The organism is Mycobacterium sp. 050134, assembly GCF_036409085.1.
GTDB lineage: Bacteria > Actinomycetota > Actinomycetes > Mycobacteriales > Mycobacteriaceae > Mycobacterium.
Window position 1 is genome coordinate 1 of the sequence record NZ_JAZGLV010000029.1, and the last position, 57,671, is coordinate 57,671.

Annotated in this window: 40 protein-coding genes and 2 pseudogenes; 11 read left to right on the forward strand and 31 right to left on the reverse strand. The window is 69.9% G+C overall.

Annotated elements, in window-relative coordinates; genetic code table 11:
- Nucleotides 1-235: 235 nt before the first annotated feature.
- From SKC42_RS24775 to SKC42_RS24805, 7 genes are all read right to left on the reverse strand, one after another.
- On the reverse strand, nt 236-1,150 hold the full coding sequence (locus tag SKC42_RS24775) for a formate/nitrite transporter family protein (protein WP_330966886.1): 915 nt from the start codon (nt 1,148-1,150) through the stop codon (nt 236-238).
- On the reverse strand, nt 1,147-1,416 hold the full coding sequence (locus SKC42_RS24780; RefSeq protein ID WP_330966887.1) for a hypothetical protein: 270 nt from the start codon (nt 1,414-1,416) through the stop codon (nt 1,147-1,149). Before SKC42_RS24780 ends, SKC42_RS24775 begins: the two co-directional genes overlap by 4 nt.
- Nucleotides 1,413-2,042: an RNA polymerase sigma factor gene (locus SKC42_RS24785; RefSeq protein WP_330966888.1), complete on the reverse strand. Its 630-nt coding sequence runs from the start codon at nt 2,040-2,042 to the stop codon at nt 1,413-1,415. Before SKC42_RS24785 ends, SKC42_RS24780 begins: the two co-directional genes overlap by 4 nt.
- 10 nt (nt 2,043-2,052) lie before the next feature.
- Entirely contained in the window at nt 2,053-3,120 is a 1,068-nt protein-coding gene (locus SKC42_RS24790; protein WP_330966889.1) for an acyl-CoA dehydrogenase family protein, read from the reverse strand.
- Nucleotides 3,117-3,602 (reverse strand): cyanase, encoded by a 486-nt coding sequence (gene cynS / locus SKC42_RS24795; RefSeq protein WP_330966934.1) that lies wholly within the window; start codon nt 3,600-3,602, stop codon nt 3,117-3,119. The genes SKC42_RS24790 and cynS overlap by 4 nt, the downstream gene beginning before the upstream one ends.
- A 9-nt stretch (nt 3,603-3,611) precedes the next feature.
- Nucleotides 3,612-4,136, reverse strand: a complete 525-nt coding sequence (locus SKC42_RS24800; protein ID WP_330966890.1) for an OsmC family protein — start codon at nt 4,134-4,136, stop codon at nt 3,612-3,614.
- Nucleotides 4,137-4,510: 374 nt separating this feature from the next.
- Nucleotides 4,511-5,347 (reverse strand): DUF3097 domain-containing protein, encoded by an 837-nt coding sequence (locus tag SKC42_RS24805; RefSeq protein WP_330966891.1) that lies wholly within the window; start codon nt 5,345-5,347, stop codon nt 4,511-4,513.
- 217 nt (nt 5,348-5,564) lie between these two features.
- Between SKC42_RS24805 and SKC42_RS24810 the strand changes: the two genes are divergently transcribed.
- Nucleotides 5,565-5,852: a DUF3349 domain-containing protein gene (locus tag SKC42_RS24810; RefSeq protein WP_330966892.1), complete on the forward strand. Its 288-nt coding sequence runs from the start codon at nt 5,565-5,567 to the stop codon at nt 5,850-5,852.
- On the opposite strand, the gene SKC42_RS24815 is transcribed toward SKC42_RS24810, so the two are convergent.
- The 5 genes from SKC42_RS24815 to SKC42_RS24835 are packed head-to-tail and all read right to left on the reverse strand — an operon-like array spanning nt 5,849 to nt 11,039.
- The gene (locus tag SKC42_RS24815; RefSeq protein ID WP_330966893.1) at nt 5,849-6,862 is read right to left on the reverse strand and encodes a patatin-like phospholipase family protein; all 1,014 of its coding nucleotides are present in this window, start codon (nt 6,860-6,862) and stop codon (nt 5,849-5,851) included. The genes SKC42_RS24810 and SKC42_RS24815 overlap by 4 nt on opposite strands.
- Complete coding sequence (locus SKC42_RS24820) at nt 6,859-7,929, reverse strand: ABC transporter ATP-binding protein (RefSeq protein ID WP_330966894.1); 1,071 nt, start codon at nt 7,927-7,929, stop codon at nt 6,859-6,861. The genes SKC42_RS24815 and SKC42_RS24820 overlap by 4 nt, the downstream gene beginning before the upstream one ends.
- A 5-nt stretch (nt 7,930-7,934) precedes the next feature.
- Nucleotides 7,935-8,774: a carbohydrate ABC transporter permease gene (locus SKC42_RS24825; RefSeq protein WP_330966895.1), complete on the reverse strand. Its 840-nt coding sequence runs from the start codon at nt 8,772-8,774 to the stop codon at nt 7,935-7,937.
- Nucleotides 8,761-9,720, reverse strand: coding sequence for a carbohydrate ABC transporter permease (locus SKC42_RS24830; protein WP_330966896.1), 960 nt, complete (start codon nt 9,718-9,720; stop codon nt 8,761-8,763). The genes SKC42_RS24825 and SKC42_RS24830 overlap by 14 nt, the downstream gene beginning before the upstream one ends.
- Nucleotides 9,717-11,039 carry an ABC transporter substrate-binding protein gene (locus SKC42_RS24835; protein ID WP_330966897.1) on the reverse strand — a complete coding sequence of 441 codons (1,323 nt, stop codon included), beginning with the start codon at nt 11,037-11,039 and terminating at the stop codon, nt 9,717-9,719. The genes SKC42_RS24830 and SKC42_RS24835 overlap by 4 nt, the downstream gene beginning before the upstream one ends.
- Nucleotides 11,040-11,328: 289 nt before the next feature.
- Between SKC42_RS24835 and SKC42_RS24840 the strand changes: the two genes are divergently transcribed.
- Nucleotides 11,329-11,679, forward strand: a complete 351-nt coding sequence (locus tag SKC42_RS24840; protein ID WP_330966898.1) for a DoxX family protein — start codon at nt 11,329-11,331, stop codon at nt 11,677-11,679.
- Nucleotides 11,680-11,700: 21 nt separating this feature from the next.
- On the opposite strand, the gene SKC42_RS24845 is transcribed toward SKC42_RS24840, so the two are convergent.
- Together SKC42_RS24845 and pncA are read right to left on the reverse strand one after the other, a co-directional pair.
- Entirely contained in the window at nt 11,701-12,534 is an 834-nt protein-coding gene (locus SKC42_RS24845) for a nuclear transport factor 2 family protein (RefSeq protein ID WP_330966899.1), read from the reverse strand.
- A complete protein-coding gene (gene pncA / locus SKC42_RS24850; RefSeq protein WP_330966900.1) occupies nt 12,531-13,094 on the reverse strand; it encodes a pyrazinamidase PncA in 564 nt (187 codons plus the stop codon). The genes SKC42_RS24845 and pncA overlap by 4 nt, the downstream gene beginning before the upstream one ends.
- 99 nt (nt 13,095-13,193) lie before the next feature.
- Here pncA and SKC42_RS24855 point away from each other — a divergent pair, with 99 nt between their 5' ends.
- On the forward strand, nt 13,194-14,195 hold the full coding sequence (locus SKC42_RS24855) for a DoxX family protein (RefSeq protein WP_330966901.1): 1,002 nt from the start codon (nt 13,194-13,196) through the stop codon (nt 14,193-14,195).
- Here SKC42_RS24855 and SKC42_RS24860 read toward each other — a convergent pair.
- The 3 genes from SKC42_RS24860 to SKC42_RS24870 are packed head-to-tail and all read right to left on the reverse strand — an operon-like array spanning nt 14,192 to nt 18,227.
- Nucleotides 14,192-14,677, reverse strand: a complete 486-nt coding sequence (locus SKC42_RS24860) for a gluconokinase (protein WP_442932257.1) — start codon at nt 14,675-14,677, stop codon at nt 14,192-14,194. The genes SKC42_RS24855 and SKC42_RS24860 overlap by 4 nt on opposite strands.
- A 23-nt stretch (nt 14,678-14,700) precedes the next feature.
- Nucleotides 14,701-16,704 (reverse strand): DUF7064 domain-containing protein, encoded by a 2,004-nt coding sequence (locus tag SKC42_RS24865; protein ID WP_330966903.1) that lies wholly within the window; start codon nt 16,702-16,704, stop codon nt 14,701-14,703.
- A gap of 17 nt (nt 16,705-16,721) precedes the next feature.
- Nucleotides 16,722-18,227, reverse strand: a complete 1,506-nt coding sequence (locus SKC42_RS24870) for a carboxylesterase/lipase family protein (protein ID WP_330966904.1) — start codon at nt 18,225-18,227, stop codon at nt 16,722-16,724.
- Between the two features lie 98 nt (nt 18,228-18,325).
- Between SKC42_RS24870 and SKC42_RS24875 the strand changes: the two genes are divergently transcribed.
- From SKC42_RS24875 to SKC42_RS24885, 3 genes are all read left to right on the forward strand, one after another.
- On the forward strand, nt 18,326-19,003 hold the full coding sequence (locus SKC42_RS24875) for a hypothetical protein (RefSeq protein WP_330966905.1): 678 nt from the start codon (nt 18,326-18,328) through the stop codon (nt 19,001-19,003).
- Between the two features lie 50 nt (nt 19,004-19,053).
- A complete protein-coding gene (locus tag SKC42_RS24880; protein ID WP_330966906.1) occupies nt 19,054-19,536 on the forward strand; it encodes a hypothetical protein in 483 nt (160 codons plus the stop codon).
- A 238-nt stretch (nt 19,537-19,774) separates the two neighbouring features.
- A complete protein-coding gene (locus tag SKC42_RS24885; RefSeq protein WP_442932253.1) occupies nt 19,775-19,978 on the forward strand; it encodes a hypothetical protein in 204 nt (67 codons plus the stop codon).
- Nucleotides 19,979-20,012: 34 nt separating this feature from the next.
- Here SKC42_RS24885 and SKC42_RS24890 read toward each other — a convergent pair whose 3' ends face one another.
- From SKC42_RS24890 to SKC42_RS24900, 3 genes are all read right to left on the reverse strand, one after another.
- Nucleotides 20,013-22,634 carry a sugar epimerase family protein gene (locus tag SKC42_RS24890; RefSeq protein ID WP_330966907.1) on the reverse strand — a complete coding sequence of 874 codons (2,622 nt, stop codon included), beginning with the start codon at nt 22,632-22,634 and terminating at the stop codon, nt 20,013-20,015.
- Between the two features lie 21 nt (nt 22,635-22,655).
- Nucleotides 22,656-35,186: a type I polyketide synthase gene (locus SKC42_RS24895; RefSeq protein WP_330966908.1), complete on the reverse strand. Its 12,531-nt coding sequence runs from the start codon at nt 35,184-35,186 to the stop codon at nt 22,656-22,658.
- A 338-nt stretch (nt 35,187-35,524) separates the two neighbouring features.
- Nucleotides 35,525-35,875, reverse strand: coding sequence for a hypothetical protein (locus SKC42_RS24900; protein WP_442932255.1), 351 nt, complete (start codon nt 35,873-35,875; stop codon nt 35,525-35,527).
- Between the two features lie 164 nt (nt 35,876-36,039).
- Between SKC42_RS24900 and rbpA the strand changes: the two genes are divergently transcribed.
- Nucleotides 36,040-36,375 (forward strand): RNA polymerase-binding protein RbpA, encoded by a 336-nt coding sequence (rbpA, locus tag SKC42_RS24905; RefSeq protein WP_330966910.1) that lies wholly within the window; start codon nt 36,040-36,042, stop codon nt 36,373-36,375.
- A gap of 6 nt (nt 36,376-36,381) precedes the next feature.
- Here the strand turns inward: rbpA and lnt are convergent.
- The 3 genes and pseudogenes from lnt to SKC42_RS24920 form a co-directional block, all read right to left on the reverse strand.
- Nucleotides 36,382-39,293, reverse strand: a pseudogene (gene lnt, locus SKC42_RS24910) (apolipoprotein N-acyltransferase).
- Complete coding sequence (locus tag SKC42_RS24915) at nt 39,286-40,818, reverse strand: amidohydrolase (protein ID WP_330966935.1); 1,533 nt, start codon at nt 40,816-40,818, stop codon at nt 39,286-39,288. Before SKC42_RS24915 ends, lnt begins: the two are co-directional and overlap by 8 nt.
- A 109-nt stretch (nt 40,819-40,927) precedes the next feature.
- A complete protein-coding gene (locus SKC42_RS24920; protein WP_330966911.1) occupies nt 40,928-41,440 on the reverse strand; it encodes an FxsA family protein in 513 nt (170 codons plus the stop codon).
- A 73-nt stretch (nt 41,441-41,513) separates the two neighbouring features.
- Between SKC42_RS24920 and SKC42_RS24925 the strand changes: the two genes are divergently transcribed.
- Nucleotides 41,514-42,215 carry a dienelactone hydrolase family protein gene (locus SKC42_RS24925; RefSeq protein WP_330966912.1) on the forward strand — a complete coding sequence of 234 codons (702 nt, stop codon included), beginning with the start codon at nt 41,514-41,516 and terminating at the stop codon, nt 42,213-42,215.
- 1 nt (nt 42,216) lies between these two features.
- Here SKC42_RS24925 and SKC42_RS24930 read toward each other — a convergent pair whose 3' ends face one another.
- The 4 genes and pseudogenes from SKC42_RS24930 to SKC42_RS24945 form a co-directional block, all read right to left on the reverse strand.
- Nucleotides 42,217-42,612 (reverse strand): PPOX class F420-dependent oxidoreductase, encoded by a 396-nt coding sequence (locus tag SKC42_RS24930; protein WP_330966913.1) that lies wholly within the window; start codon nt 42,610-42,612, stop codon nt 42,217-42,219.
- A 33-nt stretch (nt 42,613-42,645) separates the two neighbouring features.
- Nucleotides 42,646-46,221: a cobaltochelatase subunit CobN gene (gene cobN, locus SKC42_RS24935; protein ID WP_330966914.1), complete on the reverse strand. Its 3,576-nt coding sequence runs from the start codon at nt 46,219-46,221 to the stop codon at nt 42,646-42,648.
- A gap of 73 nt (nt 46,222-46,294) precedes the next feature.
- Nucleotides 46,295-46,417 (reverse strand): annotated as a pseudogene (locus SKC42_RS24940) (esterase); the annotation flags it as partial.
- Between the two features lie 129 nt (nt 46,418-46,546).
- A complete protein-coding gene (locus SKC42_RS24945) occupies nt 46,547-48,004 on the reverse strand; it encodes a flavin-containing monooxygenase (RefSeq protein WP_330966915.1) in 1,458 nt (485 codons plus the stop codon).
- Between the two features lie 98 nt (nt 48,005-48,102).
- Between SKC42_RS24945 and cobG the strand changes: the two genes are divergently transcribed.
- The 3 genes from cobG to SKC42_RS24960 are packed head-to-tail and all read left to right on the forward strand — an operon-like array spanning nt 48,103 to nt 51,330.
- Nucleotides 48,103-49,224 carry a precorrin-3B synthase gene (gene cobG / locus SKC42_RS24950; RefSeq protein WP_330966916.1) on the forward strand — a complete coding sequence of 374 codons (1,122 nt, stop codon included), beginning with the start codon at nt 48,103-48,105 and terminating at the stop codon, nt 49,222-49,224.
- A gap of 4 nt (nt 49,225-49,228) precedes the next feature.
- Complete coding sequence (locus SKC42_RS24955) at nt 49,229-49,855, forward strand: precorrin-8X methylmutase (protein ID WP_330966917.1); 627 nt, start codon at nt 49,229-49,231, stop codon at nt 49,853-49,855.
- Complete coding sequence (locus SKC42_RS24960) at nt 49,852-51,330, forward strand: precorrin-2 C(20)-methyltransferase (RefSeq protein WP_330966918.1); 1,479 nt, start codon at nt 49,852-49,854, stop codon at nt 51,328-51,330. The genes SKC42_RS24955 and SKC42_RS24960 overlap by 4 nt, the downstream gene beginning before the upstream one ends.
- On the opposite strand, the gene SKC42_RS24965 is transcribed toward SKC42_RS24960, so the two are convergent.
- The 4 genes from SKC42_RS24965 to SKC42_RS24980 form a co-directional block, all read right to left on the reverse strand.
- Nucleotides 51,318-54,278, reverse strand: coding sequence for an MMPL/RND family transporter (locus SKC42_RS24965; protein ID WP_330966919.1), 2,961 nt, complete (start codon nt 54,276-54,278; stop codon nt 51,318-51,320). The genes SKC42_RS24960 and SKC42_RS24965 overlap by 13 nt on opposite strands.
- A complete protein-coding gene (locus SKC42_RS24970) occupies nt 54,275-54,706 on the reverse strand; it encodes an MmpS family transport accessory protein (RefSeq protein WP_330966920.1) in 432 nt (143 codons plus the stop codon). The genes SKC42_RS24965 and SKC42_RS24970 overlap by 4 nt, the downstream gene beginning before the upstream one ends.
- Before the next feature lie 393 nt (nt 54,707-55,099).
- Nucleotides 55,100-55,555 carry a pyridoxamine 5'-phosphate oxidase family protein gene (locus SKC42_RS24975; protein ID WP_330966921.1) on the reverse strand — a complete coding sequence of 152 codons (456 nt, stop codon included), beginning with the start codon at nt 55,553-55,555 and terminating at the stop codon, nt 55,100-55,102.
- Nucleotides 55,556-55,716: 161 nt separating this feature from the next.
- Nucleotides 55,717-56,940 carry a class I SAM-dependent methyltransferase gene (locus SKC42_RS24980; RefSeq protein ID WP_330966922.1) on the reverse strand — a complete coding sequence of 408 codons (1,224 nt, stop codon included), beginning with the start codon at nt 56,938-56,940 and terminating at the stop codon, nt 55,717-55,719.
- Nucleotides 56,941-57,671 lie beyond the last annotated feature (731 nt).

Consider the following 57,671-nt stretch of genomic DNA (forward strand, 5'->3'; position numbering starts at 1 on the left):
CCCAAGCCTACGAGCCAACACGTCGCTTGACATCCGTTAGGAACTCAAAACCGGCCGCATTGTGACCACAGAAACCAAAGTGACACAAGAGAATACGAAGACCCCGCGCTCGCAGCGCCGCCGTCACCGCATCCGAGAAGCCAACCAATCCCTGGCGCCAGGCAGCGCTATACGTCCTTCGTGCCAGCTGATTTCGCGCCGAGAGTGCCGCGGTGGTCGACGATCCGCGAAAGAGCTAGATCCGCCGTTGTTGCAGTCGCGCGATCACCCAGAACGGTAGCGCGACGAAGAGGGTGCCGCCGATCAGGTTACCGACGGTGGTGATCGCGATATTGGTCAGCAGGCCGTGCGCACCCAAACCCCAGGTGATCGGCCCGCGCGGTGCGGCATGATGAAAGAGGTTGAGCAACAATGGAAGGCCGAGGAATCCGACATTGGCGATGACGTGCTGGGTACCGCCGATCACGAAGGCGAACGGGCCGTAGAAGGCGAACGCCATTCGCGCCACGTCGCTACGGGCCTTAAAGAACATGCACATCGCCGTCTGGAGGAACCAGGTGCAGATCACCGCCAGCAGCAGGGCCGTCAGGAACGGCTGGCCGGCCTTCTGGGAGCCGACCGCCGCCGCCCGTTCCGCGAACGCACCGAGATAGGGCCCCCCGGCGGCGCCGCAGACTGCGATGAAGACAAGCGCCCCAACGACATTGCCGACGAGGCCGACGCCGACCAGGAACGCGTAGACCCGCACCGTCATGGTGCGCTTGAGGACGGCGAGGAACCCGGCCGCCATGTCGGCGGTGATCAGCGACATGCCCGATACCAGGATCAGCACGAAGGACATGCCGAACGCCAGGCCCATCAGCAGGCTGGCCACGCCCGGCGTCTTGACACCGGTACTCACCATCAGCGCCAGCAGCGCGCCGAACGCCACCATGGCGCCACCGACCAGGGATCGCATGAGGAATGCCCACGGATGCGAAGCCTTTTCCACCGCCATGGCCGCCACGCGGTCCACCATGGCCCCCACGCTCAGCGGCTCGAACGGGTCCTCGACCCCGCGGTCGGCGGGGCGGGCGGACGGGAACGGGGTGACGGTGTCCGGCAGGGAAACATCGCTTTCCAATTGCGGCGCTTGCGCGTCGATCGTCATGCGTGATCGCCTCTCTTAAACGTGTCGATGGCGCCAAGGACGCCGGCAATATGCTCGTCGCTGAGCTTCTCCCCCTCGAAGACGTGATTGAGCAGGATCTTGAGGTCGAGCATCTGTTGCAGATAGACCAGGCAGGGCGGGCATTCGTCGAGGTGCTTGGCCACCACCGCACCCCAATGGCGCGGGTCGGAATCGACAAGGTCGTCGACGAGCCGAACGAAGTCGACGCAGTCAATGGCGGGGACTGTGTTGTCGTAGACGGTCATCGTCGATACCGCTTTTCCAATTCGTTGCGAAGGTTTCCCCGGGCGCGATATAGCAGGGCGCGCTGCCCCTCGGCGGAGAGCCCGAGGATCCCCGCCGCCTCGTCGGCCGAGGTGCCGACGACGTCGCGGAGGATGACCAGCTGCCGTTGCCGATCCGGCAGCCCGTCGAGTGCGGCACGGACGTGCCCGACGAGCTCGCTTTCCACGGTTCGGTCCTCGGGCAGGAAGCGTTGCGACGGCGGGACGCTCCAGTGACCGGCGTCGGGGTGGCCGGCGGGGTGCATGCGGCCCGAAAGCGGGTCACCCGCTTCCGAATCCGCATCGGCCAACAGTTCGTGGTCGCGGATCCGGGACTCGCGGCGCCGGTGACGCGAGGCCGTGTTCTTGACGATGCCGAACAACCAGGTGCTGACCGACGAGCGTCCCTCGAACGAATCCGCGGACTGCAAGACCTGTACCCAGGCCTCTTGGACGGCCTCTTCGGCGACGGCGGGCGAACTCACCATAGTGCGGGCGAAATTCACCATCGGGCGGTGGAAGTCGCGCACCAGGCTGGCCAGCGGTACCCCGCCGACCAGGCGCTCGGATTCGGTGCCCTCCGGTGGCACCGCCACCGGAGTCACCATCGGCCCGAACTCAGGCGCATCCGGCCAGTTCCCAGCGCAATTGGCCCTCGGACGGCGACTGCACGGGAATGAACGCCGCCTCCCGATAGCGGCGGCTCGCCGCCGTCCTGCTCGCGTACCCCTTGCCGCCGGCGGTCCGCATCTCGAGATCCGCGCCCGCGCTGGAAAGCTCAGCGGCGGCCAGGCGCAGCGACAACAGGTCTCTCTTCGCCGGTGCCTGCGCCCCGCCCACGGCCGCCGCCAGGCCGGCCAACGTTGCCTCGGCGCGGGTGAGCCGCTCGGCCACGCGCTCGACATCGGCCGCGAACACCGAGTTGACCCCGTCGAGTCCGCGGCGGGCCTGCTCCACCGCGGTGCGGGTCAGCCCCAGGCACATGGCCGACTGCAACACGAGGAAGGTCGGCCGGACCGACCGCAGGAACCCGTCGAAGTCACGGGTCAACAGCTGATCCGCCGGGACGAACGCGCCCTTGAGATTCAGGTAGGACGACGCGGTGCTGCCCATCGCCAGCAGATCGAAGTGGTCGCCCACGACCACGCCAGGCGTGTCCAACGGCAGGGCCACGATGAGCCTTTCACCGTCATCGGCGCGCACCGCGGTCACCATGATGGAGTCGGGGTAGAGGTTGCTGGCCCACCGGATCGGGCCGGACACCTCGTACCCCCCGGCAACGCGGGTGGCCGTCAGCTCCAGGCTGCCGCAGCCCGCCGCCTCCTTGAAAGCCGAGGCCATGCCGGTGACCCCGAGGCTGGTACCCGCCAGTAGCGGCTCAACCACGGCCAGCGCGAAAGGCGTTGCCGCCGTGAGCAAGTACTCCACGGCCATGCGGTTAGCCCATAGCGAGAACCCGGTGCTCATGCACTCCCCGGAGATGGCCCGGATCACATCGGCCATCTCGGGAAGCCTGCCGTCGGCGTTGCCCGGCGCCCCGATGCCGAGCAGCCCGGCCGCGCCCAGCGCCGGGAAGCTGCGCCGCGAGTGCTCTTCACCGCGGTCCAGTTCCGCGGCGTGGGCGCGGACGTCCTCCAAGAGTGCGTCCGCCAAATGGCGGGCCGCGGGATCGATGGTGGCGGTCATTCGAGCACGTCCGGGGCATGCGGCGAGGAATGCTTCCACGCGTATTCGAGGAACTTGCCGTCGAACGTGACGACCACGCGATCGCCCTCGGGGTGCGGGCGCCGCTCGACACTCATCTGGAAGTTGATCGCGCTCATGATGCCGTCCCCGAATTCTTCGTGGATCAGCTCTTTGAGCGCCGGGCCGTACACCGACAGGGCCTCGTGGAACCGGTAAATGGTCGGGTCGTTGACCACCGAAGCCTCGGAGCCCCGGTACGGCATCAGTTGCAGGACCTCCACCGCCTCATCGTCGAGGTCGAGCAGCGACGCGACGGTCTTCGCGTCCTTGGCCGACAGGGGGTGCTGCCCCAGCAGCGCCGAGACCGTCCACACCGGGTCCTTGCCGATGGATTCGGCGATCTTGGCCCACGTCACGCCGTGCTTGGCGCGCGCACGGCGGATGATTTCCCCGAGTTCGATCTTCGTCAGCGTTGTCATAATGAATTTCCTTTAATCGGTGATAAGGGTCGAATCGACACTCACCGGGTTGCCGAACGTGTTGACCACGGGCGACCAGGCAATTGCATTGTCGTGTATTTCCTTCAGCGTCGCCTCATCGGCGTCCGCCGCGAGCGTCACCCGGCACCGCACGGCGCTGAAGCCGAGTCTTTTGCCCTCTGGTGTGTCACCGACCCCCCACACCGCGGAAATGTCTATGTCGCCTTCCATTTCGACCTCGATCTTGCTCAGCGTCACGCCGCGGTGCGTGGCGTTGGCCAGCAGCCCCACCGAGACGCATGAGCCCAGCGCCGCCAGCGCGGTCTCCGATGGGTTGGGGGCCGAGTCGTCACCCAAAAGCGCGGGCGGCTCCCCCACCAACATCGGCGCCAGGTCGCGCACGTAGGTCATGTTGCGGAATCCCGCCTCACACACCGTGGTCGCCTTCAGCGTCTTTCGTCCGGTGGCCGGATTCTCCTTGGCGTTGCACGACAGCCGGTCGAGCCCCTGTGCGTCGATGACGAGCGCGTCGGTCATGAACTTCCTCCGTATCTCGCTGGAATGTTTCTCGCTGGAATGGGTCGTCACGGAGTTAGTGCTCGGCGGCGCTCGCCGCGTGACGGGAGCCCGACGGGATTTACCGGCACGACACGAAACCTGACGCGCCCGAAACATTGCGGCTCCCCGCGCCGGGGCGGGCGAACGCTGACGGGCCAGGCGTTGCTGGCGTCCGCCGACTGTGGTCGATGTCGTGGCCTTTCAGCGGCCGCGCCGGTTAACCGGCAACGGCGGACGCCGGCCGCCGGGCGCGCCGCTGCGGCAGGTCAAGGGCGCCCGCCCCGCGGGGCCGGGCAATAAAATCCCGCCGATTCTCTTCGGGCCGGAGCCGGGCGCCGCGCCGCCCGTCGGTGCTACGGGCCAGTCGGCTCCGTCACGAAGTCAATGAGCTCCTCGACGCGGCTGATGAGCGCAGGCTCCAGGTCGTTCCAGTCGCGCACGCGGGAGCGGATGTGGCGCCAGGCCCTGGCGATGTCCGCCTGGCTGCCGTGCGGCAAGCCGAGCGCCCGGCAGGCACCGTGTTTCCACTCGATGTGCCTCGGCACGTCCGGCCACGCGGTCAGGCCGACTCGCTGCGCCTTGACGGCCTGCCAGATGTCGACGTACGGGTGACCCACGACCAGCGTGTGCGGGCCGCCCGGGCCGCGCCGCACCGCATCGGCGATCCTCGCCTCCTTGGAGCCCGCGACCAGGTGATCGACCAGCACGCCGAGCCGGCGTCCCGGGCCGGGCGCGAATTCCTCCACGATCCCGACCAGGTCATCGACGCCACCGAGGTGCTCGACGACGACGCCTTCGATGCGCAGATCCTCACCCCACACCTGGGCGATCAGTTCGGCATCGTGGCGCCCCTCGACGTAGATGCGGCTGGCGCGCGCGACCCGGGCCCGCGTACCGGGCACAGCGACCGACCCGGACGCCGTCCGGCCGGCGGCGGTCGGCGCCGCGCGCCGCGGCGCGGTGAGGATGACAGGACGGCCGTCGAGTAGGTAACCCGGGCCTAGAGGGAAGCCGCGGGTCCGGCCGTGCCGGTCTTCGAGATCGATGCGGCCGTATTCGACGCGGACCACCGCGCCGACGTAGCCCGTCTCGGCGTCCTCGACGACCATTCCCAATTCCACCGGGTGCTCGGTAGAGCGGGGCTTGCGCCGCCCCGCGGCGAGGACATCGGTTCCATAGCGATCGGCCACCCGGCAATAGTAGGAACCCTTGCGGCCAAACACGGTTTACGGCGCGCCACGGATGCGCCAACCGTGACCCGGACCCGTCCCGGTTTGCGCCAAACCGGTTGTAAGAATTCGCCAGCAACCGCGTGGCGTTAACCGGTTGGTGGCCTTAGCGCTGCTACCTTGTTATCTGCGGCGTCAACGCCGCCGATCCGCAGTGTGGCGGTTAGCGAGGTGGAAGATGGATCTGACCCAATGGGTTTCCAGCATCGTCGCCTTTGTGCGCGCCGGCTACCCGAGCGGCATGCCGACCCACGGTTACGTCCCGGCGGCGGCCCCGGCTTGTCGGCGGGTGTCCACCGACGAGATCACTTCCCTGACAGACGAACTCGCCGAGCACCGGCCCTGGCCCGTCAGCGCCACCGACGTCGGTGTGGCGATCACCCGCATCACGAACACGATGCCCTCGCCCGAGGACATCGCAAAGGTCCAGCGCCGGCTTGACTGCCGCAAGACCCCCACCGCCTAGGGCGCAGACCTTTTCTCGGTTTTCCCCTGCGGCGTTCCGGCAGGCTTGACCGGCCCGCCGCAGGCCGCCAGGAACGCCGGGTAGTCCCATGTCGCCAAAAATTCGCGCCCCGCGGCCAATCCGCGTTGGTAGAGCGCGTCGCGCTGTTGCGAGGTGATGTCGAAGTCGATCGGGCTGACCTCGTCTGCGGGCACGAAGATGGTCCGCCGCACCGTGCACGGGTCGTCGATGTAGGCGTTGTCCTGATTGCTCAGCAATGTCTCGATGGCCGCGATGCCCAACGAGACCGGCCCGTGCACCGGGTGCGTCGGCGGGATGCCGGGGCGCGCCGACAACCGGATGCCGAACGTCGGCCACCGGGGTTGGGCATCGGGCCGGTCAAAGAGCTCCACCGGAAAGTCGGACAGCAACCCGCCGTCGACCCACGTCGCACCACCGACCCGAACCGGCTCGAAGACGTACGGAATCGCCGCCGACGCGTGCACCGCTCGTGCCACTCCGAACTCGTCCGGATCGACGCCATAGGCACGCAGGTCCCACGGGATGCGAACCAGTCGCCGCCGTGACAGGTCACTGGCCGTCACGACGAGCGACCAGGCGAACTGCTCGGGTTCCTCGCCGGTGCGCAGGTCGCCGAAGGTGCGCACGCCGAGGTCGGCGAGCAGGCCGGCCAGGAGCCGTTCGAGGTAGTCACCGCGGTACACCCCATCGGACACCAACAGGGAGAGCCCCCCGCCGACCAGGGGAACCCGACCGATCAGGCTGCGGTCAAAGAACTTCCGGTAGTCGATCGATCGCATCACCTCGCCGAGCCGCGTCATCGGCTCCCCGGCGGCCTGCAGCGCCGCCACCAGCGCCGCGACGATCGCGCCCGCGCTGGTGCCCGCCACCCGGGGGAACCGGTAGCCCGCCTCGGCGAGTGTGTCGACGGCACCGACCAGCCCGATCCCCCGGACACCACCGCCTTCGCAGACCAGGTCGGCCCGTCCGGCCGGCACGCCGGCCGTCATGAGACCCGGCACCCGTCGGTACCGAAGAAGTGCAGGTGTCCGGGCTCCGGGCGCAGGCGCACGCGGGTCCCCTTCTCCGGCGGATGCCGGCCGTCGGCGCGCGCGACGACGGGCTGATCGATCACCTTGCCGGAATCGGTGATTCGTCCGTACAGGTAAGCGTCGGCCCCGAGTTCTTCCACCACGTCGACCTCCATCTCGACACCGCGGCTGCCGAGTTCGAAATGCTCGGGGCGGACGCCGACCACAACCTCGGGCGCGGAATCGGCGATCGCGCGCGGCAGCGGAATGACCCAGTCCCCCAGCGAGATCGAGGCGCCCACGATGGGCAGGGTGAACAGGTTCATCGCCGGTGACCCGATGAAGCCCGCGACGAACACGTTGCCCGGATTCCGATACAGCTCCCGGGGTGGCGCGAACTGCTGCAGCACCCCGTCGCACAGCACGGCCACGCGGTCGCCCATCGTCATCGCCTCGACCTGATCATGGGTGACGTAGACCGTGGTGGTCGCCAGCCGCCGCTGCAGCGCAGCGATCTGGTTTCGGGTCTGCACCCGCAGTTTGGCGTCCAGGTTGGACAGCGGCTCGTCCATCAGGAACACCCGTGGCCGGCGTACGATCGCCCGCCCCATCGCCACCCGTTGGCGTTGCCCACCGGAAAGGTCTTTCGGTTTGCGTTCCAGGTAGGGCTGCAGGTCAAGCAGTTTGGCCGCGTCGAGCACCCGCTCGCGGACCTCCGCCTTCGGAACCTTGGCGATCTTGAGCGCGAAGCCCATGTTCTGCGCGACCGTCATGTGGGGGTAGAGGGCGTAATTCTGGAACACCATGGCGACGTCGCGATCCTTGGGGTCGACGTCGGTGACATCGCGATCGCCGATCCGGATCCGTCCGGAGTCCAGCGTCTCCAGCCCGGCCACCATCCGCAGCGATGTCGTCTTGCCGCAGCCGGACGGCCCCACGAGCACCACGAATTCACCGTCCCCGACGAAGAGGTCGAGACCTTCGAGGGCGGGTCGATCGGTCCCCGGGTAGCGGCGCGTCGCCCGCTCGAAACTCACCGAAGCCATGGCGATCAGTTCATCCCGGTGACGGCGATGCCGCGGACGAACGACCGCTGCGCGAAGGCGTAGATGACCACCAGCGGCACCATGATCACCATGGAGGTCGCCATGATGACGGGCCAGCGGGCGACGTACTCACCGCGCAGCCGGACCAGCCCGAGCGTCAGTGTGGCCAGGTTGTTGCGCTGAATCATCAGCAGGGGCCACAGGAAGTCGTTCCACACGTTGACCCACGTGAGCACGGCCAGCACCGTCACCGCCGGCCCAGCGTGGGGCAACAGGATCCGCCAGTAGATCTGCCACGGCGAGCAGCCGTCCAGGATCGCGGCCTCCTCGAGGTCGGTGGGGAGGGTTTGGAAGAACTGCCGCATCAGGTAGGTACCGAAGGCGCTGCCGAACAGGCCGGGAACGATCATCGCCCAGGGCGTGTCGACCCATCCGAGGGTCCGCATCAGGATGAATTGCGGGATCACGGTGACGGTCAGCGGCACCATCAGCGTGCCCAGATACAGCACGAACAACGTATCGCGACCCCGGAATTGCAGGCGTGCGAAGGCGTATCCGGCGAGGGAACAGAAGAACACCTGCCCGGCCGTCACGCACCCGGCATACAACACCGTGTTGAAGAACATGCGCCAGAACGGCATCAGCGTGAAGGCCTCGGTGTAGTTCGACCACCGCGGGTGGGCGGGAAGGAGCCTCGGCTCGGTAACCTCGCCCTCGTTCTTCAACGAACCCGACACGGCCCAGGCGATCGGGAACAGCCAGCACCACGCGATCGCGATCAGCGCGGTGTAGACGAGCAGGGCGCGAAAAACGTTGCGCTTGAACACGCGCTCACCTGAGACCACGGGACGCCTCCATCGACCGCTGCCTGGTCAGCCGCAATTGCAACACAGTCAGCACGAGCAGGATCGCGAACATCACCCACGCCAAGGCGGACGCGTAGCCGAATTCCAGGAACGAGAACGCGTGCTGAAACAGCATGATGCCTAGCACGTAGGTCGCCGATTCCGGGCCGCCATTGGGCCCGTTGAGGACATAGACCATGTCGAACGCCTGGAACGCGTGGATGATCGAGATGACCACCACGAACGACATCGCGCCCCGGATCAGCGGCACGGTGATGAACGCGAATTGCCGGATCTCACCGGCACCGTCGATCCTGGCCGCCTCGTAGACGGTCTCCGGAACCCCCTGCATCGCCGCCAGCAAGATGACGGTGGCGAACGGCACGCTGCGCCACACGCTGACCATACACAGCGAAACCATGGCCCACTTGGGATCGACCAGCCACGGTATCGGGCCGATGCCGACCCAGCCAAGCATGATGTTGAGCAGGCCGTTGTCAGTGTTGAAGACGAACTGCCACACGACCGCCATCACGACCGACGAGATGGCCAGTGGCAGAAAGACGATGGTCCGGAAGATGCCGATGCCCCTGACCTTGCGGTTCAGCACGCCGGCGACGACCAGGCTGATCAGCAGCGTCGGAACGACCGTCCCGGCGGTGAAGACGATCGTGTTGCGAATCGCGATGAGGAACAACGGATCGGAGGTGAACAGCTCCCCGAAGTTCTTCAGCCCCACATACTTCGGCGGTCGGAAGACGTCCCAGTTCTGGAAGCTCATATAGAGCGAGAAGCCGAGCGGGAAGAGCATGAACACCACGACCGCGGCGAGGTTCGGGGCCACGAAGAGACGCCCGGACCGGGCGCGTCGTCGCGCGGGACGCGACGCCTTCGCGTTCTGGCGCGTGACCGGCCCGGCCGGGGCGGGGATGTCGACCGATGTCATGAAGCGTGCAACACCTCATCAACGGCGGGCGATAACGCGCGCAGCGAGGTGGCAGGGCGCGAGCCTCGCAGCACCGGGCCGAAGCTGCGGTCCATCAGGGCGACAACTTTCTCCCACGCTGGAGTCACGGGCAGGCCGTCGGAATGCGCCGGCCCCTGCGTGAGCACGGCGACGTTACGCACTCGCTGATGCGCCTTGGCGAAGCCGGCCGAGTCGAGCGCCGACCGCAGTACCGGCACGAACAGGCTCGATTCGGCGATCAGCGCCTGGCCGATTGGACCGGTCGCGAATTTCACGAATTCCCAGGCCTGCTCCCTGCGCGGGCTGCCGGCGGAGATGGCGAGGCCGGTGGAACCGATGTTCGAGCGCGCCGCCTGTCCCTGGCGACGCGGGCCAACCGGCAGCGCGGTGACGTCGAAGTCGAGGCCATCGGCACGGATGAACGTCTGGTAGCGCCAATGGCCGCCAAGCGCCATCGCCGCCCTGCCCGACGCGAAGAGGTCCGGTGTGGACATCGATTGGACCTCCGACGCGTTCGGCGCCACCCCATGCTTGTTGGCCATGTCGGCGTAGAACTGCACGGCCTCGATGAAGGCGTCGTCGTCGAAGTTGAAGTGGGCCGGGTTCTTCAGCGGGGTGGACCACGGCACCCCGTTATTCATCGCGAACAGGCCGGCCGAATAGTACGAGAACCACATGTTGACGAAGCCCCACTGCGCGACCCGCCCCGACCCGGCCCGCTTAGTGGAAGCCCGCGCGGTCTCCAGGAATTCGCCGAAAGTCCAGGGATGCTCCCACGAGTTAGGCGGCGCGGGGAGCCCGGCCTCGGCGAAGAGGCGCCTGTTGTAGAACAGGTAGTTTCCCGACCATTGCTCGGGCAGGGCGTACTGGCCCCCGTTGTGGTTGAAGCTGTCGTACAGCGGGGCGATGCTCTCCGACTGCAGTTCCCGCGCGAATGACGGGTCGTGGGCGAGCATGGTGTCGAGATCGAGCAACACCCCGCGGTCGGCCAGTTCGGCGTAGGTCAGGTCCCATGCCATGAGCACGTCCGGGCATTTACCGCCGGCACAGAAGGTCGACAGCTGCTGCATGACGCCGGGCGCAGACAGCACCGCCCGCACCTTGATGTCGGAATGGCGACGCTGGAATTCGTCGATGATGCGCATCCTGGCGTCACGCTCGTCGGGGTTGGCCGCGAAGAAGAAGGTCAATGCGTCGTCGTTGGGGGCACAGCCGGCCGCCCAGGACGCAAGGGAGACCGCGGTGAGCGCACCGGCGCCCCGCAACAAGCTCCGCCGCGCGAACGGCTTATCCAGCATCCCTTGTCCGATCGTGCACCCTCGCCGGCACCACTGCCAGCCCGGCTTGCCGTCCTTGGTACCCGACCGGCCTGAGATCTTCCTGGGACGACAGCGTTGACGACGGCATTGGTGCCCGCACCGGTCACCTTTCCCGCACGGACATCGTCAACAAGGTGACCGCATCCAACCAACCCCCTCCTCGAAGGAGACCCAGGCCATGACCTCCTCGATTGTGCGCCGCGTCGCGCTGCGCTGCCATTCGGCTCGCCGCCGCGGAAACACCTGCCGGACAACGGATTGACCGCCCGTGACTACTGCATACGTCCTGATCGCGCTGACAACGGCCGTCGTCACCGCGGCGATCGCCATCGCCGACCTAGTCCCGGCCCGGTTCGTGCTGGCCAACTCGTCGGAGGTAGGGGTGCCCCGGTCCTGGCTGCCGGGGCTGGCGGCGCTGAAGCTCGCGGGCGCCGCCGGGCTGATCGCCGGCCTGCTGGGCCTTCGGGCCCTGGGGGTTGCCGCCGCCGCGGGACTTGTCCTGTTCTTCGTCGGCGCCGTCGTCACCCATCTGCGGGCACGCGTCCTCTACAACCTCGCGTTTCCCGGCGCGTACCTGGCCTTGTCCGCGGCGACGCTGGCGCTGACGGTCGCACGGTGAGCGCTCAGGCGGGAAAGTGGCTCAGGCGGGAAAGTAGCTCAGCCGGTCGACTGTGGTGGCCGGCCCGGTCACGTCGGCGAACACGATCCCGCGCCGCGGACCCGAGTCGACCGCGACGACGACCGTGGGGCCGGCGCTAATCGTCTTCGTCGGGCGTGCCCCGGCGAGCCGCTCGACGAGCTCACCGATGTCGAGCGGCTCGTCGTCACCCGCAGTAATTGCCGCCGTTGGTGAGAGTCCCCGAGCCGCGGTGGTCCTGTCACCCCTGGCGGCGGCGTCCAAAATCCCCGCCACCCGCTCCTGGTGGCGCGCTCCCGGCCGCCGGAAACCAGCCATGAAGCCCACCGCGCCGCGCGGTCCCTGATTGCCCAGCAGTCCCCGCGACAGTCGCAGGGCCGGCGACATGGCCCGCGTTCCGCTCCGCAGGAACTGCCGCACCATGGCGGGAAGCTCCCAGTAGGCGCGCAGTCGGGCAATCCGCCAGTCCCCGTTGATCTCTCGGAGGTCCTCTCGGGGGTCTTCTGGAAGGTCCTCTCGGAGGTCATAGCGCAGGAAAGCGGGAATGTGCATCGTCACGTCGGGGCCCATCGCAACCTCGAGCTCCAGATCGCGCAGGACGACGGTGCCGGCGACCACGTCGAGATGACGGTGGAAAGTGATCTCCCGCGGACCGATGAACGTGTCGAAGAACCGGCCGATCGCGGCGTGCCCCACGTGCGGCCGCGAACCCACCGGGTCCTCGACGCGGCCGTCGTCGGTGAACAGGGAGACCCATGCGGTGCGGTCGTGCGCGGCCGCGGCCTGCGGCGAACGCTCCACCGCCGCGAGCAGGGTCTCCGGTGCGGGCGCCGTCATGAGGGCCCGCCGACCAGCTCGACGCCGGCGGCTCGCAGTTCGTCGGCGGTCCGCGCCGCCGAGTCGACCGCGACCGGCGCCGTGAGGTCCACCAGCACGCGAGTGGCCAGGCCGGCGCGCGCCGCGTCCTCGGCGGTCCGCCGCACGCAGAAATCGGTGGCGAGGCCGACGATGTCGACCTCGTCCACCCCGCGCTGGCGCAGCCACTCGAGCAGCGGCGTCCCGTCCTCGTCGACACCTTCGAAGCCGCTGTAAGCCGCGTCGTGAGCCCCCTTGCGGAACACGGCCTGGACCCTTCGGGTGTCGAGAGCGGGATGGAATCCGGCGCCCGCGGTCCCGGCGATGCAATGCGGGGGCCATGACGACGAGAAGTCCGGCCGGTCGGAGAAGTGGTCGCCGGGATCGACGTGGAAGTCCTGGGTCGCGACGACGTGCGCGTAACTGGGGCCGCTGGCCAGATAGTCGCTGATGGCCGACGCAATGGCGCCGCCGCCGGCAACCGGCACCGGCCCGCCAGGGCAGAAATCGTTCTGCACGTCGACGATGATCAACGCCCGCACAGGACCCACCCTATCGCCGGCCGGGACCGCTAGCTGGGCCTTCGCGCGGCGAGCGCGAGGGGCGGTTTGTTTGCGGGTCTGCCGGGTAATCTCGCTGCCATGTTGATCCGCAGAATCGCGAGGCCCCTGTTGTCGGCGGTGTTCATCGGGCAAGGAATCGAGTCACTGCGCAATCCCAAGCCCGCGGCCGAGGCCGCGGCGCCCGCGGTGGACGGTCTGCGCGCGTTGCCGGACCCGGTCGGCAGCGCCATCCCCGCCGACCCGCAGACGTTCGCTCAGATCAACGCGGCCGTGCAGATCGGCGGCGGCCTGTTGTTGGCCACCGGGAAGGCTCCCCGGATTGCGTCGGCCGCGCTCGCCTTCACGGTGTTGCCGGCCAACCTGGGGGCCCACATGTTCTGGAGCGAAAGCGACCCTGCGCTCAAGGCGCAGAAACGCCAGGCCTTCCTCACCGACCTGAGCCTGCTGGGCGGGCTGCTGATCGCCTCGGCGGACACGGCCGGCAAGCCGTCGCTCGGTTGGCGCGGCCGCCAGGCGGCGGAGCGGCTCTCCGAGCGCGTGTCGTCGGCGCTGCCCGGATCGGACGACCCGGCGTTCGATCCCGATTTCGGCGAGTTGGGCGAAAAGATAGTGCACGGGTTGCACGTCGGCGCCGAACGGGGCCGCGAGCTCGCCAGCACCGCCGCCGAGCGCGGCGCCCCCTACGCCGAGGCCGCACTCGAACGCGGCCGCGAGCTGGCGAGCACCGCCGCCGAGCGCGGCAGGCCCCTCGCCAAGAAGGCGTGCCAGCGCGGCGAGGAGCTCGCCGACGAGGCCGCCGAACGGGCCGCCTACCTGGCCCTCAGGGCGCGCCAGCGCGGCGAGGAGCTCGCCGACGAGGCCGCCGAACGGGCGGCGCCGCTAGCCAAGAAGGCACGCAAGCGCAGCGAGAAGTTGGCCAAGCAGGCGCGCAAGCGCAGCGAGAAGTTGGCGAAGCAGGCGCGCGCCCGCGGGGAGGACCTGGCCGACACTGCGCGCGCCCGCGGCAGCGAGCTGGCCGAGACCGCGCGCTACCGGATCGAGGACCAGGTCAAGACGGGCCGCCGCAGGCTCGGCGTCTAGTTCTGTGGCCGGCGGGGCGCCGCACCCGCCGCGAAGCCGTCGACGATCTCGTCGACGTCGCGGTCGACGTCGACCGTGACGCCGGCCTCGTCGGCCCCGAGCGGTTCGAGCGCGGCGAGCTGCGATTGCAGCAGCGCCGGGGGCATGAAGTGACCGGTCCGCGCGGACAGCCGACGGCCGATGACTTCGGCCGACCCGCGGAGGTAAAGAAACTCCGCCTCGGGGCACAGCGCGCGCAGTTGGTCGCGGTACTTGCGTTTGAGGGCCGAGCAGCTCACGACGCCGCCGTCCGGGTGATCGGCCAACCACCGGCCGACCTTGTCGAGCCAGGGATGGCGGTCGTCGTCGTCCAGCGGTTCCCCGGCCGCCATCTTCGCGATGTTCGCCGGCGGGTGCAGGCTGTCCGCGTCCACAAACGGCACCCGCAGCCGCCGCGCGAGGGCCGCGCCCACGGTCGACTTGCCAGACCCGGATACGCCCATCACGACGATGGGTGACGGCACCCTCACCCGGTTCGATCGGAAGGGTTGCGGTTCCACTCCACCCACCCGACACCACGCCGGCCGTCCGCCGTGGTTACCCTGGTCCAGGCCCGCGGGAATTGACTGACCCGCCCGTCGTCGGCGGTCAGCAGCACCGGGGCGTGGCCGGCCGGGTGCAGCGTCGCGGCGATCCCGACCGGATCCAGGGTCAGCGTGGCGTCCTGCGGCAACCCACTGGCGCCGAACGCTTCCCGCGAGTCCACGGTCTGCAGCTCGGTGACGTCGCCGGCCCGCTGCGCGTAGCCGACGCTGAAGCTCGGGGTGCCGGGGATCCGGATGTTCACGCCGTGCAGGTGGGTGCCGTCGTCGAGGTGCAGCGCGCTCCAGATCCAGTCCATGCTCCACCAGTCGCGGACGCCCCAGGAGTGGTCGCGCTGCCCCGGTACGGCGGCGATCTCGTAACGGGCGTCGCCGATGGTGACAGCGCCCGACACGGTGCATGGGATCTCGTATCGAGTCGTCAACCGGTATTTGTACGGCGCGCCGTCGGTGGTCCACACCAAATTCATCGCCATCTCGATCGGCGCGCCGGGCTCGCCGCGCAACAAGGCGGCGGGATCCGAATACGCCTGCGCGTGTGCGCGCACGTCGACGCGGTAGGCCCGCAGCGGGGCGCTCGCGGAGTGCTCGATGTCGAAGGTGTCGGCGTGCACCGCCCACGGATCGTCGGGCAGCGGGACCTGCGCGTCGACGGCGATGGTCGGCAGGTCCGGACCGCACAGGAGCGCATGGATCAGTGCCTTGCGCTGGTTGGCGATCAGCCCGATGCGAAACCAGCCACCCAATCCCTGTGCGGCGTCGGCAAAGTCGGCGTACCAGCTCTCGCTCCACAGCGGTTCGGTCGTCGGGGTGTGGGCGAGTTCGTCGTCCTCGGAGGGCCGCAACGGCTCGGGCGCGACCGCCGCGGGCAGCGTCGCCAGCGCGTCGGTGTCGAGCACATGGTCGCAGTGCCGTTGCAGCATCGTCATGAACATCCGGTCGCCACGCTCGGTGCGTTCGACGAGAATGGACGAGACGATCGCCATCATCACGCCGAAAAAGCTTTGCCTGCGAACGCCTTCGGCGACATCGGCCAGGCTCAGCGTCGCCCCCGGCCCCAACGCTTCGTGATAGGCCCGCAGCAGGGCGTCGTAGTGGAGTCGACGGTCCGGGGTGGGTAGCGCGCTGCCCAGGAAGTACGACAGGTCGGTCAGCGCCGGTCCCCACGACACGGTCTGCCAGTCGACCACCGTCAGCGGGCGGTCGGCCCCGGCGGCGCCGAACAGCATGTTGTCCAGCCGGTAGTCGCCGTGGACCAGGCCCCGGACCCGGCCGGGTGCGGCCTCCTGCGCCAGGTAGCCGTCGAAGGAGGCCAGCAGGCGTTCGCACACCACCCGGTGCTCCGGGGCGATCTGGTCGCCGTAGCGGTCGATGAACCCGGCGTACAGCGGGGCGATCATCGCTTGGCTGAGCGGTGAATCCCGGTTGAGCCAGGCCGCGCCCGCCAGCATCGCGTCGCCGAGCAGCGGACCTTGCAGCCGGCCCAGCTCGACGACGGCGAGATGGGCTTGTTCGGCTGTGGCGCCGGCGATTTCGTCACCCCCGACCGCCGGGCCGGCATCACCGAGCAGCAGGTCGAATGCTCCCGTCGAGATGTCCACCGCCGCGTGATAGCAGGGCGCGATCGGCCCGCCGAGGCGCGGCGCGACGTCGCTGTAGAAGCGGACCTCGCGCTCGTACAAGCCCAGGGCGAGCCCGGTCTGCCGGCTCACGGGGTCGGTGGCGGCCACCTTGAGCACCACCGATTCCGGGCGCCCTTCCCCCGCGTCGGCGTAGGTGAGCCGAATGCGGTAACACTCGCTCATCTGTCCGGTCCCGATGCGTTCGACAGCGAAATCGGCGACGGGTCCCACCCCGATCGCCGCGGTCAGCCACGAGGCGGTGAGGTCGGCGGGGCGTTCGATGACGTGCTCGGTGTCGGCAGGCATGAAGGCATCGTGCCAGGTCACTGCGCCAAGGAGAAGCCGTCCCAGGCGATTCGGCGGTGCGGATGCGGGTCGAACTCGACGCGGCACTTGCGGTCGAACACCATAACGGCGCGGTCGGAGACGGTGTAGGCGGGCCAGTCCTCGCCCGGGACGCCGGAATGGCTGAAGGACCGCCATCGGCGTTGCACCTGGTTACTGACCTTCAAGGCGGCGCGCCGGTCGGCGGCAGCCGTCAGCAACGCACCGAACCGGGTGCGATAGACGTCAAAGACCGCGAGCAACTCGGTGGCATGGGTGGCACCCAGGCCCGACCAGCGCAGCGTTCGCGGGGCGTAGTCGTACCGATAGAGGTAGGTGGGGGCGTGAGTGCCGTGGGCCTCGGCGATCTGCCATGCGGCCGAGCTGAACGCGAAGTCGCCGCCGAGCTGGATGCACGCCGACGGCGCGGGGTAATCCGGGTAGGCGGCCGTGATGCGATCCCGGGCCGCCGGGTCGGTGTCGGCCAACAGCTCCTCAATCATGGCCTGATTGGTCGGCAGCATCTTGAGGAACCGGGTGAACAGCCGGCCCTCCTCGGCGTTGGTGCCCACGATCAGCGGCACCCGGTGCGCGCGGCCCGTGCGCATGGCCTCCACGGGGTCGACGGGGACGACGTCGTCACCGAACACCGGGCCGATCGGGAAGGCGCCCAGCCTGTTCTCCATGCCCTGGTCGATGAGGCGATGCTGCGTCTCCACCAACCGCTCGGGGCAGGCTTGCATCAGCGCCTGGGCGGCATCCCGGCCGCCGGCGCCCAGCAGGTGCGCAAAACGGTCCGCAAACTCGCCCGCGGTCTCGCGCGAGCGGACCATGCCCGACGCGGGACTTTCCGAGATCGCCCGCGCGAAGAGCCCCTCGGCGGCGGGCACCGCCAGCAGGGTGGCCGTGATGTGGGCTCCCGCGCTCTCCCCGAAGATGGCGACTCGGCTTGGGTCACCGCCGAATTCGGCGATGTTGTCGCGCACCCACTGCAGCGCCATGACGAGGTCGCGCAGGTAGAGGTTGCTGTCGATGGGGTGTTCCGCTGTGGACAGCGACGACAGGTCCAGGCACCCCAGCGCTCCCAGCCGGTAATTCACCGACACGTACACACAGCCGCGGCGGGCCAGTGCGGCGCCGTCGTAAAGCGGCGTTGCCGAGCTGCCCAGGATGTATCCGCCGCCATGGATGAAGACCATGACCGGCAGCGGTTCGCCGCTCGGGCGCTCCGGGGTGACGACGTTGAGGGTCAGGCAATCTTCGCCCATCGGTTGGTAGCGGCCGACGCGGAGCATGGTGTAGCGGCGCTGCTGGGGCGCGCAATTGCCGAAGCCGTGGCAGTGCCGCACCCCCGACCAGGGCAATGCGGGCTCCGGCGCCCGGAAGCGCAGGCGCCCCACCGGCGGCCGGGCGTAGGGGATGGAACGCCAGCGGTTGACGCCGTCGCGGGTGAAGCCTTCGACTGTTCCGGTGGTCGTGCGGGCGCGGACGGTGCGCTCATGCATATTCCGACGGTAGCCGACATCAGCGGCGCGACGCGCGCGCAAGGCCGCCTCGGGTCGCCACCATCAGGCCCCCCCAACTCGGCCGCTAGCCTGACGGGATGCGGATCGCCGTATTCTTGGCAGCGCCGTTGCTGGTTGTGGGCTGCTCACACCCGGCCGGCGGACCGTCCGGGCGGACGACGCCGTCCGGGAACCCTCCGGCGACGACAACCGCGCCCTCCACGAGCAGGCCCGCCCCGCCGTCCGCCGCGCCCGCGGCCGGTGCCGCCATGTCCGACGTCATCGCCTGGATCGAGGCCGGCCATCCCGCTGATCCGGGTCGCTACCACAGCGCGACGCGCGACGGCGTCGCCACGCCACTGGGCGACGACGTCGCCTTCACGGCGAAGGCCGCGCAGGCCTCCTGCACGACGGATGCCAAACACGCCGGCGGCGCGCTGCTCTGCCTGGTACGGCTGACCAGCCCCCCGCCGCGGCCCGAGACCGCCTACGGCGACTGGCAGGGCGGCTGGGTCGCCTTCGATGGGACGACCCTGCAGGTCGGCGCCTCGCGCGGGGACCCCGGGCCGTTCGTCAACGGCGACGGGCCCGAATTGGCGAACGGGGACACGCTGTCCTTCGGCGACTACCGGTGCCGCGCCGGCGATGCGGGCCTGTTCTGTGTCAACTACGCCCACCAGTCGGCGGCCCGATTCACCCCCGCTGGCGTCCAGCCGTTCGGTTGCCTGCGGTCGGTGCCGCCGCCCGACGGCGTCGGGATCGCGTACGGCTGCTGAGCGATCCGGATTTGCTGTACGCGCGGGTGCGGGCGTGCGACGATTTGCCGATGGAGGCCGACGACCCCGCGAAGCGCATCGCCGAGCTGGAGCGACAGCTGGCTCAGCAGCGGCGCATCGCCGAGTTGGAGCGCGAGATAGCCGAGGCCGGGGCGGCCGCCGGCCAAGGTAGCCGGGGCGGCCCGCGGCCTGGGGTCAGGCTCACCGGGGCCAACCGCATCGGGGCGATCCTCGGGATCCTCGGCGTCTGCGTCGGCAGCGGTGCCGCGATCACCGCGATGGTCCCCTCAAGCGCGCTGTGGATGAGCCCCCTGGTGTGCAGCGGCCCCTACCACCTCACGTACAACACCTGGAGCTACAGCTACCGACCCGGCCAGTCGGGGACGAGCGTGAGTTTCCAATGCGTCGGCGATTCGGACTGGTACAACCCGAGCTGGCTGGCTATCGACGCGCTGCAGTCGGCGATGGCAACCCTGATCATCGGTGGCGCGATAGTCGTCGGCCGCATGCTCTGGGTTCGGCTCCGGCAGTAAGCCGTCTCCGCTTGTGCGCCGAGGTTGCCGCAGTGGTCGCGCTGCGCCGCGAAGCCCGACCATTGCGGCAATTTCGGCGGTTTGCAACCGCCGGGCCTACCCCCGCAACGGCTGAACGGCGACACGGCCGCCGAACGCCGACTTTTCACCAAATGACGGGCAACTCCTTCATGCCGTAGATCCCGGATTCGTTCTTGAATCTCAGTTCGTCGGGGGCCGCGGCCAGGAGGCCGGCAGCGTGCGTCCCGACCTGGTCGCCGACGACATGGCCCGCCTCGTCCCCATGCTGTACAGCGTGCTGTCGACGATGGACCCCGACGGCGACGGGTGGAAACGCTACGTCACCCTCGTCCTCGACGCCATCTCGACCGGCGAGCGGCGCCCACTGCCCCCGGCGGCGGAATTTCGCTACTCGTCCGGGCCCCACAGCTGGCCCCTATGAGCCCGACCCGTCAGGTTTTTCGCACGCGCCGGCCTCAGGACGCCGGTTCGAGCACGCGGATCTCCCCCGTGCTGCCGTCGACCTCGACCAGGGCGCCGGCCGGCAGCCGCCGCGTGGCGCCCTGGGCGTCCACCACGCAGGGGAACCCGAACTCACGGGCCACCACCGCTGCGTGTGACATCGGGCCGCCGAGCTCGGTGACCACCGCCGCGGCGTAACAGAACGCGGCCGTGTAGCCGACGTCGGTGACCTCCGCGACGAGGATCTCGCCGGGTTGCAGGTCGTCGATGGTCTCCGGCCGCACGATACGCACCCGGCCACGCACCCGTCCCCCGCAGACGCCAACCCCGCGCAGGGTGTCGCCGCTGGCCAGCGCCGGCGTCGACGCGAGAGAGGGCTCCCAGCTGCCGCTGAACACCGTCGGCGGGACGACGCCGGCCAGCCGGCGCTGTTCGGCGCGCCGCCGCGCCACCAGCGCCGCCACGTCCGGCGGCGGCGTGTCCAGCTCGTCGACCAAGAGGAAGAAGACGTCCTCGGGGGCGCCGAAGGTGCCGGCGGCGACCAGCCGGCGGCCGTATTCGCGCAGCAGGGCGCGCAGCACCCAGTTCGACCGGACCATCTTGTCGCGGCGCACCTCGCGGTCGCGCAGCTGTCGTGCGGCCAGAAACGCGACGGGCTTGGCGCGCAAGGGGATACGCGTGTGCCGAGGTTGCGCAGCGCGCGGCGCGCTCATCGCCCGCGTCACCATCCGGATCAGCAGCTCCGGGTCGTCAGCGTAACTGGTGGAGAGCATCTCGAGTTCGGCCGGCCCACGGTGCCCGATCAGCGCTAGCTCGTCGAGCACCGCGGCGTGGAACTCCGGGGCGTCGGCCGCCAGCCGGTCGAGGTGGTGTCCGGGTTCGGCCAGCAGCCGGCTCACTTTCGGGTCGCGTTGCGCCGCGGCCACCAGCCGCTGCACCGCCTCCACTGACCGCGCGCTGACGAGTTCGGGCCCGGCCGGCGGCGCGGTGTCCTTGCCGCACAGGCCCCTCAGCAACACGTTGAACGCGGCGCACAGCATGAAAGATCCCGAGGATAGCACCCAGCTGTGCACGACGTGGTCGCGCGCCAACAGGATGAGGCTGACCAGCCGGCGCTCGTCGAGCCGGGTGAGGTCACCGCAGGCGAGCCGCTCCAGCCGATCGACGTCGGCCACGAAGTCGTGGGTATCCGCGGCCGAACCGGCGCTCAGCCCAACCAGATTCACGCCGAAGACGCCGATGTTGCGGACGGTGCGCAGTCGCTTGCGCAGGCGGCCGGACTCGGACGGCGGACGCTCGTCCCCGAAGATCGGCAGCGATGCCATGCTGGGTCCGAAGAATCCGCTGTTGCTGACGATGGTCGCGGGCTTGGCGAAGGGCACGGTCTCGGCCATGAAGTGCGCGGAGGTGATGGCGCCGTAGAGCCGGTGGGCGAACACCGCGACGGTGCGCATCGCGATCTCGCGCTGGATGATTCCCCCCGGGCGTAGCCGCTCGGCGATGCCGACGCCGCCGGCGCGCACGCCGCGCACGGTGACGGAGGCGGAGGACGGCGAGAACGGGCCCGGCAGCGCCTCCGACAGGTTGGTCGCCAGGTAGGTCGGGAACCGCGGATCGATCGGGGTGTCGAACTCGCCGTTGAGACCCTCGGGACCGGCCAGTCGGGGCAGCACCCCATCCTCGGCGGGTGCGTCGACGGCGGGCAGGTCCTGGATGGTGGCCAGCCGCCAGGGCAGCGAGACGACCCGCCCGCCCAACGTGACCCGGCCGCGCACCGCCAGCGCCAGGTCCTCCACGCACTCGTCGGCGGTCCACGCCGGTGTGAATTCCCACTTGTCGCCCAGCAGCGTGGTGTCCATCGGCGGGGCGGCGCGCAGCAGGTCCAGCTCCGCCGAGGCCCGCCCGCGTGCCAGCGCTGCGAACGGTCCGGCCAGCGGAATGATCGGGCGGCCGAGCGCGGCGGCGATCCCGCGGAACGTCGTCGCGCCCGGGGCGGCGAGATTGACCGTGGTGGTTGGTATTCGGCGGTCCAGGACGGCGCGCTGCAACAGCCGCAGCGCGTCGTCCAGATGAACCAGCTGCAGCCGCCGATCCACTGGTCCGCCGGGGAACGCCGCCATGGCAAGGATCCGGAGCACCCAGTTGTCGACGCCGCGGCCGACCACCGGCGCGCAGCGGATCGAGATCGAGTCGACATCCGCGGCGGCCAGCAGCTGCTCGACTCGGGCCTTCAGGATGCCGTCCGGGGATGTGGGGGCGACCGCGTCGCGCTCGGTCCCGGCCGCACCTCCCCCGTCGTAGACGTGCGCCGACGATGGGAAGACGATGCGCCCGGTGCCGGAATCGGCCATGGCCGCAAGCACGTTCAGCGTGCCGTCGATGTTGACCTGGTGGCTGACCCGATCGTCCGAACCGGGACTCTTCGCCCATGCGCAGTGCACGACGGCGTCGGCGCCCGCGACGCAGCGCTTGACCGCCGCCGCATCGCGGATGTCCGCCGCGACGAATCCGGCGGCGCTAGACCAGCTGTCGGGCCGGCGCCGGGCTAACCCGACCACCTCGTGGCCCTGACTGAGCAGGCGGGCGGCAAGCCCGCGGCCGAGCACACCACCGGCCCCGGTGATGGCGATTCTCACTGAGGGCGCTCACTCATCGGATCACTCGTCATCGTCCATCAGCGCGGCGTTAACCAGGTCGTCGAGATCCATGTCGGCGATGTCCTTCTGGGGGCTCGCCGCGGCGGGCGCGTGGCCATTCCCACCGCCATTCCCACCGCCGTTGCCGTTACCACTCCCGTTGCCGCCGCCATCCGACTCGGCGGCCAGCGCGAGCAACAGCTCCAGCACCCCGGCCTGACGCAAGCGCTTGATCGGGATCGATCCCACGACGCGCTGGATGTCCGCGTCTCCGGGCGCGACGGCGGCCGGGGCGACCTGCTCCACGGCCCCGACCAGTTCGGAGTACATGTATCCGGCCAGCGCGGCGGAGTTCGGGTAGTCGAAGATGAGCGTCGGCGAAAGCGGCAGTCCCGTAGCGGATTTCAGCCTGTTGCGCATCTCGACCGCGGTCAGCGAATCGAACCCGAGCTCCTGGAACGCCCGGTCCGGATCGATGGACTCCGGACTCGCGCTGCCCAGCACGGTGGCGATGTTGGAGCGGACCAGGTCCAGCAGGATAGCCCGCTGCTCGTCCTCGGGCAGGCCCTCGAGGCGTTGCAGCAGCGCCGATTTCGACTTGGCGGCGGCCAGCGTGTCGTCGACCTGGCGCCGCGTGGGCGCGTTGATCAGGTCGACGAACATCGGCGGCAACGTGCCCCCGTCGAACTTGACCCGCAGCGCCGCGAAGTCGATGTGTGCGGGCAGCAGGAACGGCTCGCCGACGATCATTGCCGTGTCCAGCAGTTGGAGCGCCTCCTCCGACGACATCGCGACGATGCCGTCGCGGGCGAACCGCGCGAAGTCGACGGTCGCCAGGCCGCCCGTCATGGCGCTGGCCTGGTTCCACAAACCCCAGCCCAGCGTCAGCGCCGGCAATCCCTGCGCCTGCCGGTGCACGGCCAGCGCGTCGAGGAACGAGTTCGCCGCCGCATAGTTGCCCTGCCCCGACGAACCCACCAGTCCGGCCATCGAGGAGAACATCACGAACGCCGACAGGTCGAGGTCGCGGGTCAACTCGTGCAGGTTCCACGCGGCGTCCACCTTGGCCCGCAGCGCCACAGCCATCCGCTCCGGCGACAGGGACGTCACCACCGCGTCGTCGAGTGCCCCGGCGGTATGGATCACGGCCGAAAGGGGATGCTGCACACCGATGTCGGCGATCACCTTGGCCAGGGCCTCCCGGTCGGCGGCGTCGCACGCCACCGCCTGGACCCGGGCGCCGGCCGCGCTGAGCTCGGCCACCAGCTCGGCCGCCCCGGGCGCTTCCGGACCGCTGCGGCTGACCAGGACGAGGTTGCGCACGCCGTGGTGAGTCACCATGTGCCGCGCCAGGGCGGAGCCCGCCATGCCGGTGCCGCCGGTGATGAGTACGGTGCCGTCCGCCCACGCGTCCGGCATCGTCATGACGACCTTGCCGACGTGGCGGGCCTGGCCCAGGTACCGCAGCGCCGCCGGCGCGCGGCGGATGTCAAACGTCGTCACGGGCAAGGGCCGCAGCACGTCGTCGGCGAAGAGGGCGGCGAGCTCGGCGAGCATCTGCCGGATGCGGTCCGGCCCGGCCTCGAACAGGTCGAAGGCGCGGTATCGCACGCCGGGATGCTCCCGTGCGACCGCCTCGGCGTCGCGGATGTCCGTCTTGCCCATCTCGAGGAACACCCCACCGGGGGCGACGAGCCGCAGGGACGCGTCCACGAAGTCACCCGCCAAAGAGTCCAGCACGACATCCATGCCGCGGCCCCCGGTGATCGCACGGAACTTGTCCTCGAAGTCGAGGCTGCGCGAGTCCGCTATGTGATCCTCGTCGAAACCCATGGCGCGCAACGTGTCCCACTTGCCGCGGCTCGCCGTCGCGAACACCTCGAGCCCCCAATGCCGGGCCAGTTGCACGGCGGCCATGCCGACGCCGCCGGCGGCGGCATGGATCAGGATGCGCTGCGCCGGCCGCACCCCAGCCAGGTCGCGCAGCGCGTAGAAGGCGGTCGCGAACACCACCGACGTGGTGGCCGCGGCGGTGTGTGACCACCCGGCCGGGACCTTGACCAGGAGCCGTTCGTCGGTCACCGCGAGCGTTCCGGTGCCGTCCGGGAACAGCCCCATGACCCGGTCACCGACGGCGAAATCGCTTTCCGGCGAGGCGATCTCGACGATGACGCCGGACGCCTCGACGCCCATGATCGCGTCCGGGTCGGGGTAGAGACCCAGCGCGATCATCACGTCGCGGAAGTTGGCGGCGATGGCCGACGTGGCGACCCGGACATGCCCGGGCGCCAGCGGCGCGTCGGCGTCGGGAATGCGCTCGAGCCGCAGGTTCTCGAAGGTGCCGTGGCTGCTCATGCCGAGGCGCCACGCGCCCTCGCCGGGCGGAACCAGGAGGCCGTTCGCCCCTCGGCTGCCGTGCACCCGCGCGGTGTGGACCGTTCCACCGCGCAGCAGCGCCTGCGGTTCGCCGACCGCCAGCACCGCGGCAACCGCGTCCACGTCGAGGGGCGCGTCGCTGTCCACCAGCACGACCCGTCCCGGGTGTTCGGTCTGCGCCGACCGCACCAATCCCCAGACCGCCGCGCCGGCCAGGTCGGTGACGTCTTCGCCGGGCAGCGTGACCGCGCCGCGGGTGGACACCACCAGCGTTCCCGCCCGGTCGTCGGCCAACCACGCCTGCAGGACCGACAAAACCGCGCGGGTGGCCGCGTACACGTCGGTGACGACGTCGCCGCGCGCCGGCGCCGATTCGAACAGGTATGCGCGCGGGCCGGCCTCGGCTCGATCGAACTCGGCGTCCAAACCGGCCGCTTCCCAACGGGTCACCGCCACCGGCGAAACGGCGGCCGACGGCTGCGCCGACCAGACCACCTCGAAGAGCCGGTCGGGGCCGGAATTCGAGACCGCGGCCAGCAGCTGCTGGTCGCTCACCGGCCGCGCCACCATCGACGCCACCGACAGCACGGGCAGCCCCAGGCCGTCCGCCAACTCGATCGACACCGACGAGCGTCCCGTCGGCGCGATCCGGGCTCGCACCGCGGAGGCGCCAGCGGCGTGCAGGGACACCCGCTGCCACGAGAAGGGCACCAAGATGGAGCCTTCGGCGAATTCGCCGCTCCCGGCCGACAGGATCACCGCGTGCAGCGCCGCATCCAGCATCGCCGGGTGAACACCGAACCCGGCGACCGACACCCCGGCATCGGCGGGCAGCGCGACCTCGGCGAATACCTCGTCTCCCCGGCGCCACATCGACGTCAGGCCCTGGAAGGCGGCGCCATACGCGTAGCCGCGTTCGGCCAATCGCTCGTACCCGTCGCCGATGTCGACCGGGACGGCGCCCACTGGGGGCCATGCCGAAAGATCCGCCGCGGGCTCGACCGAGCCGGGGCTCAGCACGCCCTCGGCGTGCAGCACCCACCCGGAACCGGTCTCGGCATGCGAAAACACCGACACCGCGCGCGAACCCGACTCCTCAGCTCCGCCGACGACGACCTGAACGGCGACCGATCCCCCGGCCGGCAGCGCCAGCGGCGCCGCGAGGTTCAACTCCTCGACGACCCCGCAGCCCACCTCGTCGCCGGCGCGGATCGCCAATTCGACGAAGCCCGCCCCGGGGAATAGCACGACGCCGCCCACGGCGTGGTCGTTCAGCCAGCCCTGCACGCCCGGCGACAGGCGGCCCGTCAGCACCACGCCACCGGTCGCCGGCAGCTCCACCACCGCGCCCAGCAACGCGTGCTCGCCCGCGGCCAGCCCGAGGCCGGCGGCATCGGCCGCGGCGCCGTCGCTGGACAGCCAGAACCGCCGCCGCTCAAAGGCATACGTGGGCAGCTCGACGAAGTTGGCCGCACCGATCGCGGCGCGCCAGTCCACGTCCATGCCGGTGACGAAGCCCCGGGCGACCGCCTCGGTCAGCGTCGAAGGCTCGGGGCGGTCCTTGCGCAGCGCGGACATCGCGATCACCGGAGTGTCGGGCAACAATTCCTCGATCGAGGCCGTCAGCCCGCTGCTGGGACCCACCTCGAAGAACCGGTACGCGCCCGCGCCGTGCGCGAAGCGGATGCTGTCGGCGAACCGCACCGCCTCGCGGATGTGACGCTTCCAGTAGCCCACCGACGCGAAGTCGTCCCCGGCCAGCTGCCCCGTCACGTTCGACACGATCGGGATTCGGGGCGGCGCGACGGCGAGACCGGCGGCCACGGCGGCGAATTCGTCGATCATCGGTTCCATCAACGGCGAGTGGAACGCGTGGGAGACCGCCAGCCGGTGCACGCGGCGGCCGTCGGCGCGCAGTCGTTCCGCGATGGCGGTCACGTCGTCGGCGGCGCCCGAGATCACCACGGACGCCGGCCCGTTGATCGCCGCGATGCCGAGGTTTGGGGAGGCGCCCAGCAGCGGCCGGACCTCCTCCTCGGTGGCCTGCACCGCCACCATGGCCCCGCCCGGCGGCAGCGCCTGCATGAACCGACCGCGGGCCGCCACCAAAACCGCCGCGTTCTCGAGCGACAGGACCCCGGCGACGTGGGCGGCGGACAGCTCGCCCACGGAGTGACCCAACACGTAATCGGGGCGGACGCCCCAAGACTCGAGCAACCGGAACAACGCCACTTCCACCGCGAACAGCGCGGGCTGGGCGAACTCCGTGGTGTTGAGCAGGTCTTCGTCGTGGCCCCATATCACCTCGCGCAACGGGCGCAGCAGGTGCCGATCGAGTTCGCCGACCACGGTGTTGAACGCCTCGGCGAACACGGGGTACGCGGCGTGCAGTCCCATGCCCATGCCCAGTGTCTGGGAGCCCTGGCCGGGGAAGACGAAGACGGTCTTGCCCGCCGGGGTGGCGGTGCCGCGGATCACCGAAACCGGCGTGTCGGCGGCCAACTCATCCAACCCCGCCAGCAACCGGTCCCGATCACCACCGACCACCACCGCCCGATGCTCGAACGCCGACCGACCCGCCAACGACCACCCCACATCGGCCGCAGCAAGCTCACCATGGCCGCGCACATACTCGGCCAACCGCGACGCCTGAGCCGCCAACGCCGACGCCGACTTCGCCGACACCACCCACGGCACCACCGCCGGCCCCGAAACCATTTCGGGCCGCGGCGATTCCGGCGCCGCCTCCACGATCACATGCGCATTGGTGCCACTGATCCCAAACGACGACACCCCCGCACGGCGCACACGACCATTCGCCGGCCAGGCCCGCGCCTCGGTCAACAACGACACCGCACCCGCCGACCAATCCACATGCGGGCTCGGCTCATCGACATGCAACGTGGCCGGCAACGTTTCGTGGCGCATCGCCAACACCATCTTGATGATCCCGGCCACCCCCGCCGCCGACTGCGTGTGACCCATGTTCGACTTGATCGACCCCAACCACAGCGGCTCGCTGCGGCCTTGCCCGTAGGTGGCCAACAACGCCTGCGCCTCAATCGGATCACCCAGCGTGGTCCCCGTGCCATGCCCCTCGACCACATCCACATCGGCAGTCGTGAGCCCCGCATTAGCCAACGCCGCCCGCACCACCCGCTGCTGCGACGGACCATTCGGCGCGGTCAACCCGTTCGACGCACCATCCTGATTGACCGCCGTGCCCCGCACCACCGCCAACACCGGATGACCCAACCGCTGCGCATCCGACAACCGCTCCACCACTAGCATGCCGCCGCCCTCGGAGAACCCGGTGCCGTCGGCGGCCCCGGCGAAGGCCTTGCAGCGGCCGTCCGGCGAAAGTCCGCGCCAGCGGCTAAATTCCACGAAGATGTCGGGCGTGGCGTTGACGGTGACGCCACCGGCAAGCGCCAGGTCACACTCACCGGACCGCAGCGACTGCACCGCCATGTGCAACGCCACCAACGACGACGAACACGCCGTGTCCACCGAAACCGCCGGCCCCTCCAACCCCAACACATACGACACCCGGCCCGACGCCACGCTGGATAGCTGGCCGGTCAGGCGGAAGCCCTCCACCGGTTCGGCGGCGAACATGCCGTAACCCTGTGTCATCACCCCGGCGAAGACGCCGGTGGCGCTGCCCCGCAGCCCCGTCGGGTCAATTCCTGCCCGCTCCAACGCCTCCCACGACAACTCCAGGAACATCCGCTGCTGGGGATCCATCGCCAGCGCCTCGCTGGGGCCGATGCCGAAGAAGCCGGGGTCGAAGTCGGCCACCCCGTCAACGAAACCGCCGGTGCGGGTGTAGCAGCCGCCCGGGGCGTCCGGGTCGGGATTGAACAGCCCGGCCAGGTCCCACCCGCGGTCGGCCGGGAACTCCGAGAGCACGTCGCGGCCCTCGACGAGGACGGTCCACAGGTCGTCGGGCGAATTCACCCCGCCGGGGTACCGGCACGACATGCCGACGATGGCGATCGGCTCGTCGACCGCGGCCCGGACGGCGGGGACGTGCTTGACTTCCTGTGGCACGCCGGCGAGTTCGGCGCGCATGTACCGTGCGAGCGCGCCCGGCGTCGGGTAGTCGAAGATCAGCGTCGGCGACAGCGACAGGCCGGTCGCGGTCTTGAGCCGGTTGCGCATCTCGACGGCGGTCAGCGAGTCGAACCCCAGCTCCTGGAACGCCTTGTCGGGATCGATGGCCCCGGGGTCGACGTTGCCGAGGACGGTCGCGATGTGGGACCGCACCAGGTCCAGTAGAACGGCGTGCTGCTCGGCCTCCGGCAACCCGTGCAACCGCTGGGCCAGGGCCGATTTCGACTTGGCCGCGACCAGCGAATCGTCGACCTGGCGACGGGCCGGGGCGTTGACCAGCTCGGCGAACATCGGCGGCACTCTCACCGCGTGGGCGCGGAGCGCGGTGAGATCGATCCGCGCGGCCGCGAGGTAGGGCTCCTCCAACATGACTGCGGCGTCGAACAATTCGAGCGCCTCGTCCGACGACAGCGCCAGCACCCCGTCGCGGCCGAGCCGCGCCCGATCGGCGGCGTCCAGCCCGCCGGTCATGGCGCTGGCCTGATCCCACAGCCCCCAGCCCAGCGATATCGCCGGGAGGCCGTTGGCCCGGCGATGCTGCGCCAACCCGTCCAGGAACGTGTTCGCCGCCGCGTAGTTGGCCTGGCCGGGCGCTCCCATCAGCCCCGCCATCGAGGAGAACATCACGAACGCGGCCACGTCGAGGTCGCGGGTGAGCTCATGCAGGTTCCACGCCGCATCGACCTTGGCTCGCAGCACCGCGTCGACACGCTCGGGCGTCAGCGACGTGACCACCGCGTCGTCGAGCACGCCGGCGGCGTGCACCACGGCCGAGAGCGGATGTCGTCCATCGATGGTGGCGATCACGTCGGCCAGCGCCTGGCGGTCGGCTGCGTCGCAGGCGACGACCCGAACCTGCGCCCCGGCGTTAGTCAACTCCGCCACCAGGTCGGCGGCCTCCGGCGCATCGGGCCCGCGCCGACTGAGCAGCAACAGGTTTCGGGCGCCATGGTGGTTCACCGCGTGGCGCGCCAGGGCCGAACCGGCCATCCCGGTGCCGCCGGTGATGAGCACGGTGCCGGCCGCCCAGGCATCCGGCATGGTCAGGACGATCTTGCCGGTGTGGCGCGCCTGGCTCAGGTACCGCAGCGCCGCGGGCGCGCGACGAACGTCGAACGTCGTCACCGGCAGTGGCCGCAGAATGCCGGCTTCGAACAACTCGGCAAGCTCGAGCATGTACTGGTGCATGCGGGGCCGCCCGGGCTCGAACAGATCGAAGGCCCTATACCGCACCCCTGGGTATTCCTGCGCCACGACACCGGGATCGCGGATGTCGGTCTTGCCCATCTCGAGGAAGACCCCGCCGGGGGCCATCAATCGCAGGGACGCGTCGACGAACTCACCGGCCAGGGAGTCCAGCACCACATCGAAGCCGCGGCCGCCGGTGACCGTGCGGAACTTCTCCTCGAATTCGAGGCTCCGCGAATCCGAGATGTGGTCCTCGTCGAAACCCATGGCGCGCAGCGTGTCCCACTTGCCGCGGCTGGCCGTGGCGAAGGCCTCCAGGCCCAGATGCCGGGCCAGCTGCACGGCGGCCATGCCGACGCCGCCGGTGCCGGCGTGGATCAAGACCCGCTGCCCCGGCTGGACCGCGGCCAGGTGGATGAACGCGTAGTAGGCGGTGGTGAAAACGGCCGAGATGGCGGCGGCCTCGGCGTACGACCAGTCGGCCGGCATAGGCAGCAGCAGCCGGACGTCACCGGCGACCAGAGTTCCGCTGCCGTCCGGGAAGAAGCCGAAAACCGAGTCACCGACGGAAAATTCGGTGACGCCGGGGCCAACCTCGACCACCACGCCGGCGCCCTCACCGCCGATCAATGCGTCGTGGGTGAACATCCCGAGGGTGATCATGATGTCGCGGAAGTTCGCGGCGATCGCGCGCATGGCCACGCGAACCTGGCCGGGCTCCAGCGGCACGCCGGCGTTGGGCACCGGCTCGAGACGCAGGTTTTCGAACGTGCCGGCGCTGCCGATCCCGAGCCGCCACGGCCCGTCGGCCGGGGGGGTCAGGACCCCGCCGGCCGGTCGGCTGGCCCGCGCCCGCGGGGTGTGAACCGTGGTGCCGCGCAGCACCGCCTGTGGCTCCCCCACCGCCAGCACCGCGGACACGGCGGAATCGTCCACGGGTGCATCGGAATCCACCAGCACGATCCGGCCGGGATGCTCGGTCTGCGCCGAGCGCACCAGCCCCCAGACCGCCGCGCCCGCGAGATCGGTGACGTCCTCCCCCGCCAGCGCCATGGCGCCGCGGGTGGCCACCACCAGCACTCCGGAATCGCGCGCCGTCAGCCAGGACTGCACGGCGGTCAGCGCCCGGCGCGTCCGGTCGTGGGCGTCCGCGACCGGGTCGGTCTGCGCTGCAAGGGATTCGAAGACTTCATACGGCTGGGAGTCGCCGGCCGCCGCCGACGAGGACGCCGGTGACCAGACCACCTCGAACAGTCGGTCCGGACCCGATGCCGACACCGCGGCGCGCAACTGCTGCTCGGTCACCGGACGGGCCGCCATCGACGACACCGAGAGCACCGGCAGCCCCAACCCGTCGGCCAGTTCGATCGACACCGAGGTGGGGCCGGTCGGCGCGATGCGCGCCCGCACCGCCGACGCGCCCGCCGCATGCAGTGACACCCCTTGCCAGGAGAACGGCAAGACGATCTCGGCCGCGCCGGGGTTGGCCATCACGACGGCGTGCAGCGCCGCGTCGAGCAGTGCCGGGTGGATGCCGAAACCGCTTGCGCCTCCGGCGGCGTCGGGCAGCTTCACCTCGGCGAAGACCTCGTCGCCGCGCACCCACAGGCCCGTCAGGCCGCGGAACGCCGGGCCGTATCCGTAACCGCCGGCCGCCAACCGCTGGTAACCGTCGGCCGCGTCGACCGCTTCCGCGCCCGCCGGCGGCCATGTGGACAGGTCCGCCGCCGGTTCGACCGATCCGGCGCTCAGCGCACCTTCGGCGTGGCACACCCACGCGGCGGGCGAATCGGTGTCGGCCCGCGAGAAGATCGAGACGCTGCGCCGCCCGCTCTCGCCGTCCGCGGGAGCGCCGACGACCACCTGCACCGCCACGGCTCCCGTGGGCGGCAGCAGGAGCGGCGCCTGCAGGGTCAGTTCGTCCACGACCGGGCAACCGACCTCGTCGCCGGCGCGGATCGCCAGCTCCACGAATCCCGCCCCGGGGAACACGGGCACGCCGGACACCGCGTGGTCGGCCAGCCAGCCCTGCGCGCTCGGCGACAACCGACCGGTCAACACCACCCCGCCGGAGGCCGGCATGTCGACCACGGCGCCCAGCAGGGGGTGCTCGCCGGCGGCCAGGCCCAGCCCCGCCGCGTCGGCACCCACGCCGTCGCCGGCGATCCAAAAGCGCCGCCGGTCAAAGGCATACGTCGGGAGCTCGACGAACCGCCCGCCGCCCAGCACGCCACGCCAATCGACGCTCACCCCGGCGACGAACGCGGTGGCGGCCGAGATCAGGAATCGGTCCAGGCCGCCCTCGTCGCGCCCGAGCGTGGGGACCACGCGCGCCTCCGCGGCGCCGCCGGTGCAGTCGTTGACGGTCTCCTCGATCCCGGCGATCAAGGCCGGGTGCGGGCTGGATTCGATGAAGGTCCGGTATCCGTGCTCGACCGCGCTGCGCACGGCCTGGTCGAGGAGCACGGTCTGGCGGAGGTTGCGGTACCAGTAGCCAGCGTCCAATGTCGTTGTGTCGACGCGGCTTCCGGTCACCGTGGAGAAGAATGCGGTCCGCGAGCCGAGCGGCTCGATGCCGGCCAGGGCCTCGGTCAGTTCGTGACGGATGGCCTCGACCTCGGCCGAGTGCGACGCGTAGTCCACGTCGATGCGACGGGTGCGCAGACCCTGGTCGGTGCAGCTGCCGATCAGCTGGTCGAGGGCGGCGACCTCGCCGGAGACCACCACCGCCGACGGGCCGTTGACGGCGGCGATCCCGAGCCGATCCCCGAACGGCGCCAACAACTCTCGCACACGATCGACACCGCAGGCGATGGAGACCATGCCGCCCGGTCCGGCCAGCGCGGTGAGCAACTTGCTGCGCAGGGTGACCACTTTTGCGGCATCCCGCAACGACAGCGCCCCGGCGACGAAGGCGGCCGCGATCTCGCCTTGCGAATGGCCGATGACGGCGTCCGGACGCACTCCCACGGACTTCCACAGCTCGGCCAGCGCCACCATCACCGCAAACAGCACCGGCTGGACCACGTCGACGCGGTCCAGGCCCGGGGCGCCGGGGGCGCCACGCAGGACGTCCGTCAGCGACCAGTCCACGAATTCGGCGAAGGCCTCCTCACACGCCCGGATTTGCTCGGCGAATGCCGGTGCCACGTCGAGCAATTCGATGCCCATGCCCAGCCATTGGGAGCCCTGGCCGGGGAAGACGAAGACGGTCTTGCCCGCCGGGGTGGCGGTGCCGCGGATCACCGAAACCGATGTGTCGGCGGCCAACTCATCCAGCCCCGCCAGCAACCGGTCCCGATCACCGCCGACCACCACCGCCCGATGCTCGAACGCCGACCGACCCGCCAACGACCACCCCACATCGGCCGCAGCAAGCCCACCATGGCTGCGCACATACTCGGCCAACCGCGACGCCTGGGACGCCAACGCCGACGCCGACTTCGCCGACACCACCCACGGCACCACCGCCGGCCCCGAACCCATTTCGGGCCGCGGCGATTCCGGCGCCGCCTCCACAATCACATGCGCATTGGTGCCACTGATCCCAAACGACGACACCCCCGCACGGCGCACACGACCGTTCGCCGGCCAGGCCCGCGCCTCGGTCAACAACGACACCGCACCCGCCGACCAATCCACATGCGGGCTCGGCTCATCGACATGCAACGTGGCCGGCAACGTTTCGTGGCGCATCGCCTGCACCATCTTGATGATCCCGGCCACCCCCGCCGCGGCCTGGGTGTGACCCATGTTCGACTTGATCGACCCCAACCACAGCGGCTCGCTGCGGCCTTGGCCGTAGGTGGCCAACAACGCCTGCGCCTCAATCGGATCGCCCAGCGTGGTCCCCGTGCCGTGCCCCTCGACCACATCCACGTCGGCGGTCGTGAGCCCCGCATTAGCCAACGCCGCCCGCACGACCCGCTGCTGCGACGGACCATTCGGCGCGGTCAACCCGTTCGACGCACCATCCTGATTGACCGCCGTGCCCCGCACCACCGCCAACACCGGATGACCCAACCGCTGCGCATCCGACAACCGCTCGACTACCAGGACAGCGCCGCCCTCGGACCAGCCGACCCCATCGGCCGCGCCGGCATACGCCTTGCAGCGGCCGTCGGGCGCCAGCCCGCGGTGGCGGCTGAATTCGACGAAGACCGTCGGCGTGGCGTTGACGGTCGCGCCGCCGGCAAGCGCCAGGTCACACTCACCGGACCGCAGCGACTGCACCGCCATGTGCAACGCCACCAACGACGACGAACACGCCGTGTCCACCGAAACCGCCGGCCCCTCCAACCCCAACACATACGACACCCGGCCCGACGCCACGCTGGAGGTCATGCCGGTCAGCCGGTACCCCTCGATCTCCTCGGCCAACATGCCGTAGCCCTGAACGATGAGCCCGGCGAAGACGCCGGTGGCGCTGCCCCGCAGCCCCGTCGGGTCAATTCCCGCCCGCTCCAACGCCTCCCACGACAACTCCAGCAGCATCCGGTGCTGGGGATCCATCGCCAGCGCCTCGCTGGGCGCGATGCCGAAGAAGCCGGGGTCGAAGTCGGCGACCCCGTCAACGAAACCGCCGGTGCGGGCGTACGACTTGTGGCGCGCGTCGGGATCAGGGTCGAACAGGCCGGCGAGGTCCCAGCCGCGGTCGGTGGGGAAATCCGACATCACGTCGCGGCCGTCGGCAACCATCTGCCAGAGGCCCTCCGGGGAGTCGACTCCGCCCGGGAAGCGGCAGGACATACCGACGATGGCGATCGGCTCGCTCGCCCGCTCCAGCAGCGCCCGATTGGTGCGCTTCAGGCGTTCCACCTGGACCAGCGCCTTGCGCAGCGCTTCGGTCGCATGCTGGAGTTGATCAACCATCAGTAACCTCGCCTAACCCTCGCCTAACTTGGCCGCCTGCTAACGCCGGGTGCGGACCTCGCCGAGTCACGGAATTTGCGGCACGTGGCGATGCCGTCGCGGAGACGAGCGCCGTGCTGCTCTTCGACGCAAGTTCGCTGGTGAGTATCGCCAACTCCGGCACGATTTCAAAACGCCCGATGCTCCCAGCTGCTAGAGGAGGACCGGCTCGAGAACGCGGAACGGGCGGTGCGCCCTGCGCGCAGCCCTGCGGGCACCCGGCCTGTCGTCCATGGCGCGACTGTACCCGGCCCCGGTTCGACGGTGGTGATGCGCATGAGGGCTGCGGCGCGACCGGGTCAGACACCCGCCCTGCGCCAACCGTCGGCGGCGCGGGCGGCGCGAATCAGCACGTCGCACAGTTCGCGGAGTTCGACCGCGGCCGCCCCCTCGTCGAGCGCGGTGGCGACGTCTTCCGCCGCGCATCGGACCTGGTAGACGCGGTCCGACAGGTCGGCGGCGTCGTCGGCCGACAACACCACCGCATCGGCGGGCAGGTCGCCCGCTCCCGCGCGGTTGAAGGAGGCCCGCTGTTCGTAGGCCCGCTGCCGGCACGACTGTCGGCAGTATTGACGGCGACGCCCCGTCCCGGCGTCGCTCACGTCGCGACCACACCAACGGCATGGCTGGGGCTGGGCGCGGCGGGTCACGTCGCCGACTTTAGCCGGAGCGCTTCGCGATCCCGGTATCATCAATGGTCGCGTCGCACACACCGCTCGTTTCTGGGGAACTACCCAGGGCGTCGTAACGTTGGCCTAACGAAGATCTGCAATGCCGAGCCATCTGGCTCAAAAGACCTAGAGGAGTAGCACACATGGCTGATCGCGTCTTGAGAGGCAGTCGCCTTGGGGCCGTGAGCTACGAGACCGACCGCAACCACGACCTCGCGCCGCGCCAGATCGCGCGGTACCGCACCGAGAACGGCGAGGAGTTCGAGGTCCCGTTCGCCGACGACGCCGAGATCCCGGGCACGTGGCTGTGCCGCAACGGCATGGAGGGCACCCTGCTCGAGGGTGACCTGCCCGAGCCGAAGAAGGTCAAGCCGCCGCGGACGCACTGGGACATGTTGCTGGAGCGCCGCTCGGTCGAGGAGCTCGAGGAACTGCTCAAGGAGCGCCTCGAGATCATCAGGACCCGCCGCCGCGGCTGACGCCGCCTATGCGTGAGCGCGGGCGGCTCGCACCCGGTTGAGCCGCCCCTCGACGCCCCATCGGGTGACCTTCGCCAGCGCCTCACGGATGTTCGATCCGCTCATCTTGGAGACACCAAGCTCCCGCTCGGTGAAGGTGATCGGCACCTCGACGATGGTGAACCTGTTGCAGACGGTGCGCCACGTCAGGTCGATCTGGAAGCAGTAGCCCTTCGAGTCCACCGCGTCCAGCCCGATCGCCTCGAGGACCTCGCGGCGGTAGGCGCGGTAGCCGGCGGTGATGTCGTGCACACCGATGCCGAGCGCCAGCCGCGCGTAAGTGTTCGCCGTCCACGACAGGGCCCAGCGCCGCCACGGCCAGTTGCGGACGTTGCCGCCCTCGACGTAGCGCGAACCGATGGCCAGGTCCGCGCCGGCGTCGACGGCGTCGAGTAGCAGGTGCAGCTGCTCGGGGGCGTGGCTGCCGTCGGCGTCCATCTCGACGAGCACCGAGTAGTCGTGGCTCAGACCCCAGGCGAAGCCGGCCAGGTAGGCCGCGCCCAGGCCGTCCTTGGCGGTCCGATGCATGACGTGCGTGCGGCCCGGATCGGCCGCCGCCAGTTCGTCGGCGAGTTCGCCGGTGCCGTCGGGGCTGCTGTCGTCGACGATCAGCAGGTGGACGTTGGGGCACGCTTCCTTGAGCCGGCGGTGGATCACCGGCAGGTTCTCCCGCTCGTTGTAGGTGGGGATGATCACCAAAGTCCGCTGGCTGGGCTGGTTATGGACGCCGCCCGGAATCAGGGGTTCCGGCTTGCCGCTGGTCATGTAGCTCCTCTGTGTCGCCCGACATCGGGTCGGCCGCCCTCCTCGGGCGGGCTGTCTTGCATGGTCTCCAGGCCAGTCTCAAGGCCTCCGTCGGGCGGAGTCCCGCGCACGTCGTCCGCGCCGCCCTCGTCGGGCGCGGTGCCGTTCGCGGTCTCCGCGACGCCGTCGCCGTCGCGCGGTTGGTCGGGCGGGGCACCTGCGTCCTCAGCGTCGTCCCGGGACTTGCGACGAATCGGCCACGGGAACCGCCCCGGGAAAGACCCCGAGGAGGAACCCGAGAAAGACCTATTGTGCCGTATCCCGGCCAGGATGGCCCCCGCGGCCGCCGCCACCAGGGCCCACTGGACGATCGGCCCCCAGCGGGTCGCCGGCGTCAGCTTCGTCTTCAGGCGCACCTGGATGTCGAGGTAGGCCGGCTGGAAGAAGTCGGTCCGCACCAGCTCGGCGCCGTCCGGCGCGATGACCGCACTGATCCCGGTGGTGCCCGCCACCACCACGTAGCGGTCGTGCTCGACGGCGCGCACCTGCGCGAACGCGAGTTGCTGTTCGCTCATTTCCTTATTGAAGGTGGCGTTGTTGCTCGGCACGGCCAGCAACTGCGCGCCGTTGCGGACCGCCTGGCGCGGGGCGCGGTCGAAGATCACTTCCCAGCACGTGGCCACCCCGACCGGGACGCCCGCGATGTGCACGACGCCGCTGCCGGCGCCGGGCACCATGCGGCCGGCCCGGTCGGCGTAGCTCGACAGGTGCTTGAAGAGCCACGGCATCGGCAGGTACTCACCGAACGGCTGCACGATCTGCTTGTCGTGACGGTCGGCGGGGCCCGTCGCCGGGTTCCACACGATGACGGTGTTGGTATACGCCGGGTCCTGCGGGGGGCGTCCCGGGACGTCGAGCACCGTGCCGATGAGGATCGGCGCTCCGATCGCCGCCGCGGCCTGCGCGATCTGCTGTGCGGCGTCGGGGTTGGCCAGCGGGTCGACGTCCGACGAGTCCTCGGGCCAGATCACGAACTGCGGTTGGGGGGCGACGCCGGCGCGCACGTCCTCGGCCAGGCGCAGGGTCTCCCGGACGTGGTTGTCCAAGACGGCGCGGCGTTGGGCGTTGAAATCCAGGCCCAACCGCGGCACGTTGCCCTGTACGGCGGCGACCGTGACCGACTGTTCCCCGCCGTTGCCCATGCCCGCGTGCCGCACCTGGGGCCAGACGACGATGGCAGCGAGCATCACCAGGCAGATGCACACGCCGGGCAGCACCACGGCGGGCGGCGGTGTCGCGGCCCCCGCGCCGGTGTCAGGCCGGGCCCGGTGCTCGGTGTTCCACCATTTCGCGATCTCCAGGCCGATCGCCGCCACGCTGAACCCGACCAGCATGATCGCGGTGGACAGCAGCGCCACGCCGCCGAGCTGCACGAGCGGCAGCAACGGGCCCCGCGCCTGACCGAACGCCACCTGCCCCCAGGGGAACCCGCCGAACGGGAGGATGGACTTCAGCCATTCCTGACCCGCCCACACCAGCGCGAACCAGACAGGCCACCCGGGCAGGCGCCGCACCACGACCGCGAACAGACCGAAGAGGGCGGGGAACAGCGCACACATCGTCGACAGCGCCAGCCAGGGCGCGGCGCCGACCAGGTTGCTGATCCAGGGCAGGAGCGGGACATACAGCGCCAGCCCGAACAGAAAGCCGTAGCCCAAGCCGCCGGCGATTGTCGTGGCACGGTGGATGAGCACCCACGCGAGCAGGGCGGCGGCGACGACGGCCGCCCACCACCAGTTCAGCGGCGGGAAGCTGGCGCACAGCAGCAAGCCGGCCGCAACGGCCACCACCAACCGTGGCAGGCGCGGCCGCAGCCCGGCCCATGCCCCGGGCAGCCGGGCGATCGCCGCGGCCCCGAGCCCCGCGGTGGCGGGCCGCGCCCGCGCCGCGGCTCCCTCGGGTTTCTCGGCGTCGGCGGCCTCCGCGACGCGGACCTCGGCGGGTTCCTCGTCACGTTCGGACTCGGCCTCCTCGCTGATGGGGTCGGCGTCCGGGCCGGTCGGCAAGCCATCGTCCCCGGGCTCGTCGTCGTTCTCGGCGGCGCCGGTACGTCCCGACAGCCATTCGCTAGCCATGGATCACCGCGCCCCGGTGCACCGTGCGCAGGCACCGCGGTAGGGCGTCCGTCGGGCCGAGCGCCGGCAGGGCCGGGACCCGTGAGCGCGGATCGGTGGACCACCGCTGAACCCCGTCTCGGGGGGCGCTGACCTCGAGGGGCCCGACGTCCCACACGGCATAGGAGGCGGGCGCGCCGGGAACCAGGGTGCCCGCTTTCCCGTCGCGAATGCCCGCCGCCCGCCAGCCGCCCCGGGTGGCGGCCGCGAACGCGGCGCGCGCCGAGACGGCGCTGCCGGGGGTGCGGTGGTTGGCCGCCGCGCGCACACTCGCCCACGGGTCGAGGCCTGTCACGGGGGCGTCCGTACCGAGCGCGAGGGGCACGCCTTGGGATGCTAACAGCGCGAGCGGATTGAGCCGGTGGCCTCGTTCGGCGCCCAGCCGCCGCGCATACATGCCGTCGGCACCGCCCCACAGGGCGTCGAAGTTGGGTTGGACGCTCGCGATGACACCCCAGGCGCCGAGCTTGGCGGCCTGCTCGGCGCTGACCATCTCCAGGTGCTCGAGACGGTGCCCGCAGCGGGCCACGGGCACCACGCCCAGGTCGTCGACGACCCGCTCGAACGCGGCGACCGCGGCCGAGACGGCGGCGTCGCCGATCACGTGGAAGCCGGCGGTCACCCCGGCCGTCGTGCATGCCCGCACATGGGCCTCCACGGCGTCGGGGTCCAGGTAGCAGGCGCCGACGCGGTCGGGGGCGTCGGCGTAGGGCTCGTGCAGCCAGGCGGTGCGGGAACCAAGCGCGCCGTCGACGAATAGGTCGCCGGCCAACCCCCGCGCGCCCGTCTCGTCGAGCAAGGCGCGGGCCTGTTCGGCGGTGGTCACCGCCTCGCCCCAGTAACCGATGACCTCGACGCCGTGATCGACGGCGCGCAGGCACCGCCAGTCCTCGAGGCCGCCGATCTCCGGGCCGGCGCATTCGTGCACAGCGACGATCCCGGAAGCGGCGGCCGCGTCCAGCGCCGCGGTCCGGGCGTCGGCGAGTTGCTCCGGCGTTAGCAGTTCGCGGGCGACGGCGCGCACCAGGTGATGGGCGTCGCCGGCCAGCGGCCCCTCGGCGCTGAAGCCGGCAGCCGCCGGCAGGTCCGGGGCCAGCCGCCGCAGCGCCGTCGAGGCGAGCGCGGAGTGGACGTCGACGCGGGTCAGGTAGGCGGGCCGGTCGCCGAGCGCTACGTCGAGGTCGGCGGTGGTCGGCGGCGAGTTCTCGGGCCACCCCGATTCGTCCCAGCCGTGTCCCCACACCGGCCGGTCCGGATGGGCGGCCGCGTGGTCGGCCAGCATCTGCAGGCACTGGCCGCGCGACCGCGCCGGGCGGAGGTCCAGCCCACTGAGCGTCAACCCGATGGCGCTGACGTGGACGTGGCTGTCCACGAATCCGGGCGCGACGAACGCGCCCTGCAGGTCTTCGACGCCGGCGCCCGGAAACTGACCCCGGCCGACGTCGTCGCTGCCAAGCCAGACGACCGCGTCGCCGCGCACCGCCATCGCGGTCGCGTCGGGGTGAGCCGGGCTATGCACCCGCCCGTTGACCAGCAGGGTGGTCTCGGCTCTCGTCTCGATGGGGCTCACAGGCCAAAACTACGGGGTCCACCCGTCAGGGGCGGCCCGCAGACCGATCCGGCAGGGCGGGCGGCTCGGTGTCGTACACGTCGATGACTTCGCCGTCGATGTAGTCGCGACGGTCCCCGACGTCGCCGCGCCGGGACGCGGTCGCGAAGGCGGTCGCGTAGGTGACCATCGGGACGCGCCCGCGCAGGCCGCGGACGGCGAGGGACGCCAGGGCGGGGGCCGCGACCGCGCGCACGGGAGGGGCCAGCAGCAGCAGGCCGAGCGCGGTGGTGACGATGCCGGGCACCATGACCAGTCCCATGGCGAGGGTGAGCATGGCGCCGTCGCTCGCCAGCGTCCGTCGTTCGCTCAGCCCGGACCGCAACTGCCCGATCCGGTGGATCAGGTGCGTGCCGGCCATCGGCGCGACGATGCCCCATCCGAGCAGGCCGGTGGCCAACAACACGAGCAGGGTCCAACCCCACCCGACCGTCGACACCAGCGCGACGACCACCGTGAGCTCGACGAGGGCATAAAGGAGAAACAGCCGCCAAACCATGTCACGCCAACGTCCGCGGGCCAGCCCCGAGTTCCCCTGGTGGCGCCCGGCGAGGCTGCAGTTAGATGACGCTATGACAACGATTCAGATCAACACCTCGGAAGGGCCGATCGATGCGCTGCTGAACGCCCCAACGGGGACGGGCCCGTGGCCGGGCGTGGTGGTGATCCACGACTTGATCGGTTACGGGCCGGACAAGCAGGCGACCAACGATCGCATCGCCCGGGCGGGTTATGTCGCGGTCACGCCGAACCTGTACTCCCGCGGCGGCCGGATCCGCTGCGTCAGCCGCGTGATGCGCGAGTTGATGACCCAGCGGGGCCGCGCCCTGGATGACATCCTGGCCACCCGCGATCACCTGCTCGCCATGCCGGAGTGCAGCGGGCGTGTCGGCATCGCCGGGTTCTGCATGGGCGGCCAGTACGCACTTGTCATGTCGCCCAAGGGGTTTGGCGCGTCGGCTCCGTTCTACGGCACTCCCCTGCCCCGCCACCTCAGCGAGACGCTGGGTGGGGCGTGCCCGATCGTGGCCAGCTTCGGCGGCCGCGACCCGCTTGGCCGCGGCGCCCCGGAACGCCTGCGAGAAGCGACCGCGCGCAACAACATCACCGCCGACATCAAGGTCTATCCCGGCGTCGGGCACAGCTTCGCCAACGACATACCGGGCCAGCCGCTGGCCCGGATCGCCGGGTTCGGCTACGACCGTGCGGCCACCGAGGACGCCTGGGACCGGGTGTTCGCATTCTTCGGCGAGCACCTGGGCGCGCCGGCCTGACTCAGCCGGCGGCCACCCGCAGCTCGAGGCCGACGTTGTCGTCCATGCCGCCGCGCAGCTTGCTGAAGAAGTTGAACACCTTGCCGACGACGCCGTACCGCTTGCCGATCGCGTCATAGACGAGGCCGGTCTGCGACTTGTCGAGGATCGTCGCGGTGCCCTCCACGGGCTCGCTGGTGGCCTGGCCGCGCATCGTGCAGGTGGCCAGGGTGACCCGCGAAGCGTTGCGGATCCGCCTGACCTTCCACGACTTTTCTCCGGTGATGACCAGGAGCCGGTCGCCGCTCGCGTTGTCCAAGGCCGCCCAGATCGGGGTCGGCTTGGGCCGGCCGTCCTTGGTGAACGTGGTCAGCAGGATGTATCGCGATTTCGCGAGGTCGGCGAAGGTGGGCGTCACGGTGTCAACCTACGCCGAATCGGCGATCCCGCGTCAGCCCTCCAGGTCGCCCTCGGTTTCCAGCAGCGCCTGCCGCAGCCCGTCCAGCGTCGCCGGCTCCGGTTGGGCCCACATGCCCCGGCCGGCGGCCTCCAGCAGCCGTTCGGCCATGCCGTGCAGGGCCCACGGGTTGGATTCGGCCATGAACTTGCGGTTCTCGGGGTCCAGGACGTAGCTCTCGGTGAGCCGCTCATACATCCAGTCGGCCATCACCCCGGCGGTCGCGTCGTAGCCGAAGAGGTAGTCGACCGTCGCCGCCATCTCGAAGGCACCCTTGTAGCCGTGCCGGCGCATCGCCGCCATCCAGCGCGGGTTGACGACGCGGGCGCGGAACACCCGCGCGGTCTCCTCCGACAGCGTGCGGGTGCGGATGGCGTCGGGCCGGGTGTTGTCGCCGATGTAGGCGGCGGGCGCTTGACCGGTGAGCGCGCGCACGGTGGCCACCATCCCGCCGTGGTATTGGAAGTAGTCGTCGGAGTCGGCGATGTCGTGCTCGCGGGTGTCGGTGTTCTTGGCGGCCACCGCGATGCGCCGGTACTGGCGGTTCATGTCGTCGACCGCCTCGCGGCCGTCCAGGTCGCGCCCGTAGGCGAATCCACCCCAGGCGGTGTACACCTGCGCCAGGTCGGCATCGTCGCGCCAGTTGCGGCTGTCGATCAGCTGCAGCAGGCCCGCCCCGTAGGTTCCCGGTTTCGATCCGAATATCCTTGTGGTGGAACGCCGTTGGTCGCCGTGCTGGGCGAGGTCGGCCTGGGCGTGCGCGCGCACGTAGTTGTCGGCGGCGGGCTCGTCGAGGTCGGCGACCAGCCGCACCGCATCGTCGAGCATGGTTACCACGTGCGGGAAGGCGTCGCGGAAGAAGCCCGAGATCCGCACGGTGACGTCGATGCGCGGGCGGCCCAGCTCCGCCAGCGGGATCGGAGCGAGGTCCACGACCCGGCGTGACGCGTCGTCCCAGACCGGTCGAACCCCCAGCAGCGCAAGGACTTCGGCGATGTCGTCGCCGGCCGTACGCATGGCCGAGGTGCCCCACACCGACAAACCCACCGACTGCGGCCACCGCCCGTGGTCGTCGCGGTAGCGGGCAAGCAGCGAGTCCGCCAGCGCCACACCGGCTTCCCAGGCGAGCCGCGACGGGACGGCCTTGGGGTCGACGGAGTAGAAGTTGCGCCCGGTGGGAAGCACATTGACCAGGCCGCGCAGCGGCGAGCCCGACGGGCCGGCGGGAACGAAGTGGCCGTCCAGGGCGCGCAGCACCTGATCGATTTCCGAGGCCGTGCCGGCCAGCCGGGGCACCACCTCCGTGGCCGCGAACCGCAGCACCGCGGCCACCGCGGGGTTATCGGTGAGACGGTCCGCGGCGTCGGGGTCCCAGCCGCCGGCCTGCAACGCCGCGACGAGTTCGCGCGCGGCGGCCTCGGCGTCGTCGACGGACGTCCGTTCGTCCGTGCCGTCCTCGGCCAGCCCCAGCGCCTGGCGCAGGCCGGGAAGGGCGTGTTCGCCACCGAACAGCTGGCGGGCCCGCAGGATCGCCAGGACGAGGTCCAATTCGGCATCGCCGGTGGGCTGTTGCCCCAGGATGTGCAGCCCGTCGCGGATCTGGACGTCCTTGATCTCGCAGAGCCAGCCATCGACATGCAGCAGCATGTCGTCGAACGAGTCCTCCTCGGGCCGTTCGGTGAGCCCGAGGTCGTGGTCCATCTTCGCCGCCCGGATCAGCGTCCAGATCTGTTGGCGGATCGCGGGCAGCTTGGCGGGGTCGAGCGCGGCCACGTTGGCGTGCTCGTCGAGGAGCTGCTCCAAACGGGCGATGTCACCGTAGGTTTCGGCGCGCGCCATCGGCGGGATGAGGTGGTCGACGAGCACGGCGTGCGCGCGCCGCTTGGCCTGGGTGCCCTCGCCGGGGTCATTGACCAGAAACGGGTAGATCAGTGGCAGGTTGCCCAGCGCCGCGTCGGAACCGCAGGCCGCGGACATCCCAAGCGTCTTGCCCGGCAGCCATTCCAGGTTGCCGTGCTTGCCCAGGTGCACCACCGCGTGCGCCCCGAACCCGGCGTCGACCCAATGGTAGGCGGCCAGGTAGTGGTGGCTGGGCGGCAGGTCCGGATCGTGGTAGATCGCGACGGGGTTCTCGCCGAAGCCGCGGGGCGGCTGCACCATCAACACCAGGTTGTCCGATTGGATTGCGGCGATGACGATTTCGCCGTCGGCGTGATTGCCGCGGTCGACGAACAGCTCGCCGGGCGGCGGCCCCCAGTGCTCGGTCACCGCGTCGGTGAGCTCGGCCGGCAGGGTGGCAAACCAATCCCGGTAGTCCTTGGCGGAAACACGGATCGGATTGCCGGACAACTGCTCCGAGGTGAGCCAGTCGGGATCCTGGCCACCCCGTTCGATCAGCGCGTGGATCAGCGCGTCGCCGTCGCCCGCCTCGACTCCGGGCACATCGCCCACCCGGTACCCGCGCTCGCTCATCGCGCGCAGCAGCGCGACCGCGCTGGCCGGGGTGTCCAGCCCGACCGCGTTGCCGATGCGGGCGTGTTTGGTGGGGTACGCCGAAAACACCATCGCCACCCGCTTGTCCGCCGGCGCGACGTGGCGCAGCCGGGCGTGCCGGACCGCCAGCCCGGCCACCCGCGCGCAACGTTCGGGGTCGGCGACGTAGGAGATCAGCCCGTCGTCGTCGATCTCCTTGAACGAGAAGGGGACCGTGATGATGCGGCCGTCAAACTCCGGCACCGCCACCTGGGTGGCGACGTCGAGCGGGCTGAGGCCGTCGTCGTTGGCGGCCCATTGGGCGCGCGGGCTGGTGAGGCACAGGCCCTGCAGGATCGGGACGTCCAGGGCCGCAAGGTGTTCGACGTTCCAGTTGTCGTCCTCGCCACCGGCCGACGCGGTCGCGGGTTTCAGGCCCCCGGCGGCCAGCACGGTGACCACCATGGCGTCGGCGTCGCCGAGCCGTTGCAGCAGCGCGGGTTCGGCGGTGCGCAGCGACGCGCAGTAGACGGGCAGCGCCCGCCCGCCGGCCTGTTCGATCGCGCGGCAGAGCGCTTCAATGTAGGCGGTGTTGCCGGCGAGCTGCTGGGCGCGGTAGTAGAGCACGGCGATGGCGGGGCCGTCGGGGGCGCCGGCATCCGGCCGCTCCAACTCGCCCCACGTCGGCGTGACCGCCGGGGGGCTGAACCCGAAGCCCGTCATCAGCACCGTGTCGGACAGGAACGCGTGCAGCTGGCGGAGGTTCTCCACGCCGCCGTGGGCCAGGTAGATGTGCGCCTGGACCGCGATGCCGGCCGCGAGCGTGGACAGGCCGGTCAACTCGGCATCGGCGGCCTGTTCGCCGCTGACCAGCACGGTCGGCACGCCGCTGGCGACGACGGTGTCGATGCCGGTCTGCCAGGCGCGGTAGCCGCCGAGGATGCGCACCACCACGACGTCGACGCCGGTGAGCAGGTCCGGCAGTTCCTCGTCGGACAGGCGCGACGGGTTGGCCCACCGGTAGTTCTTGCCGCTTGAACGGGCGCTGATCAGGTCCGTGTCGGAGGTCGAGAGCAGCAGGATGGTCGGGTCAGCCACCCATCATTCGTACCGCAGCGTCGCCGCGATGCGCTCGGCGACCTCGGCGGCCACGCGCAGCGCGGGTTCGCTGGGCCAGCGGTCCGACCGCGGCACGCGCGTCGGTCTGCATGCCGTGCCACAGCAGGACCGTGGGCCGCGACGCCTCGCCGTAGACATCGACCAGCCGCCCCGGCGCGTACTCCAGCGTCTGCACGGGCACTCGTGTGCCCAGGTTGCGGCGTGCTCAATCCGCACTTGTGCGCGGATGGTCGCGCCGAGCGTGTAATGAGCGCGAAAGAATCGGCGAAATGTCGCCGCCACTGCACGCTCGGCGCGATGATCCTCAGGCGGTGCGCACGTCGAAGTCGGCGAGTTCCGGTTGACGCAACAGCTCGTGGTGGGTTTCCGGCGTCCAGGGGAACAGTTCGGGCAGCCCGTCCTTGCCGAGGTACCAGCTGTTGCAGCCGGTGACCCAGATGGTCTGCGGCATCGCGGCTTTCATGGCCTCGTTGTATTCCTTGGTGGCCGCCTCAGTCGGCGCGGCGGCGCTTACCGTACCGTCGCGTAGCCGCTCGATCCACCACATCGCGTAGTCGGCCTGGTCCTCGGCGATCGGTATCAGCGATTGGTTGCCGATCGGCGAATGCGGCCCCATCAGCATGAAGAGGTTGGGAAATCGCGGCACCGCGATCGAGCGGTACGCCGTCGGTCCGTCGGCCCACGCCTCGTCCAACGTGAGCCCGCCCTCCCCGATGATTTCCATCGGGCGCACGTAGGCCCGCGCGTCGAAGCCGGTCGCGTAGACCAGCAAGTCCAGCTCGTGCAGCGTGCCGTCGGCGGTCACCACGCCTCGGGGCTCGATGTGGTCGATCGCGTCGGTGATGACCTCGACGCCGGGCTGCTGCACCGACCGGTAGAAACGGCCGGCCATGATCTGCCGCTTGCACATCGGCTGGTCGTTCGGGGTGAGCTTGGCGCGCAGTTCGGGGTCACGCACCGACAGCCGGAGGTTCCAGCGGCACTCGGCCTGCGTCAGACGCCGCTGCCACCCGGGACGGATGGGGGCGCGCCCGAACGTCTGCCGGAAGACCCACCCCCAGAACCGGTAGCCCACCGCGTTGAGCCGGGGCCAGCGGGACAGCGCCGCGCGGGTTAGCCGCGAGTAGCGCGGGTTGGGCATCGGGTAGATCCATTGCGCCGTGCGCTGGAAGATCTTGAGCTGTTTCACCGCGCCCCCGAGCTCGGCGATGATCTGCACACCGGTCGAACCGGTGCCGATCAGGCCGATCCTCTTGTCCGGCAGCGAGATCGAGTGGTCCCAGCGCGACGAGTGGAAGCTGGGGCCGGCGAACGTATCGCGTCCGGCGATGTCCGGGTAGCGCGGTACCCGGAGCACCCCGGTCGCGGTGATCAGCACGTCGAACGCTTCCTCGCCGCCGGCGGTGGTGAGCCGCCAGTGCTCGCCGTCGTAGCTGGCCCGAGTTACGTTGGCGCCGAACCGAATATGACGGCGAATACCGCGTTCGTCGGCCACCCGTCGGAAGTAGTCCTGGATCTCCGGCCCCGGCGGCAGCAGGTGCGACCAGCCGGGGTTCGGGCGAAACGAGTAGGAGTAATAGCGTGACGGGACGTCGCAGGTGAGACCGGGATAGGTGTTGTCGCGCCAGGTTCCGCCGACTTCGTCGGCCTTCTCGAAGATGGTGAACGAGTCGATGCCGGCGTCTTGCAGCTTGGCCGCCATGCACAGGCCCGACATCCCGGCGCCGATGATTGCGACTTGCACTGGGCGCTTTTGCGTCATGACAACCACCCGATTCTGTTTGCTGCCTGTCCAGACGTTACCGCCGCGGCGTCCCCGGTCAAGTCCCGAATTCCCGTGCCGGGCCGTACCGTGGACTCATGGCCAGATCGCGCGACACCGACGCGTGCCCGGGCGCGCTGCAGGTGCATCAGGCCGCGGACGGCGCGCTGGCGCGAGTCCGCTTGCCCGGCGGCATGATCACCGCCGCCCAGCTGGCCGCGCTCGCCCGGGTCTCGGCCGAGCTGGGCTCGGGAACGCTCGAGCTGACCGCGCGCGGCAACCTGCAATTGCGCGGCCTCACTGACACGACCACGGCCGCCGAAGCGATCGCGACCGCCGGTTTGCTGCCGTCGGTGACGCACGAACGCGTCCGCAACATCGTCGCGTCGCCGCTGACCGGTCGGTCCGGCGGAAAGCGCGACGTTCGCGGATGGGTCGGCGAACTGGACGCGGCGGTCCGCGCCGAACCCCGGCTCGCGGGACTGGGCGGCCGGTTCTGGTTCAGCCTCGACGACGGACGCGCCGACGTCTCCGGGTTGCGGGCCGACGTCGGCGCGCACGTGCTCGACGACGGCTGCGCCCTGCTGCTGGCCGGGCGCGACACCGGGGTCCGATTGGCGCCCGGCGAGGTGGTCGAGGCGATGACCGATGTCGCGGTGCGGTTCGTCGCCGCACGCGGAAGAGCTTGGCGGGTAACGGAATTGGACGATGTGCGCAGCGTCCTGCTCGGCGCCGAATTGAGCGCGACGCCCTTCCCGCCGGTCACCCGGGGCCCCGTCGGATGGATCGACCAGGACGACGGCGGCGTCACGCTGGGCGCCGCGGTGCCGCTGGGGGTGCTCCCGGCGCGGGTGGCCGAATACCTGGCCGCCGTCGAGGCCCCGCTGGTGATTACGCCGTGGCGGTCGGTGCTGCTGTGCGACCTCGACGAGGGCGTCGCGGACGTAGCGCTGCGGGTGCTCGCGCCGTTGGGCCTGATCTTCGACGAGAACTCCCCGTGGCTGGGCGTCAGCGCCTGCACCGGCAGCCCCGGTTGCGCGCATTCGGTCGCTGACGTGCGCGCCGACGCCGCGCGGGCGCTGGACCCCCAGGACCCCCCGGCCCCGGTGCACCGCCACTTCGTCGGCTGCGAGCGCGCCTGCGGCAGCCCGCCTGCCGGTGAGGTGCTGGTCGCTACGGGACGGGGATATCGGAGGCGCGACGACCAGCCTTTAGGGTGAGCGGGTGCTCGACTACATCCGCGACGCGGCCGAAATCTACCGGCAGTCGTTCGCGGCCATTCGCGCCGAAGCGGACCTGACCCGGTTCCCCGGCGACGTCGCGCGGGTCGTGGTCCGGCTGATCCACACCTGCGGGCAGATCGATGTCGCCGAGCATGTCGCCTACACCGACGACGTCGTCGTGCGGGCCGGCGCCGCCCTGCGCGCGGGCGCGCCGGTGCTGTGCGATTCGTCGATGGTGGCCGCCGGGATCACCGCAGCCCGTCTGCCGGCCGACAACGAGGTGGTGTCGCTGGTGGCCGACCCGCGCGCGCCCGAGCAGGCCGCGCTGCGCCACACCACCCGCTCGGCGGCGGCCATCGACCTGTGGGCCGACCGGCTACCCGGCGCGGTGCTGGCCATCGGCAACGCGCCCACCGCGCTGTTCCGCCTGCTCGAGCTCCTCGACGACGGCGTCGCCCCGCCGGCCGCTGTGCTCGGCGGCCCGGTCGGGTTCGTCGGATCGGCACAGTCCAAGCAGGAACTCATCGACCGGCCGCGCGGGATGGCTTACCTGGTGGTGCGGGGCCGTCGCGGCGGCAGCGCCATGGCCGCCGCCGCCGTCAACGCGATCGCGAGTGAGCGGGAATGACCCAGCGGGGCACCCTCTATGGGGTCGGGCTGGGGCCGGGTGACCCGGAGCTAGTGACGGTCAAGGCCGCACGGGTGATCGGCGCGGCGGACGTGGTGGCCTATCACAGCGCCCGGCACGGCCGCAGCATCGCGCGCGGGATCGCCGAACCGTACCTGCGGCCCGGCCAGATCGAGGAACACCTCGTCTATCCGGTCACTACCGAGGGCACCGATCATCCCGGCGGATACGCCGGCGCGCTGGAGGACTTCTACGCCGACGCCACCGGGCGGATCGCCGCGCACCTCGACGCCGGCCGCGACGTCGCGCTGCTGGCCGAGGGCGACCCGCTGTTCTACAGCTCCTACATGCACCTGCACACCCGCCTGACCGAGCGGTTCGACGCCGTGATCGTGCCGGGCGTGACGTCGGTGAGCGCCGCCTCCGCGGCGATCGCGGCGCCGCTGGTGGCCGGCGACGAGGTGCTCTCGGTCCTGCCCGGCACCCTGCCCGTTGCCGAGCTGACCCGCCGGCTCGCCGACGCGGACGCCGCCGTGGTGCTCAAACTGGGCCGCTCGTATCACAATGTGCGGGAAGCGCTTTCGGCGTCCGGGCAGCTCGACGACGCGTTCTACGTCGAGCGCGCGAGCACGGCCGGCCAGCGCGTCCTGCCCGCCGCGGACGTCGACGAGACCGGTGTGCCGTACTTCTCGCTGGCCATGCTGCCCGGCGGCCGTCGGCGCGATCGGCGGACCACCGTCGGCACCGTCGCGGTGGTGGGGCTGGGTCCGGGCGACGCCGACTGGATGACGCCGCAGAGCCGGCGGGAGCTGGCCGCCGCGACCGACCTCATCGGCTACCACGGCTACCTGAACCGCGTCCCCGTGCGCGACGGCCAGCGCCGTCATCCCAGCGACAACACCGACGAGCCCGCCCGGGCGCGGCTGGCCTGCGCCCTGGCCGAGCAAGGGAATGCCGTGGCGGTGGTGTCGTCCGGCGATCCGGGGGTCTTCGCGATGGCCACCGCCGTTCTGGAGGAGGCCAAGCAGTGGCCCGGCGTGCGGATCCGGGTGATCCCGGCGATGACCGCGGCGCAGGCCGTGGCCAGCCGCGTCGGCGCTCCGCTCGGGCACGACTACGCGGTGATCTCGCTGTCCGATCGGCTCAAGCCGTGGGAAGTGATCGCGGAGCGCGTGGCCGCCGCGGCCGCCGCCGACCTGGTCTTGGCCATCTACAACCCGGCCTCCAAGACCCGCACCTGGCAGGTAGGCGCGATGCGCGACCTGTTGCTGGCGCATCGGGAACCGGGCACGCCGGTGGTGATCGGCCGCAACGTGTCGGGACCCGACGAGGACGTCCGCGTGGTGCGCCTGGCCGATCTTGATCCCGCCGACGTGGACATGCGGTGCCTGCTCATCGTCGGATCTTCCCAAACCCAATGGTACGCAAGCGATTCCGGCGACCAAGTGTTCACCCCGCGACACTACCCCGGCTGAACAGCTACTCGTCCGGCGGACACGGGCTCTGCCTGCCGGTCCTCCGGGCGGCGCGCTGCGCGCGGAGCGGTGGGCGCGTCAGCGTCCTCGCCGAGCAGCAGTGAGCGCACCAGCCGGCGCGGTCCGAAGGGCCGCAGCATGGTGCTGGCCGGGCGCGGACGGACTTTCAGGGGCCACCAGAACCAGCGGCCGAGCAGCGCCGCGATGGACGGCGTCATCAGCGACCGCACGATTAGCGTGTCGAACAACAGGCCAAGCCCGATCGTGCTGCCCGCCTGGCCGATCGACCGCAGGTCACTGGCGGCCATGGACATCATGGTGAACGCGAACACCAGGCCGGCCGCGGTGACGACGCCCCCGGTCTCCCCCATCGAGCGGATGATGCCGGTCTTCAGTCCGGCGCCGATCTCCTCCTGGAAACGCGACACCAGCAGCAGGTTGTAGTCCGACCCGACAGCTAGCAGGATGATCAGCCCGAACACCGGCGCGATCCAGTTCAATTCGAGGCCCAGGATGTGTTGCCACACCAGCACCGAGAGGCCGAACGCCGCGCCGAGCGACAGCAGGACCGTGCCGACGATGACCAGCGATGCGACCAGCGCCCGCGTGATCATCACCATCACGACGAAGATCAGCGTCAGCGCGGCGATTCCCACGATCAGCAGGTCGTAGTGCGACCCCGACTGGATGTCCCGGTAGATGGCCGCCGTCCCGGCGAGGTAGAACCGGGCGTCGGTCAGGGCCGTGCCCTTCACCGCCTGATGCGCCGCGTTGAGTTCGGGCGTCACCGCCGCAATGCCCTTGGGGGTGGCCGGGTCCGCGTCGTGGGTGATGATGAACCGCGCGGCCTTGCCATCGGGCGACAGGAACAGCTTCAGGCCACGCTGAAAGTCCGGGTTCTGGAAGGCTTCCGGCGGCAGGTAGAAGTAGTCCCCGCTGCGCGACGCGTCGAAGGCCTGTCCCATCGCGCTCGCCGTGTCGGTCATCTGGGCCATTTGGGTGATCAGACCCGAAAAGCTGCTGTGCATGGTCAGCAGGGTGCCCCGCATGGAGGTGGCGACCGCGATGATCGGCGGGAACTGCGCCTGCATCTGGGGAATGATCGCGTCGACGTTGTTGACATCCTTGATGAGCGCGGTCATGTTCTCGCTGAACTTGTCCACGCCGTCGATCGCCTCGAACACCGACCGCGTCGCCCAGCAGACGGGGATGTCGAAGCAGTGCTGTTCCCAGTACAGATAGCTGCGCAACGGCCGCGCAAAATCGTCGAAATCGGCCAGGTGGTCCCGCATCTCGTCCAGCGTGGACTGCATATCGTGCATGTCGCCGACCATCTGATGCGTCCGGCCGCTCATCTGGCCCAGCAGACCCTGCATCCGCTGCATCGCGCCAATCATCGACCCGAGGTCGTCGCTCATCTTGAGCATGTCGGCCGCCCGGTCCTTCATGAACCGCAGGTTCTCCTGAATGGGAATCGACTGCGCACTGATCTGGAACGGGATCGACGTGTGCTCGATGGGTCCGCCCAAGGGCCGGGTGATGCTCTGCACCATGGCGATTCCCGGAGCGCGGAAGACGTCCTTGGCGATCCGGTCGAGCACGATCATGTCACCGGTGTTGCGCATGTCGTGATCGCTCTCGACCATCAGGATGTCCGGATTCATCGTCGCCGCGCTGAAATGCCGCTCTGCGGCGGCGTATCCGACGTTCGACGGCAGGCTGCTCGGGATGTAGAACCGGTCGTTGTAGCTGACCTTCATGCTCGGCATGATGAGGATCCCGATGACCGCGATGACCAGCGAGGCCGCGAACACCGGGCCCGGCCAGCGGACCGTCGCGGTGCCGATGCGCCGCCAACCGTGAACTTTCACAACGCGTTTGGGGTCGAGCAGGCCGAACCGGCTGGCCACGGCGACCACGGCGGGAGCGACCGTCAGCGCGCCCGCCACGACGACCAGCAGACCCAGCGCGGACGGGATTCCGAGCGCCTTGAAGTACGACAGGCGCGCCAGGTGCAGGCAGAAGGTGGCACCGGCGATCGTCAACCCGGAACCCAGGATGATGTGGAACGTCCCGCGGAACATCGTGTAGTAGGCCGCCTCCCGGTCCTGCCCGGCTTGGCGGGCCTCCTGGTAGCGGCCGATGAGGAAGATCGCGTAGTCGGTCCCCGCCGCGATCGCCAGCGACGACAGCATGGCGACGACGAACGTGGAGAACGGCAACAGGTCGTGGTTGCCCAGAAGCGCGACGAGCCCTCGGGCCGTGCCCATTTCGAAGCCGACCATGACCAGGACGAGGAGCACCGTGCTGATCGAGCGGTAGGCGATGAACAGCATGATCATGATGACCACGCCCGTGACGCCCATCATCTTGAACATGCTCTTGTCGGCGGCCTCGTTCATGTCGGTGGTGAGCGCCGCCGGGCCGGTCACGTAGACCTTGAGCCCCTTGGGGGGCGCGGAGCGGTCGACGATCTCCCGCACGGCTTTGACGGACTCGTTGCCCAGGGTGCTGCCCTGATTGCCGGCCAGGTTGAGTTGCACGTAGGCGGCCTTGCCGTCGCGGCTCTGAACGCCGGCGGCGGTCAGCGGATCGCCCCACACGTTCTGGACGTGCTGCACGTGCTTGTGATCGGCCTGAAGCTTGCCGATCAGGCCGTCGTAGTAGCGGTGCGCCTCCTCGCCGAGGTCCTGGTCGCTCTCCAGGACGATCATCGCGATGCTGTCGGAGTCCGACTCGCGGTACTTCTCGCCGATGCGCTTCGCGGCGATCATCGCCGGGGCGTCTTGCGGCGACATCGTCACGGCGTGGTTCCTGGCGACCGATTCGATCGGGGGCACAAGGACATTCACCGCGACGGTCAGCAGCAGCCACCCGACGATGATCGGGACCGCGAACCTGCGAACGAACCGCATGAACCTCGGGCGCGCGTCGGTGTCGGTGCTCATGCGGCCTTCACCCGACATGACGTTTGGGCGTGGTGCCCGGCGGCGGATTGCTCGTCCTTCACCTGATCGTTGACGGTGATGCGGCACCCGATGGTGTCGCTGTCGCCCTGCGCCACCACGTTGGCGATGACGGCCGGAACCGTCGTCGTGATTGTGTAGGTCCAGGGCAGCGTGGTGAAGTCCGCCTGCTGGGGCACGGCGTTCTTGTCCAGGTAGCTCACGCTTCCCGTCGTGCCGCCCGGGCCGTACACCTCGTACGTCACCCGCTTGATGTGGGAGGGCTCGAGTGGTTCGGCACTGCTGCCGGTCGCGGTGAAGATCTCGTCGGAACCGAAGACGCCGCGCAGCCGGTCGACGGCGACGGCGCCGAGAGCGACGGCGGTCACCACAACCAGGGGCACCCACGCCTTCTTGAGAAAGGCCAACACCGGCGCCTCCTTCCCACTCGTGGCCCTGTCCCCTGTGGAGTGTCGCCATCGCGCGGCGACGCCGGGTAGGGCCGTTCGGCCCCGTACCGCGGGCCGTCTTGCTCAAACACCCCGGATGGGGCGCTCGCTCACCAGGTATACCATACCCCCTAGGGTATTTTCCACGGCGTGTTCAAAGGTTGCGCGGGGAGCGTTTGAATGAGTTGGATTCGAAGCAGCCGCGGCGGAGTCACTCTGGGCGCGCACACGGGTCGAGTAGCTCAACACCCGCAAATGGGCCACCACCATCGAGCTGGCCACCGCCATGGCGCCGAACACCGCCCACGGCTACCTCGGTAACATCAGCCCCACAGAGTAGAAGCGCTCTGGACATCCACCTCTTCGATCCCTCAACTATGCGCGTTCGATCCTTTGCAGCCCGCGCACCGGGGTCCACCACTCGATCACGAGCATCGTGGCCTCCTCGTTGAGGCGCGTGTGCACAACCTCAGCAATGTCAGCATGAAAGGAATCGCCGTCCGATTCGTCACCAGTCGAGCCGGAAACGATCACCCGTCCAGAAATCTTTGCCTCGCCTGGCCACTCCGCCTCGGAGCCCTCGACCGGGTCGACCGTGGCACTGTGTAGTGCGAACCGTGGATCCCGGCGCAGATCCTCGCCTTTGCGCGCATTCGACATCGAACCGAACGCCAGGACGCCGTCATCGAACACCGTCTCGATTCCAGAGATCCGTGGCGACCCATCGGCGCGCAGCGTGGCAATTGTCTTGTGCCTGTGCGCATCAAACAGTGCCCGCACCCGTCCCGCAAACTCCGGCGCGGCCTCTTCAACGTCCCGCCACATCACCATGTTGTCATGATCGCACCCGGCAGCATTCCACCCCGGGCCACCGCTCCCCACTCGGGACACGCTGCCATTCGTAACCGCCACGAACGACTCTCGTTCTTGTGGACCAGTTATAGGGGGACGGTCAGCTTCGCGGCCCGGGTGTTCACCACCCGGCGGCCTGACTACTCCGCCGTATCTTCCTTCAGCGTCATCGCCACGAAGTCCAGACGCCACAGCGACTCGAACAGCCTGCGACCGAACTCCTCCAGGTCCCGCTTGCCCGCACCGAGCGACTCCCCGCCCTTGGCCACCCGATCGGCGATCTGACGAATCGTGCGCCGGCCGTTGACTTGCTGCAGGAAACGCATCTGAGCGGGCGTGACATTCGTGCGCCAATTCGGCCGGAAGATCTCCTCCCCCTCGATGCCGCAGCGCATCCGCATTCGTGGGACGTACTCGAGGCAGTCAGGCGTGGAGAAACTGATCTCGTAACTCTCCTTCGGCCGATCGGAACGGCATGCCATGAAGAAGTGCGAGGCGTTCATCACGTGGAGACGCTCCACGACGGACCAGAGCTTGGCCTCGGGCAACGCGCTCACCGCCCGATGCAGTGAACTCCCGGGCCTGAACCAATCATGCGGGTAGTACGGCGCCTTGATGAACCACCCCTGAAACGCCAACCCGGCCGACGTCACGAGGTCGACGCACTCATCGACGCTGTAACTGCGCTCGGGGCCATGCAGGAAGGTCTCGGCCAGGGCGGCGTCGGACTGCGCGGAAAGCGGTGCCATCTTGAAGTAGTTGTGGACGGGGTGTTCTGTCGGCAGCGCCGAGATCACCTCTTTGACCATCTGGACCGAGGCGTCGTCATGACCCATGTTCAAGTCACGGAACGCCGATTGCAGCATCTCGACGCCCATTCGGCCGTACTTCGCATAGAGCATCACGCCGAGAGCGCCATCGCGCCGCAGACAACACCTGAGTGCCTTCATGCCCTCCACCGGGTCCGGTAGAAGATGCAGGACGCCGGTCGCCACGATCAGGTCGAAGTTGCGCTTGAGGGAGGGCAGCTCCTCGATCGGGAGGCGATGCAGTTCCAGGTTCCACAGCCCGTACTTGTCTTTGAGATATTGCAGATGGTCCAGCGACGACTTGCTGGTGTCGACCGCCACGACCTTGGCGGAACGGTTGGTGTACGCGAAGACCGCAGCCTGGTTGGTGCCGCAGCCGGCGATCAAGATGTCGAGATCGGGCTTGTAGTCGCGGTCGGGCCAGAGAGTCGAGTGAGCGTGGACAGGATCGAACCACTCCCAATTGCTATCGGTCCATGCCTCGAGGTCCTGTATGGGTTCTGGGTACGTCTCGTAGCGGCGCGAGACGACGTCTGATTTCCGATCCTCGTTCATGGCGGAGGGGCCCTTCCGGTCGACTCTTGATCGAGGATCCCGGTTCCGTAGTCAGCCACGAGCGCAATCACGGGGCGGGCCCCCCATCGAGGGGATTATCAGTTACCACTTGTTCCGCCCGCAAGGGAATCGTCTCATTGCATCTGTACAAATTCAGATCGATCCCTCGCCGAACCGACGAAGGCGCGTTTTCTGGACTAAGGCCATTTTCGGGGGCGAGGCGATTGGCGTCGCGGGGTCGGGGAGAGTCTGCCGCTCGGCAACTGACGGAAGGGGTTTCGCTAACGAGCTGAGTTCGCTGATCACGGGCCGCGGTCGGACCGGGGACCGCGATCAAGTGCGCGGAGAGTTCGCGCTGACGCCCGCAGTCGACCGGGACGGGGCGCACTTCGCGTCACGGATCATCGAGCACCTCGCCGGTCAAGCGCGCAAATCGGTTCAGTGCCGCCTAATCTCGCGGCACTCCGGCCGCGACGGCGTTTTGCCGGGCATCGTTGCCGAGCATCGAGACCGCGAACGTGACCTCGTCGGTCGACATCGGCCTTGATTTGGCTCACCAATCTGCCACACATGGCAGTTGCTTTTGGTCAAGAAATGGGCACGGGTGACCACACGATGAGTTGGTTTCGCCCCACGACAAGCTATCGCCGGATACATTAACAACCGTGCCTGGACCGAAGACGGATCCCCTGGCGATCTGGCTGACCGCACGCACCGAAGCCCATACGCGG

Coding starts and splice junctions, on each gene's coding strand:
- SKC42_RS24775 (WP_330966886.1), bottom strand. CDS start 1,150: ATGACGATCGACGCGCAAGCGCCGCAATTGGAAAGCGATGTTTCCCTG.
- SKC42_RS24780 (WP_330966887.1), bottom strand. CDS start 1,416: ATGACCGTCTACGACAACACAGTCCCCGCCATTGACTGCGTCGACTTC.
- SKC42_RS24785 (WP_330966888.1), bottom strand. CDS start 2,042: ATGGTGACTCCGGTGGCGGTGCCACCGGAGGGCACCGAATCCGAGCGC.
- SKC42_RS24790 (WP_330966889.1), bottom strand. CDS start 3,120: ATGACCGCCACCATCGATCCCGCGGCCCGCCATTTGGCGGACGCACTC.
- SKC42_RS24800 (WP_330966890.1), bottom strand. CDS start 4,136: ATGACCGACGCGCTCGTCATCGACGCACAGGGGCTCGACCGGCTGTCG.
- SKC42_RS24810 (WP_330966892.1), top strand. CDS start 5,565: ATGGATCTGACCCAATGGGTTTCCAGCATCGTCGCCTTTGTGCGCGCC.
- SKC42_RS24815 (WP_330966893.1), bottom strand. CDS start 6,862: ATGACGGCCGGCGTGCCGGCCGGACGGGCCGACCTGGTCTGCGAAGGC.
- SKC42_RS24820 (WP_330966894.1), bottom strand. CDS start 7,929: ATGGCTTCGGTGAGTTTCGAGCGGGCGACGCGCCGCTACCCGGGGACC.
- SKC42_RS24830 (WP_330966896.1), bottom strand. CDS start 9,720: ATGACATCGGTCGACATCCCCGCCCCGGCCGGGCCGGTCACGCGCCAG.
- SKC42_RS24835 (WP_330966897.1), bottom strand. CDS start 11,039: ATGCTGGATAAGCCGTTCGCGCGGCGGAGCTTGTTGCGGGGCGCCGGT.
- SKC42_RS24845 (WP_330966899.1), bottom strand. CDS start 12,534: ATGACGGCGCCCGCACCGGAGACCCTGCTCGCGGCGGTGGAGCGTTCG.
- SKC42_RS24855 (WP_330966901.1), top strand. CDS start 13,194: ATGTTGATCCGCAGAATCGCGAGGCCCCTGTTGTCGGCGGTGTTCATC.
- SKC42_RS24860 (WP_442932257.1), bottom strand. CDS start 14,677: ATGGGCGTATCCGGGTCTGGCAAGTCGACCGTGGGCGCGGCCCTCGCG.
- SKC42_RS24865 (WP_330966903.1), bottom strand. CDS start 16,704: ATGCCTGCCGACACCGAGCACGTCATCGAACGCCCCGCCGACCTCACC.
- SKC42_RS24870 (WP_330966904.1), bottom strand. CDS start 18,227: ATGCATGAGCGCACCGTCCGCGCCCGCACGACCACCGGAACAGTCGAA.
- SKC42_RS24875 (WP_330966905.1), top strand. CDS start 18,326: ATGCGGATCGCCGTATTCTTGGCAGCGCCGTTGCTGGTTGTGGGCTGC.
- SKC42_RS24880 (WP_330966906.1), top strand. CDS start 19,054: ATGGAGGCCGACGACCCCGCGAAGCGCATCGCCGAGCTGGAGCGACAG.
- SKC42_RS24895 (WP_330966908.1), bottom strand. CDS start 35,186: ATGGTTGATCAACTCCAGCATGCGACCGAAGCGCTGCGCAAGGCGCTG.
- rbpA (WP_330966910.1), top strand. CDS start 36,040: ATGGCTGATCGCGTCTTGAGAGGCAGTCGCCTTGGGGCCGTGAGCTAC.
- SKC42_RS24915 (WP_330966935.1), bottom strand. CDS start 40,818: ATGGCGGTGCGCGGCGACGCGGTCGTCTGGCTTGGCAGCGACGACGTC.
- SKC42_RS24920 (WP_330966911.1), bottom strand. CDS start 41,440: ATGGTTTGGCGGCTGTTTCTCCTTTATGCCCTCGTCGAGCTCACGGTG.
- SKC42_RS24925 (WP_330966912.1), top strand. CDS start 41,514: ATGACAACGATTCAGATCAACACCTCGGAAGGGCCGATCGATGCGCTG.
- SKC42_RS24945 (WP_330966915.1), bottom strand. CDS start 48,004: ATGACGCAAAAGCGCCCAGTGCAAGTCGCAATCATCGGCGCCGGGATG.
- cobG (WP_330966916.1), top strand. CDS start 48,103: ATGGCCAGATCGCGCGACACCGACGCGTGCCCGGGCGCGCTGCAGGTG.
- SKC42_RS24960 (WP_330966918.1), top strand. CDS start 49,852: ATGACCCAGCGGGGCACCCTCTATGGGGTCGGGCTGGGGCCGGGTGAC.
- SKC42_RS24965 (WP_330966919.1), bottom strand. CDS start 54,278: ATGAGCACCGACACCGACGCGCGCCCGAGGTTCATGCGGTTCGTTCGC.
- SKC42_RS24975 (WP_330966921.1), bottom strand. CDS start 55,555: ATGGTGATGTGGCGGGACGTTGAAGAGGCCGCGCCGGAGTTTGCGGGA.
- SKC42_RS24980 (WP_330966922.1), bottom strand. CDS start 56,940: ATGAACGAGGATCGGAAATCAGACGTCGTCTCGCGCCGCTACGAGACG.